This is a genomic window from Pseudomonas sp. GW822-FHT02D10, from assembly GCF_058802345.1.
Genome location: NZ_JBXAOB010000002.1, coordinates 456477 through 511082, shown reverse-complemented (window position 1 = coordinate 511082; position 54606 = coordinate 456477). Strand labels below are relative to the sequence as shown.

The following is a 54606-nucleotide window of genomic DNA, read 5'->3' as shown; positions in this document are numbered from 1 at the left end:
TGGCGCTGTCCACTTCCCAGGACGTGCTGTTTGCCATCGCGGATGGCGTTGGCCCGGCCAAAAGCCTGATTGCCCTCGGTTACGCTGGGTGGGAAGCCGGGCAACTGGAGGCCGAACTGGCCGACAACGCCTGGCTGACCTGCCCGTTCGATGCCGACATCCTGTTCAACACCAGTAGCGAACTGCGTCTGGAAGCGGCCGCCAAACGACTGGGCATCAACCTCAGCCTGCTGACCAACCAGGCAGGACACGCCTGATGGCCCTGCGTCTGATTCTGGGTTTTGACTACGGCACCAAACAGATCGGCGTTGCGGTCGGCCAGGTGATTACCGGCCAGGCTCGCGAGCTCTGCACCTTGAAGGCGCAAAACGGCATTCCTGACTGGAATCAGGTCGAAGCCCTGATCAAGGAATGGAAACCTGACGCCGTGGTGGTTGGCCTGCCACTGAACATGGACGGCACGCCCAGCGACATGTGCTTGCGCGCCGAGAAATTCGCCCGCCGCCTGAACGGCCGCTACAACCTGCCCTTTTATACCCACGATGAACGCCTGACCACTTTCGAGGCCAAAGGTGAACGCCTGGTCCGTGGCGGACAGAAAGGCAGTTACCGCGACAACCCGGTCGACGCCATTGCCGCCGCCCTGCTGCTGCAAGGCTGGCTCGACGAAAATGGTGCGTTGTTCAAGTCCTGACAAAGCCGAATCCTGAAGAGGCGCCCGGCGCCTCTCTTAGCTACAACCCGAGCCGCACGGTGCACACATCGGCTCGGGCCCATGAAGGAGCAATCATGAGCCTGCCCAATCCCGCCGAACTGATCAGCCAGATGGCAATCAGTCTTGACACCTATCTGGCCAAACGGGGCATCAGCGAACCGCGCTACATCGGCATTCGCACCGGTGGCGTGTGGGTCGCTCAAGCCTTGCTCGAAGAGCTTGGCAGCGACTCGCCACTGGGCACGCTGGATGTTTCCTTCTACCGCGACGACTTCAGCCAGAGCGGCCTGCACCCGCAGGTGCGCCCTTCAGCGTTGCCGTTCGAAATCGAAGGTCAGCACCTGGTGCTGATCGACGACGTGCTGATGAGCGGTCGGACCATCCGCGCCGCCATGAACGAACTCTTCGATTACGGCCGCCCGGCCAGCGTCACCCTGGTGTGCCTGCTCGATCTGGACGCCGGCGAGCTGCCGATTCGTCCGAACGTGGTCGGCGCCACCCTGTCGCTGGCGGCCCATGAACGGGTCAAGCTGACCGGCCCCGACCCGCTGCAACTCGAACTTCAAGACCTCGCCCTTTAATTCGCCCTTTTAAAGAGTCCATTGCGATGACGCCTTTAGACACCAAGCGCCCGCTGCAGCTCAATGATCAGGGCCAGCTGCGCCACTTCCTCTCGCTCGACGGTCTGCGCCGCGAGCTGCTGACGGAAATCCTCGACACCGCCGACTCGTTCCTTGAAGTCGGCGCCCGGGCGGTCAAGAAAGTCCCGCTGCTGCGCGGCAAGACCGTGTGCAACGTGTTCTTCGAAAACTCCACCCGCACCCGCACCACCTTCGAACTGGCGGCCCAGCGGCTGTCGGCAGACGTGATCACCCTGAACGTGTCGACGTCCTCGGCGAGCAAGGGCGAAACCCTGCTCGACACCCTGCGCAACCTCGAAGCCATGGCCGCCGACATGTTCGTCGTGCGCCACGGCGACTCCGGCGCCGCGCACTTCATCGCCGAGCATGTTTGCCCACAAGTGGCGATCATCAACGGCGGTGACGGCCGTCACGCCCACCCGACCCAGGGCATGCTCGACATGCTCACCATCCGTCGGCACAAAGGCAGCTTTGAAAACCTGTCGGTGGCCATCGTCGGCGACATCCTGCACTCGCGGGTCGCACGCTCGAACATGCTCGCGCTGAAAACCCTCGGCTGCCCGGACATCCGCGTGATCGCGCCGAAAACCCTGCTGCCGATCGGCATCGAGCAGTACGGCGTGAAGGTCTACACCGACATGACCGAAGGCCTGAAAGACGTCGACGTGGTGATCATGCTGCGCCTGCAGCGTGAACGCATGACCGGCGGCCTGCTGCCGAGCGAAGGCGAGTTCTATCGCCTGTTCGGCCTGACCACTGCGCGCCTGGCCGGCGCCAAACCGGATGCCATCGTCATGCACCCGGGCCCGATCAACCGGGGTGTGGAGATCGAATCGGCGGTGGCCGACGGTCCGCACTCGGTGATTCTCAATCAGGTGACCTACGGGATCGCCATTCGTATGGCCGTGTTGTCGATGGCCATGAGCGGGCAAACTGCCCAGCGCCAATTCGAGCAGGAGAAGGCCCAGTGAAGCTCAGCATTCTCGGCGCCCGCGTCATCGATCCGAGCAGCGGCCTGGATCAAGTCACCGACATTCACATCGAAGCCTGCAAGATCGTCGCCATTGGCGCCGCTCCAGCCGGTTTCGTCGCCGTCGACACCATTGAGGCCAAAGGCCTGGTGGTCGCTCCCGGCCTTGTCGACCTGAACGTCGCCCTGCGCGAACCGGGTTACAGCCGCAAAGGCACAATTGCCAGCGAAACCCGTGCCGCTGCGGCTGGCGGTGTCACCAGTCTGTGCTGCCCGCCACGGACCAAACCGGTGCTGGACACCTCCGCCGTGGCCGAGCTGATCCTCGACCGCGCCCGCGAGGCGGGCAATGCCAAGGTCTTCCCGATTGGCGCCCTGAGCAAAGGTCTGGATGGCGAACAGCTGGCCGAACTGATTGCTCTGCGCGATGCCGGTTGCATTGCATTCGGCAACGGCCTGGAGAGCTTCCACAACACCCGCACCCTGTGCCGGGCGCTGGAATATGCGGCGACGTTCGACCTGACGGTGATCTTCCACTCACAGGATCATGACCTGGCCGAAGGTGGCCTGGCTCACGAAGGTCCGACCGCGAGCTTCCTGGGCTTGCCGGGTATTCCCGAAACCGCTGAAACCGTGGCTCTGGCCCGTGATCTGTTGCTGGTTGAGCAAACCGGCGTGCGTGCGCACTTCAGCCAGCTCACCAGTGCTCGCGGCGTGGCGTTGATCGCTCAGGCTCAGGCCCGTGGTCTGCCGGTGACGGCCGATGTGGCGTTGTATCAGCTGATCCTCACCGACGAGGCGCTGATCGACTTCAACAGTCTGTATCACGTCCAGCCGCCGCTGCGCACCCGCGCTGACCGCGATGGCCTGCGTGCCGCCGTGAAGTCCGGAGTGGTTCAAGCCATCTCCAGCCATCACCAGCCGCATGAACGCGACGCCAAGCTGGCTCCGTTCGGCGCGACTGAACCGGGTATCAGCAGCGTTGAACTGCTACTGCCGCTGGCCCTGACGCTGGTGGAAGACGGCTTGCTCGATCTGCCGACGCTGCTGGCACGCTTGAGTGCCGGCCCGGCCGAGGCCCTGCGCCTGCCGGCAGGCAAGCTGGCGGTGGGCGCCCCGGCGGATCTGGTGGTGTTCGATCCTGCCGCGTCCACCGTGGCCGGCGAAAACTGGCTGTCGAAGGGTGAAAACTGCCCGTTCCTTGGCCACAGCCTGCCGGGCGTGGTGCGCTACACCCTGGTGGACGGGCGGATCAGCCACCAGGCTTAAAACCGCGTCGCACCAATCGCGAGCAAGCTCGCTCCCACAAGGACCGCATCAATCCTGTGGGAGCGAGCTTGCTCGCGATGGATTACTGGAAGGTGCCTCTGTTCTGCGCATTGCGAATCGACACTTGGTCATTCAACGTCCAGAAGTCATACAGCACCCCCAGAAAGAACAACCCACCGGTCACCAGGTACAGCAGGCCAGTCAGCCACTTGCCTTGATACATCCGATGGATACCGAACACGCCGAGGAATGTCAGCAGGATCCAGGCAACGCTGTACTCGATAGGCCCGGCGGTAAAACGCAGGTCCGCTTCACGGTCCATGGCCGGGATCAGGAACAAGTCGATCAGCCAGCCAATCCCCAGCAATCCGAAGGTGAAAAACCAGATCGTTCCGGTCACCGGCTTGCCATAATAGAAGCGGTGAGCCCCGGTAAAACCGAAAATCCACAGCAGGTAACCGATCACCTTGCTGTGGGTGTCCTGGGGTGAAAAATCCTGACGATAGGTGTTCATGGGTTCCCTCATTTCACACGATAGATAAATATTCTTGAATTCTTTGTGACTTTTTTACAGGCGCCCGACGTGTGGCAAATGCTACCTTCTCCCCCGTCAAAGCCTTGTAGCGCCTGACTTGTGTCAGACAATTGATCCTTTTTGCCGCGCTTTTGGCGGATTTGACCTCCAGGTTGAATCGACCAACGGCCTCGGAAAGGACAAAAAAGCTGTTATAAAGTTGCGCGCTTCCCCATATAGAGCCTTGCCTAATGCGTCCATTTTTCAAGACATGGCTAACCATTTGCCTATTAATGCCACTGGCCGCCCACGCCACCAATCGTGAGCAACGTCTTCCGAACGTTAATGGTTACACCCCAAAATCTCATGTTTCTGCAGTTACCAGCAAAAACAAGCACCACGCTGTAAAAGGCCTGACTCACCTGAGCAAGGCCGACAGCACACTGGTCCCGCCGATGGGAGCCAAACAAAGCAGTAATGTACTGAGCCGTGCGGTAAACGTGCTCGGCACTCCTTATCGTTGGGGCGGCAGTAGCCCAAGTAAAGGCTTCGATTGCAGCGGGCTGGTGAAATACGCCTTCAATGACGTTGGTACTGCTGATCTGCCACGCACCTCCAACGCCATGGCCGCCGGCCACGGGCAGAAAGTCGAGCGCAAGGACCTGAAACCGGGCGACCTGATTTTCTTCAACATCAAGAGCCGCAAGGTCAACCACGTCGCCATTTACCTGGGCAACGACCGCTTCATCCACGCACCGCGTCGTGGCAAGTCGGTGACCATCGACACCCTGAAGAAACCGTACTGGGAAAGCCACTACGTGGTTGCCAAGCGGGTTCTGCCGAAAGAAGCGAAGACCCTGCGCATCGCTCAGCGCTGATCCGACACTCCGGAGTCAAACCCGGAATTTGTTGTGAAAATACCGACCTCATCGCGAGCAAGCTCGCTCCCACAGGGATATGCATTCCAATGTGGAGGCGAGCCTGCTCGCGATGGCGTCTTTGAAAGCGCTACATATTCTCCCTTCAGAAATTATCCGGTGACCGCGCCTTCCCCCGCGCATGCTCGCGGCTGATCAGGCCTTTGCTCACCAAATCCGTCAAGCACATATCCAGCGTCTGCATCCCCTGTGAAGCCCCGGTCTGAATCGACGAGTACATCTGCGCAATCTTGTCTTCGCGGATCAGGTTACGGATCGCCGAGGTGCCAAGCATGATTTCGTGAGCCGCCACCCGGCCACCGCCGATTTTCTTGATCAGCGTCTGAGAAATCACCGCCTGCAACGACTCGGAGAGCATCGAGCGCACCATCGACTTCTCATCGCCCGGAAACACGTCCACCACCCGGTCAATGGTTTTCGCCGCTGAGTTGGTGTGCAAGGTACCGAAGACCAGATGCCCGGTCTCGGCCGCCGTCAGCGCCAGGCGGATGGTCTCCAGATCACGCATCTCCCCCACCAGAATCACGTCCGGGTCCTCGCGCAGGGCCGAGCGCAGCGCCGTAGCGAAACTGCGCGTGTCGCGGTGCACTTCGCGTTGATTGATCAGGCATTTGCGTGATTCATGAAGGAATTCGATGGGGTCTTCGATGGTGAGAATATGGTGATGCCGATGGTTGTTCAGGTAGTCGATCATCGCCGCCTGGGTGGTCGACTTGCCGGAACCCGTGGGTCCGGTGACCAGTACCAGCCCACGAGAGACGTCGGTAATACGGCGAAACACATCCCCCATGCCGAGCTCTTCCATGCTGAGGACTTTCGACGGGATGGTCCTGAACACTGCACCGGGGCCGCGATACTGATTGAACGCATTGACCCGAAAGCGTGCCACACCCGGCGCCTCGAAGGAAAAGTCGGTCTCCAGCGCCTGCTCGAACTCCACCCGCTGCTTGTCGTTCATGATCGCGTAGATCAGCTCGCGCACCTGCTTGTCATCCAGCGCCGGCAGGTTGATTCGCCGCACATCGCCATCCACCCGGATCATCGGCGGCAGCCCCGCAGACAGGTGCAAGTCGGAAGCCCCTTGTTTGGCGCTGAAAGCCAGCAGTTCAGTGATATCCATAGCACTCCCCAATTCCAGTAGAATGCCGCGAACCTCAGACTGCCGGCGTCCCTTGAATGTCCACGATAGCAGACAACATAGCCTTGGTTCAGATACGTATCCGCGCAGCGGAACTGGCCGCGCAACGTGCCGAACACAGCGTCCAGCTGTTGGCGGTGAGCAAGACCAAGCCCAGCGATGCAGTGCGCGAAGCCTATGCCGCCGGCGTGCACGACTTTGGTGAAAACTATCTGCAGGAGGCCCTGGGCAAACAGCTCGAGTTGGCCGACCTGCCCTTGAGTTGGCACTTCATCGGCCCCATTCAATCGAACAAGACGCGTGCTATCGCCGAGAACTTCGCTTGGGTGCATTCCGTGGATCGCTTGAAAATCGCACAACGCCTGTCCGAACAGCGCCCGGCCGAGCTGCCGCCACTGAACATCTGCATTCAAGTCAATGTCAGCGGTGAAGCCAGCAAATCCGGCTGCACCCCGGCCGACCTGCCAGCGCTGGCCAGCGCTATCAGTGCGTTGCCACGATTGAAACTGCGCGGATTGATGGCAATTCCCGAGCCGACCGAAGATCGCGCCGCTCAGGATGCGGCCTTTGCGACCGTGCAAAAGCTACAAGCCAGCCTCAATCTGCCACTCGATACACTTTCCATGGGCATGAGCCACGACCTGGAGTCGGCCATCGCCATGGGCGCCACCTGGGTTCGTATTGGTACGGCCCTGTTCGGCGCCCGCGACTACAGCCAACCGTAACGTGGCTGACTTACCTCTCTATTAAGGACCTGACATGAGCAAGACACGTATTGCCTTTATCGGTGCCGGAAACATGGCCGCCAGCCTGATCGGCGGCCTGCGTGCCAAAGGCCTGGAAGCCGCGCAGATCCGCGCCAGCGACCCGGGCGCTGAAACCCGTGCACGAGTCACCGCCGAACACGGTATTGAAGTATTCGCCGACAACGCCGACGCCGTTCAAGGCGCAGACGTGGTCGTGCTGGCGGTCAAACCTCAGGCGATGAAAACCGTGTGCGAAGCGCTGCGTCCAAGCCTTGCACCGAATCAACTGGTGGTGTCGATTGCCGCCGGGATCACCTGCGCCAGCATGAACAACTGGCTCGGCGCTCAGCCGATCGTGCGTTGCATGCCCAACACCCCGGCGCTGCTGCGTCAGGGCGTAAGCGGTCTGTACGCCACGGCCCAAGTGACTGCCGAACAACGTCAGCAGGCTCAAGAGCTGCTGTCAGCCGTAGGCATTGCCCTGTGGTTGAACGAAGAACAACAACTGGACGCGGTCACCGCCGTTTCCGGCAGTGGCCCTGCGTACTTCTTCCTGCTGATCGAAGCCATGACCGCTGCGGGCGAGAAACTGGGTCTGCCACGGGAAATCGCCGCCCAACTGACCCTGCAAACGGCGTTGGGCGCCGCACACATGGCGGTCGGCAGTGACGTCGACGCCGCCGAGCTGCGCCGTCGCGTGACCTCGCCAGCAGGCACCACCGAAGCCGCGATCAAGACCTTCCAGGCCGGCGGCTTCGAAGCCCTGGTCGAAAAAGCACTGGGTGCCGCCGCGCATCGCTCGGCCGAAATGGCCGAACAACTCGGTCGCTAATCAGCTCTTACAAAGGAATCAATGATGCTCGGACTCAATGACGCTGCCATTTTCATAATTAAAACCTTGGGCAGCCTGTACCTGCTGATCGTGCTGCTGCGCTTCATCCTGCAATTGGTTCGGGCGAATTTTTACAACCCGCTCTGCCAGTTCATCGTGAAAGCCACTCAACCGCTGCTCAAGCCTCTGCGCCGGGTCATCCCGAGCATGTTCGGGCTGGACATGTCGTCACTGGTACTGGCGCTGCTCGTGCAGATGCTGCTGATAGCGGTCATCCTGGCGCTCAAAGGCTTCCTGGTCGACTGGCTGCTTTTGGTACCTTGGGCACTGATCGCCATCTTCTCGCTGTTTTTGAATATTCTGTTCTACGCGATGATCATCAGTGTGATTCTGTCCTGGGTCGCCCCGGGGAGCCACAATCCAGGCGCAGAGCTGGTCGCTCAGATTACTGAACCGGTCCTCGCCCCGTTCCGTCGCATGATTCCGAACCTGGGCGGCCTCGACATCTCACCGATCTTCGCGTTTATCGTGATCCAGTTACTGCAAAGCTGGCTGATCCCACGCCTTGCGTACTATGCCTTCATGCCAAACGGGCTGCTCGGCCTGATCTGATGAGCTATTTTCGCTGGGACGGTGACGACCTGATTCTGGAGTGTCACCTGCAACCGGCAGCCCGCAGCGATGACTTCTGCGGGCTGCACGGTGATCGCTTGAAAATCCGCCTGACCGCTCCGCCGGTCGAAGGCAAGGCCAACGCCTATCTGATGGCGTTTCTGGCCAAGGCGTTTGGCGTGTCCAAGAGCCAGGTGAGCCTGATCAGCGGTGAGCTGAACCGGCAGAAGCGGGTTCGGATCAGCTCGCCGAAGAAGCTGCCGGAGTTGCCGGATCTGGTGCGCCCGGCAGGCTGACCGCGTCATCGTTCATCGCGAGCAGGCTCGCTCCCACATTGGAATGCAATCCCCCTGTGGGAGCGAGCCTGCTCGCGATTGCAACGCCTCGGTCCGGCTGAATGAAATCAGGCCCGGCCTTTGCTTGCCGCTGGGGTCCCTGCTCATTAGACTTACGCCTCATTTCAACGAGAGCAGGGTCGATGCCAACTGCCTTTCCCGCCGATTCTGTTGGTCTGGTGACGCCGCAAGTGGCGCACTTCAGCGAGCCCCTGGCCCTTGCCTGCGGCCGCTCATTGCCAGCCTATGACCTGATCTATGAAACCTACGGCACACTGAACGCCACGGCGAGCAACGCCGTGCTGATTTGCCATGCCTTGTCCGGTCACCATCATGCTGCCGGTTTTCACAGTACCGAAGACCGCAAACCCGGTTGGTGGGACAGTTGCATCGGCCCGGGCAAACCGATCGACACCAACAAGTTCTTCGTGGTCAGCCTGAACAACCTCGGCGGCTGTAACGGCTCCACCGGCCCGAGCAGCCTCAACCCGGACACCGGCAAGCCGTTCGGCGCCGATTTCCCGGTGCTGACCGTGGAAGACTGGGTCCACAGCCAGGCGCGCCTCGCGGACCGGATCGGCATCGACCAGTGGGCCGCCGTGATCGGCGGCAGCCTGGGCGGCATGCAGGCGATACAGTGGAGCATCACTTACCCGGATCGCATCCGTCACTGCCTGGCCATTGCCTCGGCGCCGAAACTGTCGGCGCAGAACATCGCCTTCAACGAAGTGGCGCGCCAGGCGATCCTCACCGACCCTGAGTTCCATGGCGGTTCGTTCCAGGAAGCGGGCGTGATCCCCAAGCGCGGGCTGATGCTGGCGCGGATGGTCGGGCACATCACCTACCTGTCGGACGATTCCATGGGCGAGAAATTCGGCCGTGGCCTGAAGAGCGAAAAGCTCAACTACGACTTCCACAGCGTCGAGTTCCAGGTCGAAAGCTACCTGCGTTATCAGGGTGAAGAGTTTTCCGGGCGTTTCGACGCCAACACCTACCTGCTGATGACCAAAGCGCTGGACTACTTCGATCCGGCGGCGAACTTCGACGATAACCTGGCGAAAACTTTCGCCGGTGCCAAAGCCAGGTTCTGCGTGATGTCCTTCACCACCGACTGGCGCTTCTCCCCTGCCCGCTCGCGGGAACTGGTGGACGCGCTGATGGCGGCCAGGAAAGACGTTTGCTACCTGGAGATCGATGCTCCGCAAGGCCACGACGCCTTCCTGATTCCGATCCCGCGTTACTTGCAGGCGTTCAGCAATTACATGAACCGAATTACGTTGTGAGAAAGCCATGAGAGCTGATCTGGAAATCATCCAGGAATGGATCCCCGCCGGCAGCCGCGTGCTCGACCTCGGTTGCGGTGATGGCGAGCTGCTGACCTGGCTGCGCGACAACAAGCAAGTCACCGGCTACGGGCTGGAAAACGATGCGGACAACATCGCCGAGTGCGTGGCCAAGGGCATCAACGTCATCGAGCAGGACCTGGACAAGGGTCTGGGCAACTTTGCCAGCAACAGTTTTGACATCGTGGTGATGACCCAGGCCCTGCAAGCCGTGCATTACCCGGACAAGATCCTCGACGAAATGCTGCGGGTCGGTCGTCAGTGCATCATCACCTTCCCCAACTTCGGTCACTGGCGCTGCCGCTGGTACCTGGCGAGCAAGGGCCGGATGCCGGTTTCGGAGTTTTTGCCATACACCTGGTACAACACGCCGAACATCCACTTCTGCACGTTTGAAGACTTTGAGGCGCTGTGCCGCGAACGTGAAGCCAAGGTCATCGATCGACTTGCCGTCGATCAACAACACCGACACGGGTGGGCCAGTAAGCTATGGCCTAATCTATTAGGTGAGATTGGCATCTACCGCGTCAGCAGTCCTGGCCTGCAAGATCACCAGGTAGCGGTCTAACCGGGTAATTTCGAGGAGAACGATCATGGGTCGTCTAGCCCTGTTTCTGTTAACAGCCTGCCTGAGTCTCAGCGCCATGGCCGCTGAAGCCATCAAGGGCGAGCGTCAGGAAACCTTCGGTGACGTGACGGTGCACTACAACACCTTCAATTCCACCTACCTGACGCCGGATATCGCCAAGAACGCCCAACTGATCCGCAGCAAGAACCAGGGCGTGATCAATGTGTCGGTGATCAAGGCCGGCCAACCGCTGATCGCCAATGTCACAGGCACAGTGAAAGACCTGACCAGCCAAAGCGTCCCGCTGAAATTCAAACAGATCACCGAAACAGGTGCGGTCTACTACATCGCCCAGTTCCCGGTGGATCAGCAGGAAATCCGCACTTTCGAGATCAAGGTGCAGACCGGCGAAAAAATCAACACCATCAATTTCAACCAAGAGCTCTTCCCCGGCGAATGATCAACTTCTCGCAACTCGTATTGGCCAGCCATAACGCCGGCAAACTCAAAGAACTCCAGGCGATGCTCGGCGAATCGGTGCATCTGCGCTCGATTGGCGAGTTCAGCAGCGTCGAGCCTGAAGAAACCGGCCTGTCGTTCGTCGAAAACGCCATCCTCAAGGCCCGCAATGCCGCGCGTATCTCCGGTCTGCCGGCGCTGGCCGATGATTCGGGGCTGGCGGTGGACTCCCTCGGCGGTGCGCCGGGTATCTACTCGGCGCGCTATGCCGACGGCCAGGGCGACGCAGCGAACAACGCCAAGCTGCTCGACGTACTGAAAGACGTGCCTGAAGCCGAACGCGGCGCGCAGTTCGTCTGTGTGCTGGCACTGGTACGCCACGCCGATGATCCGCTGCCGATACTCTGCGAAGGTCTGTGGCACGGGCGCATCCTGGCCGAAGCCAGCGGCGAACACGGTTTTGGCTACGATCCGCTGTTCTGGGTGCCGGAGCGCGATTGCTCCAGTGCAGAATTGAGCCCGGCCGAGAAAAACCAGCTCAGCCACCGCGCCCGTGCAATGGAATTGCTGCGCCAACGTTTGAGCCTGAAATGACCCACGATTCATCGGCGTCGCCGCTGATCTTCGGCGGCGCGCAATCGCCCCGCGCGGCCCTGCCTCTATTACCGCCGCTGGCGCTGTACATCCACATTCCGTGGTGCGTACGCAAATGCCCTTATTGCGACTTCAACTCCCACACCGCAAGCCCGGTGCTGCCGGAAGAAGAGTATGTGGACGCCCTGCTGGCCGACCTCGATCAAGACCTGCACGCGGTTTACGGCCGTGAGTTGAGCTCGATCTTCTTCGGCGGCGGCACGCCAAGCCTGTTCAGCGCGCAAGCGTTGGGCCGTTTACTCAAAGGTGTGGAGCAGCGCATTCCGTTCACCAGCGACATCGAAATCACCCTGGAAGCCAACCCTGGGACCTTCGAGCAGGAAAAATTCGTTGCCTATCGAGCCCTCGGTATCAATCGCCTGTCGATCGGCATCCAGAGTTTTCAGGAAGAGAAGCTCAAGGCCCTGGGGCGGATTCACAACGGCGATGAAGCGATTCGCGCCGCTGGCATGGCCCGGCAGGCCGGGTTCGATAACTTCAACCTGGACCTGATGCATGGCTTGCCCGATCAGTCGCTGGACGATGCGCTGGACGACCTGCGTCAGGCCATCGCGCTGAAGCCGACTCATCTGTCCTGGTATCAGCTGACGCTTGAGCCGAACACGGTGTTCTGGAATCAGCCGCCGACTCTGCCGGAAGACGACACGCTGTGGGACATTCAAGAGGCCGGTCAGGCGCTGTTGGCCGAACACGGTTACGCCCAATACGAAGTGTCGGCGTATGCCCAACCCGGTCGCCCAGCGCGGCATAACCTCAATTACTGGAGTTTCGGTGACTTCATCGGCATCGGCGCCGGGGCCCACGGCAAACTCAGCCATCCGGACGGACGGATTGTCCGCACCTGGAAGACCCGTTTGCCGAAGGACTACCTCAACCCGGCAAAAAGCTTTCAGGCGGGCGAGAAAGCCCTGACCAACGAAGAGCTGCCGTTCGAGTTCCTGATGAATGCCCTGCGCTTGACCGAAGGTGTCGAGGCGCGGCTGTATCCGGAGCGTACCGGCCTGACGCTGGAAAGCCTTGCACAAGGCCGCCTCGAGGCCGAACAAAGTGGCTTGTTGCAGGTCGAACCGTCACGTCTGGCGGCGACGATGCGCGGACAGCTGTTCCTCAATGACTTGCTGCAGAATTTTCTGACTTAAGGAAATCGAATGGATTTGGTACTCGATCTGCTTGCCACCGTGTCCCGTTGGAGCCGTAGCAACCTGTCGGAAATCGCCCTGGCACTGGTGGGCTGCCTGCTGGTGCTGTTTGGCGCGGATATCAAAGGCTGGATCGATCAGCGCCTGGGCAGCATCGCCGGCGCCTTGCGCGTCCCGTTGATGGCCCTGGTGTGCATGATTGGCAGCGGCGCCGCACTGATCTACGCCACGCCGTGGATTGTTCGCGGCCTGAGCCAGTTCAACAACTACAGCCTGGCGCCGGTGTTGTTGGTGGTGCTGGTGTTGATCGGCGTCGTCGCAGACCGCCGCTAAATTTCGGCTAAACACAAAACAACTGTGGGACCAAGCTCGCTCCCACAGTTTGTATTGCGTTATGGCTTACGACTGTTTTTCGAACTTCAAATCCCACACGCCATGCCCAAGACGTTCGCCGCGGCGTTCGAACTTGGTGATCGGGCGTTCGGCCGGGCGTGGCACGCACTTGCCGTCTTCGGCGAGGTTGCGGTAGCCCGGCGCAACGTTCATCACTTCCAGCATGTACTCGGCGTAAGGTTCCCAGTCGGTGGCCATGTGCAGCACACCGCCGACTTTCAACTTGCTACGCACCAGTTCAGCGAACGACGCCTGAACGATACGACGCTTGTGGTGACGACTCTTGTGCCACGGGTCCGGGAAAAACAGCATCAGGCGATCGAGGCTGTTGTCAGCCACGCAACGGTTGAGCACTTCGATCGCATCGCAATCGTAAACCCGCAGGTTAGTCAGGCCTTGGGTCAGCACGCCATTGAGCAGCGCGCCGACACCAGGGCGGTGTACTTCAACGCCAATGAAATCCTGATCCGGCGAAGCCGCAGCCATTTCCAGCAGCGAATGGCCCATGCCGAAGCCGATTTCCAGCGAGCGCGGTGCAGCGCGGCCGAACACCTGGTCAAAGTCCACCGGTGCGTCGGCCAACGGCAGGACGAACAGCGGCGTCCCCTGTTCCAGGCCTTTTTGCTGGCCTTCGGTCATGCGCCCGGCGCGCATCACGAAACTCTTGATGCGGCGGTGTTGGCGCTCTTCGCCTGCTTCCGGCTGGATTGGCGTGTCGTTCGATTCAGTCATCAATGGCTCTTACTTGATCAGACCATCCAGCGGCGAGGAGGCGCTGGCGTAGAGTTTTTTCGGCATGCGGCCGGCGAGGTAGGCCAGACGGCCCGCGACGATGGCGTGTTTCATGGCTTCAGCCATCATGATTGGCTGCTGGGCATGGGCGATGGCCGAGTTCATCAGCACCGCTTCGCAGCCCAGCTCCATGGCGATGGTGGCGTCGGAAGCGGTACCGACACCGGCATCCACCAACACTGGAATCTTGGCCTCTTCGAGAATGATCCGCAGATTGTACGGGTTGCAGATCCCCAGACCTGTGCCGATCAGACCAGCCAGCGGCATCACCGCGATGCAGCCGATTTGCTCCAACTGACGGGCAATGATCGGGTCATCGCTGGTGTAAACCATCACGTCGAAACCTTCCTTGACCAGCACTTCGGCGGCCTTGAGGGTTTCGATCACGTTAGGGAACAGGGTTTTCTGGTCCGCCAGCACTTCCAGCTTCACCAGGTTGTGGCCGCCGAGCAGCTCGCGGGCCAGGCGGCAGGTGCGCACGGCTTCGGTAGCGTCGAAGCAACCGGCGGTGTTAGGCAGGAAGGTGTAGCGATCCGGCGACAGGACTTCGAGCAGGTTCGGTTCGCCCGGATTCTGACCGAGGTTGGTCCGGCGCACGGCGAAGGTGACGATCTCGGCACCCGAGGCTTCGATGGCCAGGCGGGTTTCTTCCATGTCGCGGTACTTGCCGGTACCTACCAGCAAACGCGACTGGTAAGTACGACCGGCCAGGACGAAGGGCTTGTCGCTGCGAACGTTGCTCATCGGAAATCCTCTGTTGGGGTGAGGCTCTTGCAGAATGCTGTGGGTGCTCGGTAATCCGAAGGGTCTAGCCGCCGCCGATGGCGTGTACGACCTCTACGGAATCGCCTTCCTTGAGAGCGGTTTCCGTGTGCTGGCTGCGCGGGACGATATCCAGATTGAGTTCGACCGCCACCCGGCGTCCAGTCAGTTCCAGACGGGTCAGCAGGGCCGCAACGGTTTCACCGTCGGGCAGTTCAAGGGATTCGCCGTTCAACTGAATGCGCATGCCGGATGCCGCCATCATTTTTAGGGGCCAGCATTCTAGCCCGATCAGTCAGGCCGACCCAAGCCATTCGTCTTGAAACGGACCCTTAAGTCAGCTCAAGCGCCAGGCGGCAATCCCCAGGCACAGCCAGCCCACAAGGAATGCCAGACCGCCGAACGGCGTTACGATGCCGAGCTTGCTGACACCGGTCAGGGTCAGCAGGTACAGGCTGCCGGAAAACAGCAGGATGCCGATGGCAAATGATACGCCGGCCCAGGTGATCAAACGCCCGGGTATCTGCGTGGCCAGCAGTGCTACGCCCAGCAGCGCCAGGGTATGCACCAGTTGGTAGGTGACGCCGGTGTGGAAAATCGCCAGGTACTCGCTGCTCAGGCGGTCTTTCAGGCCGTGGGCGGCAAATGCTCCCAGGCCCACGCCGGTGAAACCGAAGAAAGCGGCCAGCATCAGAAAGCCACGCAGCATGAGGAACTCCAGTCAGAATCATTCAACAGGGTCTGTATAATGGCTCGCTCAACAGGTTCGGCCAAGCCATCTCTATGCTGCGTTTATTTTTCCGCCGTTTCACGAAAGCCCTGCTCTGGTTCGCCGGTGGCAGCGTGTTGCTGGCGCTGGTGTTTCGCTTCGTTCCACCTCCGGGGACGGCGCTGATGGTCGAGCGCAAGATCGAATCCTGGGTCGATGGCGAGCCTATCGACCTGCAACGCGACTGGCAGCCGTGGGAGAACATCTCCGATGACCTGAAGGTCGCGGTGATGGCGGGCGAGGACCAGAAATTCCCTGAGCACTGGGGTTTTGACTTCCGTGCGATTGAGGCCGCTCTGGCGCACAACGAACTTGGCGGCTCGATCCGTGGCGCCAGTACCTTGAGCCAACAAGTCTCGAAGAACCTGTTCCTGTGGTCCGGCCGCAGTTGGCTGCGCAAGGGCCTGGAAGCCTGGTTTACCGGGCTGATCGAAGTGTTCTGGCCCAAGCAGCGGATTCTTGAGGTGTACCTCAACAGCGTGGAATGGGATGACGGAGTGTTTGGCGCTGAAGCGGCTGCCCGGCATCACTTTGGCCTGAGCGCCCGATCGTTGAGCCGTCAGCAAGCCAGTTTGCTGGCCGCTGTGCTGCCGAATCCACGGGTCTGGAGCGCCAGTCATCCGAGCCCTTATGTGTTGAGGCGCGCGGGCTGGATCCGGCAGCAGATAGGCCAGCTGGGTGGCGACAGCTACCTGGTGGGGTTGAACGATTCGCGCCGGGCGCCTTGGGCCCAGTGATTCAACACGGCGAAAAGATCGCAGCCTGCGGCAGCTCCTACGGGTGTACGCATTCCCTTGTAGGAGCTGCCGAAGGCTGCGATCTTTTGATCTTCAAACAAAAACGCCCCGATCAATGATCGGGGCGTTTTTTATTGCGCTACAGCTTAAGCCGCAATCGACAGCTTGAGCTTGTTCATCGCGCTCTTCTCGAGCTGACGAATACGCTCGGCCGACACGTTGTACTTCTGCGCCAAGTCGTGCAGCGTGGCTTTTTCTTCTGCCAACCAGCGCTGGTAGAGGATGTCGCGGCTGCGGTCGTCCAGCACTTCCAGCGCTTCGTGCAGGTTGCTGGTGGAGTTGTCGGTCCAGTCGGCATCTTCCAGTTGACGGGCCGGGTCGTACCGGTGGTCCTCCAGATAGTTGGCCGGCGACTGGAAAGCGCTGTCGTCGTCCGCTTCCGCGGCCGGGTCGAAAGCCATGTCATGGCCGGTCAGGCGACTTTCCATCTCGCGAACTTCCCGCGGCTCTACGCCGAGGCTTTCAGCCACGCGATGGACTTCCTCGTTGTTCAGCCACGCCAGACGTTTTTTCTGGCTGCGCAGGTTGAAGAACAGTTTGCGCTGGGCCTTGGTCGTGGCGACCTTGACGATGCGCCAGTTACGCAGGATGAATTCGTGGATTTCAGCCTTGATCCAGTGCACCGCAAAGGACACCAGACGCACGCCCATTTCCGGGTTGAAGCGCTTGACCGCTTTCATCAACCCCACGTTACCTTCCTGGATCAGGTCAGCCTGGGCCAGGCCGTAGCCGGAATAGCTGCGGGCAATATGTACAACAAAACGCAGGTGGGCGAGCACCATCTGCCGAGCCGCCCCCAAATCCTGCTCATAGTAGAGACTCTCGGCCAGTTCACGCTCCTGCTCCGGTGTCAGCAATGGAATGCTGTTCACCGTGTGCACATAAGCCTCCAGGTTCGCACCTGGGACCAGCGCATAAGCAGGTTGCAAAGAAGTGGTCATACGAAAAAACCTCCGACTCACATAACTCGTGCAGTTCAGCACTGCGAAAATTGACTGGGAACCGAAGGACAAGTTCCCCTACACGCTGAAAGGTCATACAAGCAAAAAGACACTACTTCGGTGCAAGCTCTCTCAAATGGCGTGCTACCGCAATCCAAGCACCGATATACCCCAACAGCACCGCACCTAGCAAGAGTGACAGACCATCGGCAACCGGCACCCCGGCCAACGCGAAATTACTGCCATACAGGCCGGCGAGTCCAACCACTGCGTCGTTCAACCAGTTCAGGCCGAACGCCAGAACACCCCAGGAAAGAATCCCTGCACCGAAGCCATAAAGCGCGCCCATGTACAGAAAAGGCCTACGCACATAACTGTCAGTGCCGCCGACGAGTTTAATCACTTCTATCTCGGTGCGGCGGTTTTCAATATGAAGACGAATGGTATTGCCTATCACCAAAAGTAATGCAGAAACCAGCAACACGGTCAGACCGAAGACAAACCGCTCGCCCAGCTTGAGGATAGCCGCCAAACGCTCGACCCAGACTAGATCAAGTTGCGCCTGTTGTACCTTCGGCAGTGCGGAAAGTCTTTGTCTTAATGCTTCAAGGGTCGCTTTGTCGACTTCGTTCGGGGTGACCAGCACCACGCCAGGCAGCGGATTCTGCGGCAACTCCTTGAGCGCCTCGCCCAGACCGGACTGCTGCTGGAACTCTTCCAGCGCCTGTTCGCGGCTGATGTATTCAGCATCGGCCACGCCCGGCAAGCCTTTGATCTGCTCACGCAGTTGCTCGCCTTCATTGGCGCTGGCGTCAAGTTGCAGGTACAGCGAGATCTGCGCCGCACGCTGCCAGGAGCCGCCCAGACGCTCGACGTTGTTCAGCAGCAACGACAATCCCATTGGCAAGCTCAGGGCAACGGCCATCACCAGACAGGTGAAGAAACTGCCGATCGGCTGCTTGCCCAGGCGCCGCAGGCTGTCGAGCAAACTGGCGCGGTGGCTTTCGATCCAGGCGCGCAGCAAGGTGCTGAAGTCCGGACCGTCATCTTCGTCGCGTTTTTTCTTCTGCGGTTGCGGATCTGCGGCCTTGGGGGCCACGCGCTCGGAAACCTTCGGACTGCGTGTAGCACTCATACCCCGGCCTCCCCATCGCCGATCAATCGGCCACGTTGCAAGGTCAGCATGCGATGACGCATGCGGGCGATCAGCGCCAAATCGTGACTGGCAATCAGCACGCTGGTGCCCAGACGGTTGATGTCTTCGAAGACGCCCATGATTTCTGCCGCCAGACGCGGGTCGAGGTTACCGGTCGGTTCGTCCGCCAGCAGCAAGGCCGGGCGATGGACGATGGCGCGGGCAATGCCGACGCGCTGTTGCTGACCGGTGGACAGGTCACCCGGGTAGAGATCGGTCTTGTCCGAAAGCGCCACGCGCTCCAGGGCCGAATCCACGCGCTTGGCGATTTCAGCCTTGGACAGGCCAAGAATCTGCAGCGGCAAGGCGACGTTGTTGAATACGGTACGGTCGAACAACAACTGATGGTTCTGGAACACCACGCCGATTTGCCGACGCAGGTACGGGATCTGCGCGTTGCTGATGGTGCCCAGGTCCTGCCCGGCCAGCAGCAGTTTGCCGGTGGTTGGACGTTCCATGGCCAGCAACAGCCGCAGCAAGGTACTTTTACCGGCGCCGGAGTGGCCGGTGACAAACAAGAACTCGCCCCGACGGACTCGAAAGCTCAGCTCATGCAAGCCGACGTGACCGTTCGGATAGCGCTTACCGACCTGTTCGAAACGAATCATGCACGCTCCCGCTCGGCAAACAGTGCCTGGACAAAGGGTTCTGCTTCAAAGGTACGCAAGTCATCGATGCCTTCACCGACACCGATGTAGCGAATCGGCAGACCAAACTGCTTGGCCAGGGCGAAAATCACCCCGCCCTTGGCCGTGCCGTCGAGTTTGGTCAGGGCCAGGCCGGTCAGTTCGACCGTCTGGTTGAATTGCTTGGCCTGGTTGATGGCGTTCTGGCCAGTACCGGCATCGAGCACCAGCAGCACTTCATGCGGTGCGTCGGCGTCGAGTTTGCTGATGACCCGGCGAACCTTTTTCAACTCTTCCATCAGGTTGTCTTTGGTGTGCAGGCGGCCGGCGGTGTCGGCGATCAACACGTCAATGCCACGGGCCTTGGCGGCCTGCACCGCATCGAAGATAACCGAAGCCGAGTCGGCACCGGTGTGCTGAGCGATCACCGGGATCTTGTTGCGCTCGCCCCAGACCTGCAATTGCTCGACCGCCGCCGCACGGAAGGTGTCACCCGCCGCGAGCATGACTTTTTTGCCTTCGAGTTGCAGCTTCTTCGCCAGCTTACCAATGGTGGTGGTTTTGCCGGCGCCGTTGACGCCGACCACCAGAATCACGAACGGTTTGTTCTGCGAGGTGATTTTCAGCGGCTGCTCGACAGGCTTGAGCATGTTGGCCAGCTCGGCCTGCAAGGATTTGTACAGTGCATCGGCGTCGGCCAGCTGCTTGCGCGCGACCTTCTGGGTCAGGCTCTGGATGATCACCGACGTCGCTTCGACGCCGACATCAGCGGTCAACAGACGGGTTTCGATGTCTTCGAGCAGTTCGTCATCGATGATCTTCTTGCCGAGAAACAGGCTGGCCATGCCCTCGCCGATGCTGGCGCTGGTTTTCGACAGCCCTTGCTTGAGGCGGGCAAAGAAGCCGGCTTTGGTTTCTTCGGTACGAGCCGGTTCGGCTTCCACTGGGGCCGCCACCGGAACGACCGGTGCTGGCGGCGTTACCGGTGCCGCGACGATTACCGGTGCCGGCGTTGGGACAAGCACTGGCGCAGGTTCTGGCTCAACAAATGCGACAATCACCGGCTCAGGCAGATCCGGTTCATCAATAATCAGCTGTTCAGCCGCCGGTGCGATGACTGGAACCGGTTCGACCACCAGCAGCTCTACCGCTTGCTGGACCACTGTCGGCGCAGGAATCGGTGGCGTGACATGCGGCGCCAGTTCGTCTTCGACCAAGGCCACTGGCTCTTCAGCCACCGGCAGCGTCAACCATGGCTTGTGTACGACTTCTGGCGCACGCGGCAATTCGGCCACTGGCGCAGGCTCGACAACCGGTTGCAACACCGGCTCGGCTATCGGCAATACGACGGGGGTCGGCGCTTGTGCAGCGGGCGCAACCTCTATTACCGGCTCGGGCGCAACCTCAGGAAGTGGCTGTGGCTGTTCAACGACGGGTTCCTGCGGCTTTTTGCGCAGCCATCCGAACAGGCTTTTCTTCTCGCCAGCCGCAGCTGGGGTCTTCTTGTCGTCGTTGGAACCAAACATGGAGGACGGCTATCTCACGGTAGCGACGCGCCAATGTGGCGCCTCGGCAAATAAATATTCGATGCAGAACAGACTGCGTTTCACCCAGCTTGTTCACGCGCAACATTTTGTCGGGGTGCTCAACAGCACCTCAGGGATCGATTTCACGAAGGACTGGACCGGAAAAATCGGCGAAAAAGCGGAGTTTAGCTGACAAACCTGCGCCTTCCGTCGCAAACCTATTCAACCTGATCAAGCACAATGGCCTGATAGGCGTGGCCGCCAGTAAAACGGATCAGTATCCTAGCACCCTCTAGCCCGCCGACGCTAAGACCAAGCGGGCAGCCCAACAGGTTTAAAAACGAATGAATGCTCTAGCCCGCCGCGCCGCAGGCCTGCTGCTCAGCACAGTTTGTCTGCCCCTTTCAGCTTTGGCTGCCGCCCCCCAACCGACTCACGAGTTCACCCTCGACAACGGCCTCAAGGTCGTCGTGCGCGAGGATCATCGGGCACCCGTGGTGGTTTCCCAGGTCTGGTACAAGGTTGGCTCCAGCTACGAAACCCCGGGCCAGACCGGTTTGTCCCACGCCCTTGAACACATGATGTTCAAAGGCAGCGAGAAAGTCGGCCCCGGCGAAGCGTCGTTGATCCTGCGCGACCTCGGCGCCGAAGAGAACGCCTTCACCAGTGACGACTACACCGCGTATTACCAGGTGCTGGCCCGCGATCGCCTGGGTGTGGCCTTTGAACTTGAAGCCGACCGCATGGCCAACCTGCGCCTGCCGGCCGACGAGTTCAGCCGGGAGATCGAAGTGATCAAGGAAGAGCGCCGCATGCGCACCGACGACAAGCCAATGGCCAAGGCTTACGAGCGCTTCAAGGCCATGGCCTACCCGGCCAGTGGTTATCACACGCCGACTATCGGCTGGATGGCTGACCTGGACCGCATGAAGGTCGAAGAGCTGCGCCACTGGTACAAATCCTGGTATGTGCCGAACAACGCCACGCTGGTGGTGGTCGGTGACGTGACCCCGGACGAAGTCAAAGCCCTGGCTCAGCGCTACTTCGGGGCAATCCCGAAACGCGACGTGCCACCGGCGAAGATTCCGCTGGAACTGGCCGAACCCGGCGAGCGCCAGATCACCCTGCATGTACAGACCCAACTGCCGAGCCTGATGCTGGCCTTCAACGTACCGAGCATCGCCACCGCGCAAGACAAGCGTTCGGTCAACGCCCTGCGGTTGATCGCGGCATTGCTTGATGGCGGCTACAGCGCGCGCATTCCGGCGCAACTGGAACGCGGCGAAGAGCTGGTCTCCGGCGGCTCGTCGAGCTACGACGCCTACAGCCGCGGTGACAGCCTGTTTACCTTGTCGGCGACGCCGAATACCCAGAAACACAAAACCATGGCCCAGACCGAAGCCGGTCTGTGGAAACTGCTCGAACAGCTGAAAACCACCGCCCCATCGGCTGATGAAGTTGAACGGGTACGCGCGCAAGTGATCGCCGGTCTGGTCTACGAGCGTGACTCGATTACCAGTCAGGCCACTGCCATTGGTCAGCTGGAAACCGTTGGTCTGTCATGGAAACTGATGGACACCGAACTCGCCGAGCTGCAAAGCGTGACCCCGGAAGACATCCAGAAAACCGCCCGCACCTATTTCACTCGCGAACGTCTCAGCGTTGCGCATGTACTGCCACTGCCCGAGGAAACCGCTCATGAGTGAGAGTAAAAAACCACGCCTGGTCCTGATCGGCCTGGTACTCGTCGCATTGGTCGCCTCGCTCGGTTTCTACTTCAGCCGCTCGACCGAGACCAACGCCAGCGAAGCCCTCGATCAGGCCAAGGCCAGCAAAAAGCTGCAATCACTGAACGAACTCGACGGTAAAGCGCCGAGCCACCGCACGCTGGACGTGCAAACCTGGAAAACCGCTGAAGGCTCCAAAGTGCTGTTCGTCGCAGCCCCGGAGCTGCCGATGTTCGACATGCGCCTGATCTTCGCCGCCGGCAGCAGCCAGGACGGCGACAAACCGGGCCTGGCCGCGCTGACCAACGCGATGCTCAACGAAGGCATCGCCGGTAAAGATGTCGGCAAGATCGCTGAAGGTTTCGAAGGCCTGGGTGCCGACTTCGGCAACGGCGCCTACAAAGACATGGCCGTCGCCTCGCTGCGTAGCTTGAGTGCTGTGGATAAACGCACACCTGCGCTGAAGCTGTTTGCTGAAGTGGTGGGCAAGCCGACATTCCCGGCCGATTCGCTGGTACGGACCAAGAACCAGCTACTCGCCGGCTTCGAGTACCAGAAGCAGAACCCCGGCAAACTGGCGAGCCTGGAACTGATGAAGCGCCTCTATGGCAACCACCCTTACGCGCATTCCAGTGATGGCACGGCGCAAAGTGTCCCGCCAATTACTGTGGCGCAACTGCGGGCCTTCCACGAAAAAGCCTACGCTGCGGGCAACGTGGTGATTGCGCTGGTGGGTGACCTGTCGCGCAGCGAAGCCGAAGCGATTGCCGCACAGGTTTCCGCCGCACTGCCAAAAGGCCCGGCGCTGGCGAAAATCGAACAACCGACTGAGCCAAAAGCCAGCATCGGCCACATCGAGTTTCCGTCCAAGCAAACCAACCTGATGCTCGCGCAACTGGGCATCGACCGTGACGATCCGGACTACGCGGCCGTCTCCTTGGGCAACCAGATCCTCGGTGGCGGTGGCTTCGGCACCCGACTGATGAGCGAAGTGCGGGAAAAGCGCGGCCTCACCTATGGCGTCTATTCGGGTTTCACGCCGATGCAGGTCCGTGGCCCGTTCATGATCAACCTGCAAACCCGCGCCGAAATGAGCGAAGGGACACTCAAGCTGGTGCAGGACGTGCTCGCCGACTTCTTGAAAACCGGCCCGACCCAGAAAGAACTCGACGACGCCAAGCGTGAACTGGCCGGCAGTTTCCCGCTGTCCACCGCCAGCAACGCCGATATCGTCGGCCAACTGGGCGCCATGGGTTTCTATAATTTGCCGCTGAGTTACCTCGAAGACTTCATGCAGCAGTCGCAAAGCCTGACCGTCGAGCAGGTCACCGCGGCCATGAACAAACACCTGAGCACGGACAAAATGGTCATCGTTTCCGCTGGCCCGACCGTGCCGCAAAAGCCGTTACCGGCCCCTACTGACAAACCTGCCGAGCAGCCGCTCGGGGTACCGGAGCATTAATGGCCCATCCTAAAAAACCTGTTCATAACGTCCATAACGGCGTGAACCAATTGCGCATCATCGGCGGCGAATGGCGCAGCCGTCGCCTGAGTTTCCCGGACGCTCCGGGCTTGCGCCCGACGCCCGACCGCGTGCGTGAAACCCTGTTCAACTGGCTAGCGCCGTACGTTGCCGGGGCCAAAGTGCTCGACCCGTTCGCCGGCAGCGGCGCGCTGTTTCTCGAAGCACTGTCGCGTGGCGCCGCCATGGGCCAGGCGCTGGACGCCAGCAGCCTGGCGGTTTCCAGCCTGAAAGAGCATTTGGGAACGCTGCGCTGCACCACCGGCCAGGTGCAGACCGCCGACGCCTTGCGCTACCTGGAAACCCAGTCCGCGACCGCCTACGACCTGGTATTCCTCGATCCGCCGTTCAACCAAAACTTGCTGCCTGCTATTTGCGCCCTTCTTGAAGAACGTCAATGGCTGGCCGACGACGCCTGGATCTACACTGAAAGTGAAACCGCGCCATCGACCCTCGGTCTGCCAGGGGGCTGGCGCCTGCACCGGGAGCAAAAATCCGGGCGGGTCTACTACGCGCTGTGGCACCGTATGGCAGAGATCGCCGGTTAATCCACCGGCCTGAACAAGGTGCGTGCCTGGGGTCAACAGCCCCGGATACGCACCGCTGCATCGAGAACAACCGTGCCTACACCGCCAGATCGTTTCACCCCTGCCTTCGGCCTCGGCAACCCGCACCTGCAAACCTTGTGGGGACCGCTGTGGCGCAAAACCACGCACCTGGATCGACAACGCGAACGCCTGTGGCTCGACGACGGCGACTTCCTCGACCTCGACTGGCATGGACCGCACAGCGCCAATGCACCCTTGGTGCTGGTGCTGCACGGTTTGACCGGTTCTTCAAACTCACCCTATGTCGCCGGCCTGCAAAAAGCCCTGTCCACCCAAGGCTGGGCCAGCGTGGCGCTGAACTGGCGCGGCTGTTCGGGTGAACCGAATCTGTTGCCACGCAGCTACCACTCCGGCGCCAGCGAAGACCTCGCGGCGGCGATCAACCACCTTCGAGCCACCCGCCCCTCGGCGCCGCTGTACGCGGTCGGCTATTCGCTGGGCGGCAACGTGTTGCTCAAGCACTTGGGGGAAACCGGCAGTGACAGTCAGTTGCAAGGCGCGGTGGCGGTCTCGGTGCCCTTTCGTCTGGACCAGTGCGCCGACCGTATCGGCCAAGGAATTTCCAGGATCTATCAAGCGCACTTCATGCGTGAAATGCTCACCTACATCAAGAACAAGCAACAACAGTTTCTGCACGATGGTCGCCACGAGGGCCTGGAGACCCTGGCCAGACTCGGCTCACTGGAGAACCTGCGCACTTTCTGGGATTTCGATGGCCGGGTGACCGCACCGCTGAACGGCTTCAAGGATGCACACGACTACTATCGCCGCGCCTCCAGCCGTTATTTTCTCGGTGAAATCCGCACGCCGACCCTGATCATTCAAGCGGCCGACGATCCTTTCGTGTTTCTCCACAGCTTGCCGCAAGCCAGCGAGTTGTCGGACAGCACGCAGTTCGAATTGCAGGCCAAGGGCGGGCATGTCGGTTTTGTCGATGGCACGTTCCGCAACCCCGGCTATTACCTGGAACGGCGCATCCCGCATTGGCTGGCCAACGCAGGTCGCGAGTAAGGTCATGGAGGCCAATCCGGGCGATCAGGGGCTTATCGCAGTGCCCGACTGTTTTGAATCTCAAAGCCCCCCAATCCCCATGTGGGAGCGAGCTTGCTCGCGATGAGGCCGTCAGATTCAACAATGATGTTGACTGACAGTCCGCCATCGCGAGCAAGCTCGCTCCCACAGGAATTTGCAGTGACTAGTCGCCGGTAGCGATGCCCCGCGCAGGATCGGTGATCCATTCGCTCCACGATCCGGCATACAACGAGGCCAACGGATAACCGGCCAGGCACAACGCAAACAGGTTATGGCACGCGGTCACGCCGGAACCGCAATACGCCACCAGTTCGGTCGGCGAGCGATCACCCAGCTTCGCGGCAAAACGTTGCTTGAGCTGGTCAGCGGGAAGGAAACGTCCGTCGGCCCCCAGGTTCTCCGTGAACGCCGCGCATTGCGCGCCGGGAATGTGCCCGGCAACCGGATCAATTGGCTCGACCTCGCCACGAAAACGCGGCAGGCCTCGGGCGTCGAGCAAGGTCAGCGTCGGTTGACCGAGGCGCTGTTGCAGTTTCTCGGCACTCACTAACAAGGCGTGGTCCGGTGCACCGGTAAAGGAACCACGGGTGATTGCCGGGGTATCAAGGCTTAGTGGCAAACCGGCCGCGTGCCAGGCCTTGAGGCCGCCATCAAGAATGAACACGCCGTTACGCTTGCCGAGCCAGGCCAGCAACCACCAGGCCCGAGCGGCATACATGCCGGGGCCGTCGTCATACAAAACGATTTCGCTGTCGTTGCTGATGCCCCAATCCTGCAAGCGCTGAATCAAGTGGTGCGGCGTCGGCAATGGATGACGACCGGTGACGCCCTTGACCACTGGCCCGCTGAGGTCACGTTCCAGATCAGCAAACGAGGCACCGGCGATATGCCCTTCGGCATAGCTGCGCTGGCCGTAATCCGGGTCTTCGAGGGCAAAACGACAATCCAGAATCACCAGCCCGGCCTGGTCTTTTTTCTGGTCCAGGGCGTTCGGGCTGATCAGTTGCGCAATGGGCATGGCGGGCTCCTGTGGTTAAGTTTTTGATCGATCCTACTGCACTTCTTCCAGAGCCTGGGCCAACGGCACGTAAAACTCCTCGAACAAGCCATTGACCGCCTCGCGTGCTTGCTCCGTGACAAATCCTGCTTCCAGCACCAGCACCTGATACACGCCGCGTTTAATGGCTTGCTCGCTGAGGTGGTTGGAATTTTCCCGTGTGGTGCACAGAAAACGCACCCAGGACGTGAGGATGATCCAGGCATTGAGCGTCAGGGATTCGATCTGAACCTTGTCCATGCACAAGATGCCGGCTTCGACGAAGCCTGCGTAAATCGCCGTGCCCTGGATCAGGCAGCGTTGGGAAAAGCGCCGGTATCGGGCGGCCAATTCAGCATCGTTGTCGAGCAAGTGCTCGAGGTCGCGGTGCAAAAACCGGTAGCGCCACATGGCGGCCAGCAGTTCCTGCAAGTAGAAGCGCTTGTCTTCAACGGTCGCGGCGCGGCCCTGGGGCGGGCGCAGGAAGCTCTCGACCAGGCTTTCGTACTCACTGAACAACACGGCGATGATCGCCTGCTTGTTGGGGAAGTGGTAGTACAGGTTGCCTGGAGAAATCTCCATATGCGCGGCGATATGGTTGGTGCTGATGCTGCGTTCACCCTGTTGATTGAACAGCTCCAGGCTGTTCTGCACGATGCGCTCGCTGGTTTTTATTCGTGGGGCCATGGCTTGAGCTTTAATTCTTCAGTGCGTTGCCGGGCATCTTACGACCTATCCGCCGACGGATAAATCATCGCTTCCCGAGGATGTCATTTGACTTTCTAGAGCATAGACTCTAAAAACTTCCTCATCCTAAAAAAAACCGGAGCTACCATGCCCGCCGACATTGCCTACCTGCAAAGCTCCCAACAGCCATTGACTGAGCTTCACGATCTGTTTGCCGCCCAGCGTCAGGCCTACGCGGCCCATCCGATGCCGCCGGCTGCGCAACGTCAGCAATGGCTCAAGGCATTACGTGAGCTGTTGAGTGACGAGCGGCAGGCCTTGATCGACGCGATCAGCCAGGATTTCAGCAACCGTAGCGCCGATGAAACCCTGCTCGCCGAGCTGATGCCGAGCCTGCACGGCATTCATTACGCCAGCAAACACCTCAAAAGCTGGATGAAAGCGTCACCGCGCAAGGTAGGAATCGCCTTTCAGCCGGCTGCGGCCAAGGTGGTTTATCAGCCATTGGGCGTGGTTGGGGTCATCGTGCCGTGGAACTACCCGCTGTACCTGGCCATCGGCCCGTTGGTCGGCGCGTTGTCGGCGGGCAACCGGGTGATGCTCAAACTCAGCGAGTCCACACCGGCCACCGGGCTACTGCTCAAAACGCTGCTGGCCAAAGTGTTCCCCGAAGACCTGGTGTGCGTGGTGTTGGGTGAAGCCGAGGTCGGCATGGCCTTCTCCAAACTGCCCTTCGACCACCTGTTATTCACCGGCGCCACCAGCATTGGCAAACATGTGATGCGCGCGGCGGCCGAGAACCTGACGCCCGTAACGTTGGAGCTGGGCGGAAAATCTCCGGCCATCGTTTCCCACGACGTACCGCTCAAGGACGCCGCCGAACGTATTGCCTTCGGTAAAACCCTGAACGCCGGACAAACCTGCGTCGCGCCGGATTACGTGCTGGTGCCGGAAGAACGGGTCGGCTCCTTCGTCGAAGCCTATCGCCAGGCGGTTCGCGGATTTTATCCGACACTCACGGACAACCCGGATTACACCGCCATCATCAATGAACGCCAATTGGCGCGGCTGCACAGCTACCTCAGCGACGCCACCAGCAAGGGCGCGCTGCTGATCCCGGTGTTCGAACAGGATCAAGGCCGGCGCATGAGCCACAGCCTGCTGCTGAATGTCAGCGACGAGATGATCGTGATGCAGGACGAAATCTTCGGCCCGGTCCTGCCGATCGTGCCTTACAAAAATCTGGACCAAGCGTTTGCCTACATCAACCAACGGCCACGTCCACTGGCGCTGTACTTCTTCGGCTATAACAAGGCCGAACAAAACCGCGTCCTCAACGAAACCCATTCCGGTGGCGTCTGCCTGAACGACACCTTGCTGCACGTCGCGCAGGATGACATGCCGTTTGGTGGCATCGGTGCGTCGGGCATGGGCCATTACCATGGCCGCGAAGGGTTCCTGACCTTCAGCAAAGCCAAAGGCGTGCTGATCAAGCAGCGCTTTAACGCGGCGAAGCTGATTTATCCGCCTTATGGCAAGTCGATCCAGCTTCTGATCCAGAAGCTGTTCATCCGCTGACACCTCATGACCGGGTAATAACAATAATGAACCCAAGCCTGTCCGAATTCCCCGTGCTGACACGGCGCGGCCTGCTCAAATTCAGTCTCTGCGCCACAGCCTTCCTGACCACGGCCGGCCTCGGCGCCAGCCTCAGCGGTTGCTCGGCCAGCACCCCAGCCAACGGCTTCGCCATTCTGCGCAGCAGTGATTTGCCGTTCTTGCGCGCGCTGATCCCGGTGATGCTCGACGGAGCTGTGGCCGCCGAAAAAGTCTCAGCGGCCCTCGAAGGCACCCTGCAATCGCTGGATAACAGCCTCAATCACTTGTCGCCGGAAATGCTCAAGCTGACCCAGCAACTGTTCGACGTACTCGGCATGACCGTCACTCGCGGACCGCTGACCGGAATTTGGGGCAACTGGGAAAACGCCAGCGGCGATGATATCCGCCAGTTCCTCCAGCGCTGGCAAAACAGCTCGCTGAGCCTGTTGCGCATGGGCCACAGCTCGATCCTGCAACTGGTGACGATGGCTTGGTACAGCCGCGCCGAATCATGGGCACATTGCGGGTATCCGGGACCGCCAACGGTTTAGACCGTCGCAACCACCGGTAGGAGCTGCCGCAGGCTGCGATCTGTTGGCGATTTTGCAGGCACCACAGAATCAAGATCAAAAGATCGCAGGCTTCGCCAGCTCCTACGACGGCGACCACACTATCCATAATAAAAAGAGAGTCCGAGATGCCCGTACCCGATCCGTTCCGCGAAGGCCTGGCCCGTGGCTGGAAAACCTACAACGGCTCGCAACTGGCCGATGATCTGACACTGGAAGCCGACATTGCCATCATCGGCAGTGGTGCTGGCGGCGGCACCAGCGCCGAAATCCTCAGTGCCGCCGGCTACAAAGTGCTGCTGATCGAAGAAGGCCCGCTCAAGACCAGCAGCGATTTCAAGATGCTCGAAGACCAGGCCTACTCCAGCCTTTATCAGGAAGGCATCGGTCGCATGAGCAAGGACGGCGCAATCACCATCCTGCAAGGTCGCGCAGTCGGCGGCACGACACTGATCAACTGGACTTCAAGCTTTCGCACCCCCGAACCGACCCTCGAACACTGGGCCACAGAACACGACGTCAAGGGCCACAGCCCGGCCGAAATGGCGCCCTGGTTCGAAAAAATGGAGCAGCGCCTTGGCGTCGCCCCATGGAGAATGCCGCCCAACGCCAACAACGACGTGATCAAAAAAGGCTGTGAACAGCTCGGCTACAGCTGGCACGTGATCCCGCGCAACGTGCGCGGTTGCTGGAACCTCGGCTATTGCGGCATGGGCTGCCCGACCAATGCCAAGCAGTCGATGATGGTCACCACCATTCCTGCGACCCTGGAAAAAGGCGGCGAGCTGCTCTACCTCGCCCGCGCCGAACAATTGCTGATCAAGGACGACAAGGTCACCGGCCTGCACTGTGTGGCGATGGATGAGCGCTGCGTGGCACCGACCGGGCGCAGTATCACCGTCAAGGCGCGGCACTACGTGCTGGCCGGCGGAGGCATCAACAGCCCGGCGCTGTTGCTGCGTTCCAAAGCCCCGGATCCCCATGAGCGCCTTGGCAAGCGGACCTTTCTGCACCTGGTGAATATATCCGCAGGGCTATTCGACGAAGTAATCAACCCGTTCTACGGCGCGCCGCAGTCGATTTACTCCGACCACTTTCAATGGCAGGACGGCACCACCGGCAAAATGTCCTACAAGCTTGAAGTACCGCCGCTGCACCCGGCACTGGCAGCGACCTTGCTCGGCGGCTTTGGCAAGGAGAGCGCCCAGCACATGCAGCAACTGCCGCACACCCACGCGATGCTGGCGCTGCTGCGCGACGGCTTTCACCCGGACAGCCCCGGCGGTAACGTCGAGTTGCGCGGCGATGGCACACCGGTGCTCGACTATCAGGTCTCGGCCTATGCCTGGGACGGGTTGCGTCGGGCGTTTCACAGCATGGCCGAGATTCAGTTCGCTGGCGGCGCCAACGCCGTGATGCCGATGCACGCCGATGCGCGCTACGTGAAAACCCTCGCCGAGGCGCGCACCTTGATCGACGGTCTGAGCCTTGAGCTGTACCGCACACGACTGGGCAGCGCTCATGTGATGGGCGGATGTGCCATGGGTGAAGACCCGAAAAACGCCGTCACCGACAGCCTCGGACGTCATCATCAGCTAAGCAATCTGTCGATCCATGATGGTTCGCTGTTCCCCACCAGCATTGGCGCCAACCCGCAATTGTCGGTCTACGGACTGACCGCGCAACTGGCGACAGCGCTGGCCATACGTTTAAAAAACCCATGAAAAAACACATAATTCGCACCGTCTGTAGTGCTTTCTTACCTCAAAGGCGACTTGGCCGACCGGGAAGGCTGCGATACCATCCGACTCCCCAACGGACTCCCGCCAGGACGACGCGATGAACCGAGTGTTGTACCCAGGTACCTTCGACCCTATTACCAAGGGCCATGGCGATCTGGTCGAACGCGCCTCGCGCCTGTTCGATCATGTGATCATCGCTGTCGCCGCCAGCCCGAAGAAAAACCCGCTATTCCCCCTGGAACAGCGTGTGGAGCTGGCCCGCGAGGTCACTAAACATCTGCCGAACGTCGAAGTCGTCGGCTTTTCGACGCTGCTGGCGCATTTCGCCAAAGAGCAGAACGCCAACGTGTTCCTGCGTGGCCTGCGCGCGGTGTCGGACTTCGAATACGAATTCCAGTTGGCCAACATGAACCGCCAATTGGCCCCGGATGTGGAGAGCCTGTTTCTTACCCCGTCCGAGCGTTATTCGTTCATTTCTTCGACGCTGGTCCGTGAAATTGCAGCCTTGGGCGGCGATATCACCAAGTTTGTCCACCCTGTCGTGGCCGACGCGCTGACCCTGCGCTTTAAAAAGTAGGCGCTGCCGCAGGCTGCGATCTCTTGCAGCCCATCGCGCCCGCGTGCACTGCGGGCGCCGATGCGGCACAATTGTATGCATTAGTTTTCAGATGCCTGGGCAGACTACCCCGGCAGGAGTCAGTCCCAATGTCCCTGATCATCACCGACGATTGCATCAACTGCGACGTCTGCGAACCCGAGTGCCCGAACGCCGCCATCTCCCAGGGCGAAGAGATCTATGTGATCGACCCGAACCTCTGCACCCAGTGCGTTGGCCACTACGACGAGCCACAGTGCCAGCAGGTTTGCCCGGTGGATTGCATTCCGCTGGACGAAGCGCATCCAGAGACTGAAGAGCAGTTGATGGAGAAGTACCGCAAGCTTACCGGCAAGGCTTGATTATTCGGTGTCCATAAGGACGCCATCGCGAGCAAGCTCGCTCCCACACTGGATCTATGTCGAGCACACATGTTGTGGACGCCACAAAGCTAATGTGGGAGCGAGCTTGCTCGCGATAGGGCCAGCAGTAACACCAACCAAACCCGCGGGCTTCACTGCTGCTGTTCAAACCCCTCCCCGATACACCCCAGGCAACGAATAAACGCCGCTTTCGCCGGATCGACCACCAACGCCTGTCCCGCATCGCCTACCCCGCCACCCAGCGCGGTAAACGGCAAGGACACGACAAACACCCCCGCACCGATCACTGTCGCCACTACCAGCAACGGGCGGGCGATCAGCAGATCGCCGATCATCGCGTAGGCCGGCGGGTTCTGGATGCTGTAAACGGGGTCGCCGCTGCCGCCGTCAGACGCCTGGGCAAAAAAGCCGATGTTCAAGAGCAGTGCGACAGCAAGAATTCGAATCAACGTCATGGCACGGTCCTTCGCCTTGGCAGTGAGAACACTGACTATAGACCGTAGGAACCCTCAGCTCTGACAACGTGGGCAAAAGACGCTGGCGCGCTGCCCAAGGCGTACTTCCCGCAACTCAGTGCCACAGACCTTGCACTGCTTACCGCCACGGCCATACACGAACAGTTCTTGCTGGAAGTAGCCCGGCTGGCCGTCACCGCCAATAAAATCGCGCAGCGTGGTGCCGCCGCGTTCGATAGCGGCGGCCAGAATGCGTTTGATCTCGATCGCCAGCTTCAGATAACGCGCCCGGGAAATCCCCTTGGCCTCACGACGCGGGTCGATCCCGGCGGCAAACAGCGCTTCGGTCGCATAAATGTTGCCAACCCCCACTACCACCGCGTTGTCCATGATGAACGGCTTGACCGCCATCGAACGCCCGCGTGACAGCTGGAACAACCGCTCGCCATCGAACAGATCGGTCAGCGGCTCCGGCCCCAGACGAATCAGTAGCTCGTGATTGAGCGGATCGAGGCTCCAGAGCATCGCGCCAAAACGTCGCGGATCGGTGTATCGCAAAGCCAGACCGGACTCGAGTTCAATATCCACATGCTCGTGCTTGAGCGCCGGCAAGCCGACTTCCACCAGACGCAAATTCCCCGACATGCCCAAATGGCTGATCAAGGTGCCGACTTCGGCGTTGATCAGCAAATACTTGGCACGTCGCTCCACCAGCACAATGCGCTGCCCGGACAGCCGCACATCGAGGTCCTCGGGGATCGGCCAGCGCAGACGCCGGTCACGCACGATCACGCGACTGACGCGCTGGCCTTCCAGGAACGGCGCAATACCGCGACGGGTGGTTTCGACTTCGGGTAATTCAGGCATGGCGCACTCGGTTCAGGAAGGGTCCGACACTCAATGATGAGCGCCGAGCTCGCGAATCGTCTGTTTCAGGTTTTCAAAGTCATAATCCGAGAGGCCGACATAGTCGAGCACCAGGTGCCCGATGCTGTTCCACTCGTGGTCTTCGGCCTGATTACCCAGTACCCGATACGAGGCGCAAATGTGTTCGGCCATCTTCAGGATCGCCAGCAGGTTCTTCAACTGGCTGTTGCGCGATGACTCGTCGCTGAAAATCGCCAACGCATTGTGGTGATTGGCGATCGCGTTGGTCACATGCTCCGGCAGGCGCCAGGATTTCGCGGTGTAGTAACCGACCACCGCGTGGTTAGTGTTGAGCACGCGGTTTTCGGTGTCCACCACCCGACACTCGGTGTTGGCACTGGCGTAGGCCTCTTCCAGCACCGACATATAGTTGGGGAAACGCTTGAGCATCAACGGCACGCCACAATCGTGGAACAGGCCCAACGCATAAGCCTCGTCCACCGCCTGTGAACCGATGCGCTTGGCCAGGCTCAGGCTGGTCATCGCCACGTCCTGGGCGGTGTCCCAAAATCGGTTCAAGGTGACGATGGTGTCGTCATTCATCTCGCCCTTGATCGACTGCGCGTTGATCAGGTTGATGATCGAGCGACTGCCCAGCAGATTCACCGCGCGCTGGATCGAGGCGATCTTGTTGCTCAGCCCGTAATACGGCGAGTTGACGATCTTCAACAAGGCGCCAGAGAGGCCCGGGTCCTGGGAGATCAACTTCGCGATCACTTCCAGGTCCGGGTCCGGCATGTACTGCTCCATCTGCAAATCCACCATGATTTGCGGCTGAGGCGGCACGCTAATGCCTTGCAGGGCCTGTTGAATCTGTTCGGAAGATAGCTCTTGGGACATAAGTACTCACTCTGGGCCAGTCGCCGATTCTAGCGGAAAAAATCCGCCGCATGGGCGATCTGTCCGACGCAACACCCCGAAACAACCGCGCTGCAACCCCCATCTAGCGCTATAATCCCGCTCTTTTTTTCACCTGGAGCGACGTCATGTCCCTGCCAAGCCTGCGCCTCAAAGCCAACGCCGACCGTCGCCTGCGAAACGGCCACCTGTGGGTCTACAGCAACGAAATCGATGTAGCCGCCACCCCTCTGCACGGCTTCAAGGCTGGCGATCAAGCGATTCTCGAAGCTGCTGGCGGCAAACCGCTGGGCATCGTCGCCATGAGCCCGAACAACCTGATCTGCGCTCGCCTGCTGTCGCGCGACATCAAATTGCCGCTCGACAAGTCGCTGCTGGTGCACCGCATCAACGTTGCGCTGTCCCTGCGCGAGCGTCTGTTCGACAAACCGTTCTACCGCCTGGTCTACGGCGACTCCGATCTGCTGCCGGGCCTGGTGGTCGACCGTTTCGGCGACATCCTGGTGGTGCAGATCGCTTCGGCGACCATGGAGACTCATAAGGAAGACGTGATCGCCGCGCTGACCCAAGTGCTCAAGCCAAGCGGCATTCTGTTCAAGAACGACTCCGCGGCCCGTGACGCCGAAGGCCTCAACCGCTACGTTGAAACCGTGTTCGGCCTGGTGCCGGAGTGGGTTGCCCTGGAAGAGAACGGCGTGAAGTTCGAAGCGCCGGTCATGGAAGGCCAGAAAACCGGCTGGTTCTACGACCACCGCATGAACCGCGCACGCCTGGCACCTTATGCCAAAGGTAAACGCGTGCTGGACCTGTACAGCTACATCGGCGGCTGGGGCGTACAAGCTGCCGCTTTCGGTGCCAGTGAAGTGTTCTGCGTCGACGCTTCGGCCTTCGCCCTCGACGGCGTCGAGCGTAACGCCGCACTGAACGGTTTCGCCGACAAAATGACCTGCATCGAAGGCGACGTGTTCGAAGCCCTGAAAGAGCTGAAAGCCAGCGAAGAACGATTCGATGTCATCGTGGCCGACCCGCCAGCGTTCATCAAACGCAAGAAAGACATGAAGAACGGCGAAGGCGCCTACCGTCGCCTGAACGAGCAAGCCATGCGCCTGCTCAACAAGGACGGCATCCTGGTCAGCGCTTCGTGCTCGATGCACCTGCCGGAAGATGATCTGCAGAACATCCTGCTGACCAGCGCCCGTCACCTGGACCGCAACATCCAGTTGCTGGAACGTGGCGGCCAGGGTCCGGATCACCCGGTGCACCCGGCGATTGCTGAAACCCGCTACATCAAGAGCATTACTTGCCGGTTGTTGCCTAACAGCTGAGTTCGCTGGCTTAGCGGGGAGCCCACAGGCTCCCCGTTACAGTGTTATCTCGACACGTTCTCGTCATTAGCTGTTCGTTTACTCAAACCCAAAGTACAACTTTCTTACTCTTGCAGCCCTATCAACTTGCAGGACGTTTCCGCGCACCTGCCAATCCAGCGAACAGAACTTACAATTAGCCATAATCTGCAGGATCACTCCCACAAAACTACTGGAATACTCCTACCCAATTACCCATTGCCGAAAGTTCAATACAAACTACTCTCTAAATGTCACCCAGCAGGTGACGCACACTACGAACTATCAATGACAGCAAACCATCAATTACAAGGAGTTATAAAGATGAAAGCAATTAATCTGGAAGCTAACAAAATCGCTAACCTGGCTTTTCTGGTTGCTCCAAAAGCCCGTTAAGTGTTTGAGACGCTGGGGAGTGCCGGCGCCCCAGCGCCCTCTCTGACAACCTTCAGAGTATTCCAGCCACCATGCATATAAATCCACACTTATTCATGCTCGCCCGCCCGCCCCACTTAATCGTCTGGGATTACCACAACCATGCCCAATATGAATTGAATCTTGACTATTCGACTCGCCTCGCACAACTGATTGAAGACCCCGAACAATTTTGCAGCAGCAATACAATCGACAGCGATCTTCTTGACAGCAATATACTGACCACTTCAAAAACGGAGACTATCCAATGGGGGTGGGATGAACTTTCAAAACTCTTCCACATCGGTACAAAAAACATTCCCTGCGAACACACTCCCAATGATATTCATGAATGGTCGAAACAGTATCTGGACCATTGCAACGAAGTACTGGCCGCGCCCGCGCCCACTGCAATGCGGGTGCAACGCCCGACAGGCGATTTGATTGCCCTGCCTCCCCCTTCCAGCTCGCTGGCAAGTTCTCTGGTCAACTCATTGTTCAGCAGGAAAACCTGTCGCGCGTTCAATGACGACGCGGTCTCGTTCACCGACGTCAGCACGCTGCTGTACCTGTCCCTCGGTTATCTGAGAGAACGCCAAAATGATAGCGACGATGCCATTCCTGAAGGGTTCGGGGCCAGACGCAGCAGCCCATCCGGCGGCGGGCTGAATACCTGTGAAGGATTCGTCTATGTACGTAACGTCAGTGAGTTGAAGCCAGGCTTCTACTGTTACCACAGCGATCGGCATGCACTCAGCTTCGTCAGCCCATTGCCTGACGAGCCGCTCGGGCAATTGCTGTGCGGCCAGCACTTTATCAACAACTTGCCATTAGGCCTGTTCATCACCTCGCGCTTCGATGCGCTGTGGTGGAAATATGAACATTCGCGAGCCTACCGAATGGCTTACGTCGAAGCCGGCCACATCTCTCAAACCTTTCAGTTGATCGCCACCGCTTTGGGGCTGAACACCTGGCTGACCGGTGCCCTCGCAGATAACCGGGTCGAGGCGCTGCTGGGACTGCAAGACAGCGCAGAACAACCTTTGTTTTTTGTTGGCTGCGGACAGGGCGACGGACAAGCACTGTGCAAGGAACTGAAAACCCTGATCAGCCGCCAGGAAGCCCGATAATGCCCACTGCGATCAATGAATCAGAATCCCGGCCAGTCTCGCTGATCCACAGGTTTACCCTGGGCGACTGGAACAACAATGCTTCGGTGCGGACCAGCGAGCACACCTACCTGCTACCTCCTGGACTTGAACGCGAACTGGAAAGCAGACACTGGTTCCCGCCAGCCTTCCTGCCCTATCTGAAACACCCGCTGATTGAAGAAGCCGGCGAATCGATCCGTCATCGGCTGGCGGCCAACCATCTGGTGTACTTCCTTGATTACACCACCGTGCTCGAACACCGCATCGTCAACCGCGCAGTCGAGACCATCGCGCATGGCGAACTCAACGTCACAATCCCCACACGGATGAAAACCGCAGCCCTTCAGCTCTACACCGACGAGGGTTATCACGCGCTGTTTTCCAACCTGGTGGCCGAGCAAGTCGCAGACCTCTACGGGATCAAAAATCGCCCCACGACACCGCGACGGATACAGCGTTTAAAGGCCTTGATCGACAACACCCGCGATCAGTACAAGGCTCACGCGTGGTTTCTGGTCGGGTTTGTCTCGGAAACGATCATCGCCAAGGAATTGCTCGACATTACCCGCGACAGCCTGGTTTCCAATGTCCACGAAATGCTCACTGACCACTTGGTAGACGAGGCCCGACACAGCCGATATTTCTGCGAGGTGTTCAACTACCTGTGGCTGACGATGAACAGCAGCCAACGCAAGTTCGCCGCGAAATTCCTACTGGATGTCATCAGGGCCTTTTTTGAGATCGATGAACAGTGGTTGAGCGAAAGCCTGCACAGCGTCGGCCTGCCCACAGCATCGGTAGCTGACATTCTCGGCGGTGTTTCAGGTCAGCAAGCGGATATCCAGCGTGCCCGCTCAGGGGCCGCGACGACGCTACGGGCAATGAAAAACGCCGGTTTCTTTGCACTGCCCTACAACCAGCAACTCTTCGTCAAGGCGGGATTGATCGATGCCTGAAATGACGGCGGCATTGGGCGATAAAAAACGCAGAGGCGCCATTGTTCTACTGATGGCGATGACCCTGCTCGGGGTCTTCCCGATCGACGTCCTGCTGCCGTCGTTTCCTGCGCTGTCGGAACATTTTCGGACGGTGCCAGCAGACATCGCGTTGTCCATCAGCCTGTTTGCCATCGGAATTGCCGTTTCTCAACTGCTGATCGGGCCGCTTTCGGACATCATTGGCCGAAAGGGTCTGCTGCTGGCAGGCATGGTTGTTTCAATGCTCGGTGCAATCGGCTGTGTGCTGTCCACCGAGTACGTTTACTTTCTGTTGTTCCGTGTTGTCCAGGCACTGGGCTGTGGCTGTTTCGTTTTGTCCCAGGCGCTGGTCCAAGACCTGTTCGAAGGTCAGGAGCGCGATCGCCTGCGGATACTGATGGTCACCGCCACCGGCATTTTCATCTCCGTCTCACCGCTCGCCGGAACCTTTCTACAAGACCTGATGGATTGGCCTGGCAGCTTCCTGGTCTTTATCGCTCTGGCAGTCGCCGTATTCCTGAAGGCCTGTTTCTTTCTTAAAAGCTCCTCCAGCAGGACCGTCGGACCACACACGAGTATCTTCCAGGCCTATCGACGGGTCTGTAGCGACTTCAACTTTCTTGCCTGGTGGTTCATTTCAGCCTTTGCATTCGCCTGCCACTTTTCATTCATTGTCATCTCACCACTGATCTTCATGGAGCAGCTGCAACTGTCGGCCTACGAATTCTCGCTGACCTTGCTGGCCTATGGCGCGGCCTACGTGATCGGCGGCATTCTCGCTGCGCTGTTGGGCAGACGCATCAATTCCAACGCCCAGATCATCACCGGGCTCTGCCTGATCCTGCTGTCAGGTCTGGTGATGCTCTACCTGTCGAAGCAATTCGGTCTGTCGACCCTGACCGTGCTGATTCCGATGGTCATCTGCACCGCCGGAACCACCATCACCCGCCCCGCCGCCACGTCCAAAGCCATGAGCATTTTTACCGACAGTGCCGGTACATCCGCCTCGGCTGGTAGTACGCTGATCTTCATTGTTGGTGGCCTGATCAGCGTGTTGATCAACCTGACCACCGACGATCTGCAAAGCTCCCTGTCACTGTGTTTCATTGTGCTCAGTGTTGCGGGACTGACCTTGAATGCCCTGACCGAAAGACGCCAGCCCGGACTGATTACCGACTGATGGCCTGCTAGTCGTCATTCATCGCGCTTCACAAGCCCTGGTTCAACGTTTCCCGGCATTCCTTCCTGACGCCAGCGGTGTAGAATCGAACGATTCATCGCCAGTCATCCCCCGGCGGGTTTATGAGCTCAGGCTGAGGCGCGCGGCGATCCCGCAAAGTCATCGGCAACTTTCGGACACACGGCCATTTCTGAGTGTTCCCGAGGTCAATAGAAGCTCACTCCCCTTTTGATACCTGCTTAGCCGCCCGGAGTGCTCCATGCCTGATTACCGCTCGAAAACATCCACCCACGGCCGCAACATGGCCGGCGCCCGCGCACTGTGGCGCGCCACGGGGATGAAAGATGACGACTTCAAAAAGCCGATCATCGCCATTGCCAACTCGTTCACCCAATTCGTACCGGGCCACGTCCACCTCAAGGACCTCGGCCAACTGGTCGCCCGTGAGATCGAACGTGCTGGCGGCGTAGCCAAAGAATTCAACACCATCGCGGTCGATGACGGCATCGCCATGGGCCACGACGGCATGCTTTATTCACTGCCGAGCCGCGAGATCATCGCCGACTCCGTCGAGTACATGGTCAACGCCCACTGCGCCGACGCCATCGTGTGCATCTCCAACTGCGACAAGATCACCCCCGGCATGCTGATGGCCGCCCTGCGCCTGAACATCCCGGTGATCTTCGTTTCCGGCGGCCCGATGGAAGCCGGCAAGACCAAACTCGCCAGCCACGGCCTCGACCTGGTCGACGCCATGGTCATCGCCGCCGACTCCAGCGCCTCTGACGAGAAAGTCGCCGAGTACGAGCGCAGCGCCTGCCCGACCTGCGGTTCGTGCTCCGGCATGTTCACCGCCAACTCAATGAACTGCCTGGTCGAAGCCCTCGGCCTGGCACTGCCAGGCAACGGTTCGACACTGGCCACCCACAGCGACCGCGAACAGCTGTTCCTGCAGGCCGGCCGCACCATCGTCGAGCTGTGCAAACGCTACTACGGCGAGAACGACGAGTCGGTATTGCCGCGCAACATCGCCAACTTCAAGGCGTTCGAAAACGCCATGACGCTGGACATCGCCATGGGCGGTTCGACCAACACCATCCTGCACTTGCTGGCCGCTGCTCAGGAAGCCGAGATCGATTTCGACCTGAAGGACATCGACCGTCTTTCGCGCCACGTTCCACAACTGTGCAAAGTCGCGCCGAACATCCAGAAGTACCACATGGAAGACGTGCACCGCGCCGGCGGGATCTTCAGCATCCTCGGCTCCCTGGCCCGTGGCGGCCTGCTGCACACCGACCTGCCGACCGTGCACAGCAAGACCATGGCCGAAGGTATCGCCAAGTGGGACATCACCCAGACCACCGACGAAGCGGTTCACCACTTCTTCAAGGCCGGTCCGGCGGGCATCCCGACCCAGACCGCGTTCAGTCAGTCGACCCGTTGGGAAACCCTCGACGACGACCGTGAAAACGGCTGCATTCGCAGTGTCGAACACGCTTACTCGCAAGAAGGCGGCCTGGCCGTGCTGTACGGCAACATCGCCCTCGACGGCTGCGTGGTGAAAACCGCGGGCGTCGACGAGTCGATCCACGTCTTCGAAGGCAACGCGAAGATCTTCGAAAGCCAGGACAGCGCCGTGCGCGGCATCCTCGCCGACGAAGTGAAAGCAGGCGATATCGTCATCATTCGCTACGAAGGTCCGAAAGGCGGCCCGGGCATGCAGGAAATGCTCTACCCGACGTCCTACCTGAAATCCAAGGGCCTGGGCAAAGCCTGCGCCTTGCTCACCGACGGTCGTTTCTCTGGCGGCACCTCGGGCCTGTCCATCGGCCACGCTTCGCCAGAAGCGGCTGCCGGCGGGGCAATCGGCTTGGTACGGGACGGCGACAAAGTGCTGATCGACATTCCAAACCGCTCGATCAACCTGTTGGTCAGCGACGAAGAACTGGCTGCGCGCCGCGTCGAACAGGACAAGAAAGGCTGGAAACCGGTCGAAGTGCGTCCACGCAAAGTGACCACCGCACTGAAAGCCTACGCCTTGCTGGCTACCAGTGCCGACAAGGGCGCTGTGCGCAATAAGGCAATGCTCGACGGGCTGTAAGGCTTAACCGTTGAACTCAAAAATGCCCCGCCATGTGCGGGGCATTTTTCTTGAAGATCCCCCGTAGGAGCTGCCGCAGGCTGCGATCTTTTCCGGCCCCCCGGAAGATCAAAAGATCGCAGGCTTCGCCAGCTCCTACAAACGCTACAGCGTCACAGCCTTATTCCAAAAACGACAGTTGCCATGCGCTTTTGATATTAATTCATTAGATATCAAGCTGTTAGGCTTGCCGGTTCACAGTCGCCCTGGAATGCGATTGGCATAAGTCTTTTTGGAGTCTCAATGAATCTGCCGCTGATCCTCAATCTGCTGGTATTCCTCGCCTTGCTGTTCGGCCTGGCACAAACCCGTCACACCCCCTGGAGCCTGGCCAAAAAAGTCTTGGTCGCGCTGGTGCTGGGCGTGGTGTTCGGTGTTGCCCTGCACTCCATTTACGGTGCCGGCAACCCGGTGTTGAAAGCCTCGATCGGCTGGTTCGATCTGGTGGGCAACGGTTATGTGCAGTTGCTGCAAATGATCGTGATCCCGCTGGTGTTCGCCTCGATTCTCAGCGCCGTCGCCCGTCTGCACAACGCTTCGTCGCTGGGCAAGATCAGCTTCCTGACCATCGGCACCCTGCTGTTCACCACCGCCATTGCGGCGCTGATCGGGATTGGCCTGACCAACCTGTTCGGCCTGACCGCTGAAGGTCTGGTGGCCGGCACCCAGGAAATGGCTCGCCTGCAAACCATTCAGACCGACTACGCGGGCAAGGTCGCTGACCTGAATATCCCGCAGCTGCTGTTGTCGTTCATCCCGCAGAACCCGTTCGCCGATCTGGCCCGGGCCAAGCCGACTTCGATCATCAGCGTGGTGATCTTCGCCGCATTCCTCGGGGTTGCGGCGCTGCAACTGCTCAAGGATGACGTCGAAAAAGGTCAGAAAGTGATCAACGCCATCGACACCCTGCAAGCCTGGGTGATGCGTCTGGTGCGTCTGGTGATGAAGCTGACCCCGTACGGCGTATTGGCGCTGATGACCAAAGTGGTCGCCGGCTCCAACCTGCAAGACATCATCAAGCTCGGCAGTTTCGTCGTGGTTTCCTATATAGGCCTGGGCCTGATGTTCGTGGTTCACGGCCTGCTGGTGTCACTGGCCGGGATCAACCCGCTGCGCTTCTTGCGCAAAGTCTGGCCGGTGTTGACCTTCGCCTTCACCAGCCGCTCCAGCGCCGCGAGCATTCCACTGAGCATCGAAGCGCAAACCCGTCGTCTGGGTATTCCACAATCGATCGCCAGCTTCGCCGCCTCGTTTGGCGCGACCATCGGCCAGAACGGTTGTGCCGGTCTTTATCCTGCGATGTTGGCGGTGATGGTGGCGCCGACCGTGGGCATCAACCCGCTGGATCCGCTGTGGATCGCGACGCTGGTGGCGATTGTGACCTTGAGTTCGGCAGGGGTTGCCGGTGTCGGTGGTGGCGCAACGTTCGCCGCGCTGATCGTGCTGCCGGCCATGGGCTTGCCGGTGTCACTGGTGGCGCTGCTGATCTCGGTTGAACCGCTGATCGACATGGGCCGCACCGCATTGAACGTCAGTGGCTCGATGACCGCCGGTGCGATCACCAGCCAGATCATGCAGCAGACTGACAAAAAGCTGCTGGATGCCGATGAGCATGAGGAGCTCGCTCACGCGTAGGAGCTGGCGAAGCCTGCGATCTTTTGATCTTTGTAGCCGCTAAAAGATCGCAGCCTGCGGCAGCTCCTACGGGTGTTCACATTCCCATGTAGGAGCTGCCGCAGGCTGCGATCTTTAAGCCTTTTCCCACACCTCGAAGTTGTACGCCGGCTTATCGCCTTCCGCCGGATTCGGAACATTCGACACCCGCTTCCACTGTTCCAGATCAAACTCCGGAAACCACGCATCACCCTCGGGGCTCAGCGCCACGCGGGTCAGGTACAGCCGATCGGCCTGTGCCAGGCCTTGCGCATACAACTGCGCGCCGCCAATCAGCATCAGCTCATCGACGCCCTGCTCCAGCGCCCATTCCTGCGCCCGGACCACCGCTGCTTCCAGCGACGGATAGACTTCCGCGCCTTCAAGTTGCAAGCCGACCTGACGGCTGACCACGATGTTCAACCGGCCCGGCAACGGGCGACCGAGCGAATCCCAGGTCTTGCGACCCATGATGATCGGCTTGCCCAGCGTGGTGGCCTTGAAGTATTTGAAATCCCCCGGCAAGTGCCAGGGCATGCTGTTGTCGACGCCGATCACACGGTTTTCACCGAGGGCTGCGATCAGGCTGAGGGGGAGAGTTTTTTTCATGTCGGCGAGGATACCAGAGCCGCGCTTACCCCGATAAGCGCCACAGCGGTTATGCTCAGCGTTCATTTGAGCGACGGGATGCCGCGTGACTGAACTGACACCACTGACAAAGCTCTGGCTAACTGAAACCATCCGCCTGCGCGAGGAGCACGCAGGCGCCCTGGAGGACCAGGAAGCCAACCGGCTGGCCCGCAGCGCTGGCGGCGACCTGCCGACCCGCATCGAGGCCCGCGCCCTGTGGCTGGCCGAACGCGATGGCTTGACCGTCGCCTTGCGCCATTGGCTGCAAGGTGCGCGACTGGCGCTGATCGTCTTGGCCGTGCTGGCGATCATCAGCGGCACTGGCCTGGCGTTCGCCGCGCTGAACAACGACCAGACACCGGTCAACGTGTTCTGGGCCCTCGGCAGCCTGCTCGGGCTGAACCTGATTCTGCTACTGAGCTGGGCCTCGGGCCTGATATTCGCTGGCGATTACGGCGCCACCCTCGGGCGTTTGTGGTTGTGGCTCAGCGAAAAACTCGCCCGCGACGCCAAAGCCGCGCAACTGGCGCCGGCCCTGCTGCTGTTGCTGCAACGGCAGAAACTCAATCGTTGGGTACTCGGCGTGCTGGTCAACGGCTTGTGGCTGCTGGCGATGCTCAGCGCGCTGGCGATTTTGCTGATGCTGATGGCAACCCAGCGCTACGGTTTCGTCTGGGAAACCACCATCCTCAACAGCGAAACCTTCGTGGTCATGACCCAGACCCTAGGCGCCCTGCCCGCATTGCTCGGCTTTAGCGTTCCGACCGTGGAGATGATCCGCGCCAGCGGTGACACCGCGCTGAATATCGAAAGCGCCCGGCAAGCCTGGGCCGCCTGGCTGGTTGGGGTGTTGCTGGTGTACGGCGTGTTGCCGCGTTTGCTGCTCGCGCTGTTCTGCCTGTGGCGCTGGAAAACCGGGCGCGCGGCGTTGCACCTGGACCTGAACCTGCCTGGCTACGCGCAGTTGCGCGAGCAGCTGATGCCGAGCAGCGAACGCCTCGGCGTCAACGATGCCGCGCCCGAGCGCCTGCATCAGGTCGAAGGCGGCGCCAATGCTTTGGACAGCGACGGCGCGTTGCTGGTGGCTATCGAACTGGATGACCAGCGCCCATGGCCGCCGCAACTGCCGAAGAACGTCAAAGACGCTGGCATCCTCGACAGCCGCGAGTCCCGACAAAAATTGCTGGAACAGTTGACCCGCTTCCCACCAGAACGCCTGGCCATCGCCTGCGACCCTCGACGCTCGCCGGATCGCGGCAGCCTGGCGCTGATCGCCGAACTCGCCCGCAGCGCCAGCGCGACACGCATCTGGCTGCTGCAAGCGCCGCCCGATCAGGCACTCGACGCTGAACGCCTCGGCGACTGGCACACTGCGCTGCAACAGTTGGAGTTGCCGTTCGCTGACTGCGCGCCGATGAACTGGCTGGAGTCGGGCCATGACTGATGCTGCAAAGAAGCCTCTGAAACTCGCCGTGGTCGGTCACACCAACGTTGGCAAAACCTCATTGCTGCGCACCCTGACCCGCGACGTCGGTTTCGGCGAGGTCTCTCATCGCCCCAGCACCACCCGGCATGTCGAGGGCGCCCGGTTGTCGGTGGATGGCGAAGCCTTGCTTGAGCTCTATGACACGCCGGGGTTGGAAGACGCCATCGCTCTGCTTGATTACCTGGAGCGTCTGGAACGCCCCGGCGAACGCCTCGACGGTCCGGCACGACTGGCGCGTTTCCTCGATGGCAGCGAGGCGCGTCAGCGTTTCGAACAGGAAGCCAAGGTGCTGCGTCAACTGTTGGCCTCCGACGCTGGCCTGTACGTGATCGACGCCCGCGAGCCGGTGCTGGCCAAGTACCGTGACGAACTCGAAGTGCTGGCCAGTTGCGGCAAACCGTTGCTGCCGGTGCTGAATTTCGTCAGCAGCGCCAACCACCGCGAGCCGGATTGGCGCGAAGCCCTGGCACGGTTGGGACTGCATGCGCTGGTGCGTTTCGACAGCGTGGCGCCACCCGAAGATGGCGAGCGCCGGCTCTATGAAAGTCTCGCGCTGTTGATGGAGAGCGCACGTGGACAGCTTGAGCGATTGATCGTCGACCAGCAGGCCCAGCGCGAAGCGCGCCAGCAAAGCGCGGCACGTTTGATCGCCGAATTGCTGATCGACTGCGCCGCCTGTCGACGCAGCGTGGTCAGTGATGCCGCACAGGAACAGCAGGCCATCAGCGAACTGCGCAAAGCCGTTCGCCAACGCGAACAACGCTGCGTTGACGCGCTGCTCAAGCTGTACGCCTTCCGTGCACAGGACGCCGCCGCCAGCGACCTGCCGCTGCTGGATGGCCGCTGGGGCGATGATTTGTTCAACCCTGAAACCCTCAAACAATTAGGCGTGCGGGTCGGCAGCGGAATCGCCGCTGGCGCCGCAGCCGGTGCCGGTGTGGACTTGCTGGTCGGCGGCCTGACCCTCGGCGCGGCGGCGCTGGCCGGGGCGATTGCCGGCGGCGCCCTGCAAACGGCACGCAGTTATGGCAGCCGCTTGCTGGGCAAAATCAAAGGCCAGCGTGAGCTGACCGTTGACGACAGCGTGCTGCGTTTGTTGGCGTTGCGTCAGCGGCAACTGGTACAGGCCATGAACCTGCGCGGGCACGCAGCGATGGACAGCATTCAGGTCGCCACGCCACAGGACAAGAGCTGGCGCGAAGGCAAACTGCCGGAGGCGCTGACCAAGGCGCGGGCACATCCGCAGTGGTCTTCGCTCAATCCTCATGCAAGGTTGAGCCAGGCGGAACGCCAGGAGCAGATTGAGGTGTTGGCCCAGAAGGTGATCGAGGCTTGAATCTCGAGTGTCTGTACTGGCCCCATCGCGAGCAGGCTCGCTCCCACATTATTTGATCTCTGGTGCTCACAAATTGTGTGTTCACAGGAGGTCCAGTGTGGGAGCGAGCCTGCTCGCGATGGCAGCCACTCGGTTCCACGGCTCTACGCCACCAATAATCGCCCAGCCTTGTCTTTCAATATCTCAAGATCGATCACCGGCACCCACATCTCCTTCGCCTGCTCATCCCACTGACGCATCCGCAAACTGACAGCACACAGCGGATCCTGCTCAAACACTTCAGCCTCGGCAGCCGTCATCACCCCACCCTGATACTCCAGCGTGCGCCGACGGGCCTCGCTCAAGCGTTCGTAGTAGCCGAATTCTTTGAACGCCGCCGATGTAGTCGCTGTCACCAATGCGCTCATACCAGCCGAACACTTCGGCGATCACCTGCTCGTGGCGGCCCATCAGTGCTCTCCCAGCAAGGTCCTGACGTTACGTTCAGCCATCGCCGGCCCGACGCTCATGCCGACGCCCGTGTGCATCAACGCGGCATGCACGCCCGGTGCGGCCTGCAAGAACGAAAACGGCACTGCTCCGCGAGCGCCATAGACACCCTGCCAACGCTCGACCACTTGCACTTTGCAACCCAGGGTTTGCTCAGCCAGCTCGAGCATCCAGTTATCGACCTGTTCAGAATTGAAGGGTGAAGGGTCGCTGCCGTAATCGTGGGAATCGCCAATGATCAGTTCGCCGTGCGGCGTCGGGCTGATCAACAGGTGAATACCATGTTCATGCAGATGGGGCGCCTCACGCAGAATGTGCGCCTGCACTGCCGCAGCTTCCGGCAAATCGGCGAAGGCGCCGTAGTGCACGCAACTCAAACCGGTGAGCAACGCGTGTTGCAGATTGAGGTTGATCTGCGGCCGCGCGCGGAGCATTTGCAGGCGGCATATCTGCGGCTTGAGCACGGCAATCGGCTCGGCCAGCAGGGTCTGATAATCGTGGCCGGAACAGACGATGATTTGCTCGCCGGTGAAACTGCCGGCGCTGCTGTGCACGCGGCCGGATTCGAGGTCGCGCACCAGGGTGGAAAAGTGAAACTCCACGCCGAGGTCGCGACGCAGGTAGTCGATCAACGCTGGTATCGCTTCGCGGGAATACAGTTGCTGGTCATCCAGACCGTGCAATGCCGCGCGATGATGCCGGAACTGGCCGCCGTACACATCGCCCAATGCCGCGCTGCGCAGCAGCTCGACGCGGTAACCGTGTTCGATAGCGCGGCCGGCGCAGAAGGCTTCCAGCAGTTGCTCTTCAGCTTCGGTGCGGGCGAACAAATACGAGCCGTTGCGCTTGAGTTGCAAGCCCGCCCGTTGCGCCCATTGGCCCCAGATCTCGCGGCTGGCCTTGGCCAGTTCAAGCATTTGTCCCGGCGGCTGGCCAGTGACCAGCGCCTGGCCAAAGTTGCGCACCGAGGCGCCCAGGGGTGTGGCGCTGCGCTCGAAAACCTTGACCTTGAGCCCGCGCCTGGCTGCTGCATAGGCGTGGGACAGGCCGAGAATGCCGGCGCCGACGATTAGCATGTCGCTGTGGTGTGTCATGGAGAAATGTCCTGGGTTCGAGACCGCTATCGCGAGCAAGCTCGCTCCCACAGGGGATTTGCGTCGATCACAGATCCAATGTGGGAGCGAGCTTGGTCCGGGCGGCGATCCGACGATGAGGCCCTGTCAGCCTATGAAGATCTTACTTGGCAACCACCTTCTCGGACTTGCCGTCATAGCGCTTGCGCCATTCGCTGAGGATCTCGTCACGGTTTTTCGAGGCCCAGGCGAAGTCGTTCTTGATCAGGCGTTGTTCGTAGTCGGCCGGCAGTTCGGTCTGTGGCTTGGCGATGCCGGGTTGGGCGAGTACGGCGAAGTTTTCCTTGTACAGCTCCATCGCCGCCGGGCTTGCGGAGAAGTCGGCGAGTTTCTTCGCGGCGTCTTCATGGGGTGTGCCCTTGATCACCGCGGTGGCTTCGATTTCCCAGCCCAGGCCTTCTTTCGGCAGGACGATGTCCAGCGGCGCGCCCTGGCGCTTCAACTGCACGGCCGGGTATTCGAAAGAGATACCGATCGGGAATTCGCCGGCAGCCGCCAGCTTGCATGGCTTGGAACCGGAGTGAACGTACTGGCCGATGTTCTGGTGCAGCGCGTCCATGTACTGCCAGCCCTGCTTCTCGCCGAAGGTTTGCAGCCAGGCGCTGACGTCGAGGAAACCGGTGCCGGACGAGGCCGGGTTCGGCATGACGATCTTGCCTTTGTATTCAGGCTTGGTCAGGTCCTGCCAGCTCACGGGTTTGCTCAGGCCCTGTTTCTCGGCTTCGACGGTGTTGAAGCAAATGGTTGCCGCCCACACGTCCATGCCAACCCAGGCTGGTGGGTTGGCCGCATCGCGATAGTTGCTGCCGATCTTGCCGAGGTCTTTCGGTGCATAGCTTTGCAGCATGCCTTGCTGATCGAGGATCGCCAGGCTGGACGCGGCCAGGCCCCAGACCGCGTCAGCCTGCGGGCGGGCTTTTTCGGCCAGCAGTTTGGCGGTGATGATCCCGGTGGAATCGCGCACCCATTTGATCTCAACCTCCGGATTGGCCTTTTCGAATGCTTCCTTGTAGGACTTCAGTTGCTCGGCTTCAAGGGCGGTGTAGACCATCAACTCGGTTTTCGCCGCGAAGGCGTTCAGGCTGAAAGCGGTGAGGACAGCAGCGGCCAGGGCCATTGGCTTGAACATGTCTTTTTCCTTTTGTTTACCGGCAGTTGAGTTCAGGTTTGCGGGAGTGGAAATCAGTTGCCGGGCGCGGTTTGCCGCCAGGCCTGGGAACGGCGCAGCAAGCCGCGCGAAGCCCAGGCCAGGAGCAGGGAAACGCCTGCCGAGGTGAACAGAATCAGGGTCGACATGGCCGCCGCGCCGCCGACGTTGCCGGCGTCGTCCATGTTCAGCACCGCCACCGCTGCGAGGAGGGTGTCGGGGCTGTAGAGGAAGATCGCCGCCGACACCGTGGTCATTGCCGAGACGAACAGGTAGCGCACGATGTCCAGCAGCGCCGGCAGGCAGATCGGCACGGTGACGCGCAGGTAGTGGCGGTACAGCGGCGCCTTGAGCGACAGTGCGGCGGCTTCGAACTCGGCGTCGAGCTGACGCAGCGCGGTGGTGGCGGTCATTTGCGCAGTGGTCAAATAATGAGCAATGGTGCAGACCACCAGCAGGGTCATGGTCCCGTAGAACACATGCAGCGGGTTGCCGCTCAGGTTGAAGAAGAACACGTAGCCCAGCCCCAACACCAAACCCGGCACCGCCATCGGCACGAAGCTGAGCATGCGCAGCGCCAGGTTCAAGCCGCGCTGGCCACGGGTTTTCTCCATCAGATAGGCGCCGGTGAAAATCAAACCGCTGCCGATCAACGCCGTGCACAAGGCCATCTTCACGCTGTTGCCGTAGGCCAGCCAGCCACCGCCAGCGGTGTCGCCAAACTGGTAGTGATTGAGCGACAGCGACAGGTTGTACGGCCAGAACTTCACCAGCGACGAGTACACCGCCATACCGAACACCAGCAGCAGCGCGGCGCAGATCAGCAACACGATGCTCAAGTAGCAGCCATCCCGCAGCCGCGACGGCGCCGGTTGGAAGACTTGTGCCCGACCGCTCATGGAGTCGCCATGACGACGGCGCAACCAGGCATCGACGCCGAAGCTGAACAGCGCCGGCAGCAGCAACACCATGCCGATCAGCGCACCGCGACCGAATTGCTGCTGGCCGACCACGGCTTTGTAGGCTTCCAGCGCCAGCACTTGATAGTCACCACCGACCACCACCGGCACACCGAAGTCGGTGATGGTCAGGGTGAACACCAGGCAGAACGCCGCGAACACCGCTTGCCGGGTCGCCGGCCAGGTGATGCTGCGAAAGGCCTTGGCCGGACTGGCGCCCATGCTCGACGCGGCGTCGAACAAGCGTGCATCGGCCAGGGACAACGCCGAGAGCAGGATCATCAAGGCGTGGGGAAAGGTGTAAATCACTTCGCCGAGGACGATGCCCCAGAAGCCGTAAATGTTGTCCGACAGCATCCCGCGCAACATGCCCTGGTTACCGAACAGGTAGACCAACGCGATACCCGGCAGCATCGACGGCGCCATCAATGGCAACAGCGACATGCCGCGCCAGATCGCCTTGCCGGGAATCAGTGTGCGTTGCAGCGCGTAGGCAAACAGGTAGGCCAACGGTACGACAATGGCCGCCACACTGAGGGAGACTTTCAGACTATTGCCCAGCAACCAGTGGAAGTTGTCGCTGGTCAGCAGTTCGCGGGCGGCAACGAATCCGCCGCCTTGCCCGGCGTCGCTGCTGAAGCCACGCCAGAAGATCGCCAGCAACGGCATCAACACCGCGACGCTGAGCAGGCACAGCAGCAAAATCTTGCCGCCGACCACGAACACCCGGTCACCGATTTCGGCGCGGGAAGCCTGCCGAACCTGCTTGCGCGGTATCGGCAGGGCGATCTGCTCGCTCATCAGGCAAACACCTGCAGGCTGCGCGGCGGCAAGGCGACCATGATGTCCTGAGCACCGAGTCGTGGCATGGCTTCGGGCGCGAGTTCGGCGAGCAGCGCATGGCCCGGCAGTTGGTTGAGTTCGAAGCTCATCCGACAGCGATTGCCGAGAAAGGTGATTTCACGAACCTTGGCCGGGAACAGGTTTTCCTCGTGCACCGGCGGGTTGACGTTGATCGCTTCCGGGCGACAGAACAGTCGACCCGAAGCGGCTTTGCCGCAGTTGTCAGCCAAGCGCACATTCATCCCGCCGACCTGCGCATGGCTGTCGCCGTTGCGCTGGAACGGCAGCCAGTTGCCCTGCCCGACGAACTCGGCGACAAACGGCGTGGCCGGGCGGTTGTAGATTTCCTGGGGCGTGGCGTACTGCTCGACCTTGCCGTTGTTCATCACCGCGATGCGGTCGGCCATCAGCATGGCCTCGTCCTGGTTGTGGGTGACCATCAGCGTGGTGATGCCGAGGTTGCGCTGCAATTGACGCAACTCGGTGCACAGATGCTCGCGAACCCGGGCGTCGAGGGCCGACATCGGTTCGTCCAGCAGCAACAGTGACGGCGCCGGCGCCAAGGCCCGGGCCAACGCCACGCGTTGTTGCTGTCCGCCGGACAATTGGCCGGGGTATTTCTTTTCACTGCCGATCAGGCCCACCAGTTCAAGCATTTGCGCCACGCGCTTGCGCACTTCCTCGCGGCCACTGCCGGCCAGGCCGTAGGCGATGTTGGCTTCGACGGTGAGGTTCGGGAACAGTGCGTAGGACTGGAACAGAATGCCGTAGTCCCGAGCTTGCGGTGCCAGCAGGGAAACGTCCCGACTACCCAGGTACAACTCGCCGCGATCCTGACGCTCCAGACCAGCGATGCACCGCAGCAAGGTGGTCTTGCCGCAACCGGAAGGCCCGAGCAGACACACCAGTTCGCCCGCAGCGACCTCCAGTGAAACGTTATCCAGCGCGGTGAAGGCGCCGAAGCGTTTCTCGATACCGCGCACCTTCATCGGCGCACCGGGGAAGACCTGGGCAGTTGCGTTCGGGTGGTTCATGGACGGACCTCATCAAGCAGATGAAGGCCATCCTAGGTTTGTAATGCGTCCGTCCTGTGGCAGCGAGGCAAAAACGGCCGATAGTGGTATTCGGGGATTTTGGTTCAAGAAAAGCAAAGATCGCAGCCTTCGGCAGCTCCTACGACGGACGCATTCCCCCGTAGGAGCTGCCGCAGGCTGCGATCTTTTGATCTAGGCCGGGGCCATTTCCTGCGCCAAGCCGAGAAACGCCGCCGGCAGGCGTGCGCCTTTGCGCTCCTTGAGGCAGTAAAGGTATTCGAGAATCTGCGGGGCGTTTTCGAGGGTCAGCACCCGCAGTTGCGGGTCGTGGGGCACTTCCTGGCGGGCGATGATGCTGATGCCGATGTTGCGCAGCACCGCTTCACGGATCGACTCGCGGCTGCCGATTTCCAGCAACGGGCCGAAACTCACTCCGGCGCTCGCCAGCAACTCTTCGGTCAGGCGACGGGTGGTCGAGCCGGTTTCACGCATCAACAGCGTGTGTCCGACCAAAGCATTCAGCGGAACATGATCATGCACCGCCAGCGGATGGTTGTGGTGCACCGCCAGCACCAGCGGATCGCTGCCCAGCACCCGACGGATCAACCGTGGGTCTTCAAGCAGTTGTGATGAAGCGGCGATGTCGACCCGATATTCCTCAAGGGATTCGAGCACCTGTTGGGAGTTGCCGATTTCCACCGAGACGTCCACCTGCGGCAGCCGTTCGCGGAAGGTTTTCACCAGGTCGAGGATGTAATACGGCGCGGTGGCGGCGATGCGCAGCGCGCCTTGAACCTGACCGCTGTTGCGCAGGAAAAACTCGATATCGGCTTCCTGCTGCAACAGGGCTTTGACCATTGGCAGCAACCGCGCGCCGTCCTCACTGAGCGTTAACCGACGACCGCCGCGGTAGAACAGTTCAACCGAGTACTGGCTTTCCAGATGACGAATCTGAGTGGTCACCGTAGGTTGGCTCAGGCCGAGCTTTTTCGCCGCGAGGGTAATGCTCCCCAAACGCGCGACCCTGTAAAAAGCCTTCAGCTCGGCACTCAGCACTTAGGGGGCGCTCTCAATTAGTTTCCTCATCGCGTTGTCGTCTTAAAGCGGGCCAGGCAAGGCGCAGGCCGCTGGAAATGGTTGCTCCCTTTCCAAGGCCTGCAACGCAGCCTGGCCCGCTTTAAGGCACAACCCGAAGGGCCGGGCCTGCTGTTGTGCAGGGCTGCGTTGCTCGAAGCTTATTTGGAATGACCAAACCACGCTACTCGCGCCTTGCCCTGCACAACAGCAGACCCGGCGCGATGTGGAAACTAATTGAGAGCGCCCCCTACCCCTCACATCGATTATTTGCGCAACAGGCGCAGACCGTTGAACACCACCAACAGGGCCACGCCCATGTCGGCAAACACCGCCATCCACATGGTGGCGAGACCCACGAAGGTTACCCCAAGAAAGATCGCCTTGATGACCAATGCCAAGGCGATATTTTGCGTGAGGATATTCGAGGTCTGCCGCGACAGCCGGATAAACGCCGGAATCTTGCGCAGATCGTCGTCCATCAGGGCGACGTCGGCGGTCTCAATCGCGGTATCGGTGCCGGCGGCGGCCATGGCGAAACCGATCTGCGCACGAGCCAGCGCCGGGGCATCGTTGATCCCGTCACCGACCATACCGACCCGGTGCCCTTGGGCGTACAAGGCTTCGATGGCCTTGAGCTTATCGGTCGGCAGAAGGTCGCCTTGTGCCTGATCGATGCCGACCTGGGCGGCGATCGCCCGAGCGGTGTGCGGATTGTCGCCGGTCAGCATCAAGGTCTTGATGCCCAGCGCATGCAACTGCTGGATGGCTTCGCGGCTGGATTCCTTCACTGTGTCGGCGACTGCAAACAGCGCCAGCGGGCCAGACCTGTCGAGCAACAGCACCACGGTCTTGCCCCGCTCTTCGAGAGCAAACAGTTTCTCTTCCAGCGCTGGCGAGCACAGGCCCAGCTCTTCCACCAAGCGGTGGTTACCCAAGTGATAAACCTGGCCATTGATCTCACCGCGCACACCACGGCCGGTCAGTGCTTCGAAGTTATCCACAGCGAGCAGCGTCAGCTGTTTATCCACAGCCGCGTTGGCGATGGCCAGCGAGACCGGGTGATCCGAACGCCCGGCGAGGCTGGCGGCCAAAACCTGTGCGGTGTGTTCGACCGTTGGGTCCAGCGACAGATAATCGGTCTGCACCGGTTTGCCATGAGTGATGGTGCCGGTCTTGTCCAAGGCCAGGTAATCCAGTGTG

Annotated in this window: 57 protein-coding genes and 1 pseudogene (2 of these 58 running past the window's edge); 35 read left to right on the top strand and 23 right to left on the bottom strand. The window is 60.4% G+C overall.

Annotated features, from left to right (window positions below; translation table 11 throughout):
* From AC1RPZ_RS05625 to AC1RPZ_RS05605, 5 genes are all read left to right on the top strand, one after another.
* On the top strand, window positions 1-257 hold the 3' end of the coding sequence (locus tag AC1RPZ_RS05625) for a YqgE/AlgH family protein (RefSeq protein ID WP_493135637.1). Its footprint begins 313 nt before the window's first position; only the last 257 of its 570 coding nucleotides appear in the window; its start codon lies off the left edge, out of view; it ends in the stop codon at window positions 255-257.
* Window positions 257-694 (top strand): Holliday junction resolvase RuvX, encoded by a 438-nt coding sequence (gene ruvX / locus AC1RPZ_RS05620; protein ID WP_493135635.1) that lies wholly within the window; start codon window positions 257-259, stop codon window positions 692-694. The genes AC1RPZ_RS05625 and ruvX overlap by 1 nt, the downstream gene beginning before the upstream one ends.
* A gap of 95 nt (window positions 695-789) precedes the next feature.
* Window positions 790-1296, top strand: a complete 507-nt coding sequence (gene pyrR, locus AC1RPZ_RS05615) for a bifunctional pyr operon transcriptional regulator/uracil phosphoribosyltransferase PyrR (protein ID WP_493135633.1) — start codon at window positions 790-792, stop codon at window positions 1294-1296.
* 26 nt (window positions 1297-1322) lie between these two features.
* Window positions 1323-2327: an aspartate carbamoyltransferase catalytic subunit gene (locus AC1RPZ_RS05610; protein WP_019694074.1), complete on the top strand. Its 1005-nt coding sequence runs from the start codon at window positions 1323-1325 to the stop codon at window positions 2325-2327.
* Entirely contained in the window at window positions 2324-3595 is a 1272-nt protein-coding gene (locus AC1RPZ_RS05605) for a dihydroorotase (protein ID WP_493135631.1), read from the top strand. The genes AC1RPZ_RS05610 and AC1RPZ_RS05605 overlap by 4 nt, the downstream gene beginning before the upstream one ends.
* Before the next feature lie 82 nt (window positions 3596-3677).
* Here AC1RPZ_RS05605 and AC1RPZ_RS05600 read toward each other — a convergent pair whose 3' ends face one another.
* Window positions 3678-4109, bottom strand: coding sequence for an NINE protein (locus AC1RPZ_RS05600; RefSeq protein WP_493135629.1), 432 nt, complete (start codon window positions 4107-4109; stop codon window positions 3678-3680).
* A gap of 251 nt (window positions 4110-4360) precedes the next feature.
* Between AC1RPZ_RS05600 and AC1RPZ_RS05595 the strand changes: the two genes are divergently transcribed.
* Window positions 4361-4987, top strand: coding sequence for a C40 family peptidase (locus AC1RPZ_RS05595; protein ID WP_493135627.1), 627 nt, complete (start codon window positions 4361-4363; stop codon window positions 4985-4987).
* Window positions 4988-5132: 145 nt separating this feature from the next.
* Here AC1RPZ_RS05595 and AC1RPZ_RS05590 read toward each other — a convergent pair whose 3' ends face one another.
* Window positions 5133-6167, bottom strand: a complete 1035-nt coding sequence (locus AC1RPZ_RS05590) for a type IV pilus twitching motility protein PilT (protein WP_493135625.1) — start codon at window positions 6165-6167, stop codon at window positions 5133-5135.
* A gap of 56 nt (window positions 6168-6223) precedes the next feature.
* Between AC1RPZ_RS05590 and AC1RPZ_RS05585 the strand changes: the two genes are divergently transcribed.
* From AC1RPZ_RS05585 to AC1RPZ_RS05540, 10 genes are all read left to right on the top strand, one after another.
* Complete coding sequence (locus AC1RPZ_RS05585) at window positions 6224-6910, top strand: YggS family pyridoxal phosphate-dependent enzyme (protein WP_493135623.1); 687 nt, start codon at window positions 6224-6226, stop codon at window positions 6908-6910.
* Between the two features lie 34 nt (window positions 6911-6944).
* Window positions 6945-7763, top strand: a complete 819-nt coding sequence (proC, locus tag AC1RPZ_RS05580; protein WP_493135621.1) for a pyrroline-5-carboxylate reductase — start codon at window positions 6945-6947, stop codon at window positions 7761-7763.
* 24 nt (window positions 7764-7787) lie between these two features.
* Entirely contained in the window at window positions 7788-8375 is a 588-nt protein-coding gene (locus tag AC1RPZ_RS05575) for a YggT family protein (RefSeq protein WP_493135619.1), read from the top strand.
* Complete coding sequence (locus tag AC1RPZ_RS05570; protein ID WP_262116764.1) at window positions 8375-8671, top strand: DUF167 domain-containing protein; 297 nt, start codon at window positions 8375-8377, stop codon at window positions 8669-8671. Before AC1RPZ_RS05575 ends, AC1RPZ_RS05570 begins: the two co-directional genes overlap by 1 nt.
* 182 nt (window positions 8672-8853) lie before the next feature.
* The gene (gene metX / locus AC1RPZ_RS05565) at window positions 8854-9993 is read left to right on the top strand and encodes a homoserine O-succinyltransferase MetX (RefSeq protein WP_493135616.1); all 1140 of its coding nucleotides are present in this window, start codon (window positions 8854-8856) and stop codon (window positions 9991-9993) included.
* A gap of 7 nt (window positions 9994-10000) precedes the next feature.
* A complete protein-coding gene (metW, locus tag AC1RPZ_RS05560) occupies window positions 10001-10621 on the top strand; it encodes a methionine biosynthesis protein MetW (protein WP_071552963.1) in 621 nt (206 codons plus the stop codon).
* Between the two features lie 25 nt (window positions 10622-10646).
* Entirely contained in the window at window positions 10647-11081 is a 435-nt protein-coding gene (locus tag AC1RPZ_RS05555; RefSeq protein WP_493135614.1) for a DUF4426 domain-containing protein, read from the top strand.
* On the top strand, window positions 11078-11674 hold the full coding sequence (gene rdgB, locus AC1RPZ_RS05550; protein ID WP_493135612.1) for an RdgB/HAM1 family non-canonical purine NTP pyrophosphatase: 597 nt from the start codon (window positions 11078-11080) through the stop codon (window positions 11672-11674). The genes AC1RPZ_RS05555 and rdgB overlap by 4 nt, the downstream gene beginning before the upstream one ends.
* Window positions 11671-12873, top strand: coding sequence for a radical SAM family heme chaperone HemW (gene hemW / locus AC1RPZ_RS05545; RefSeq protein WP_493135610.1), 1203 nt, complete (start codon window positions 11671-11673; stop codon window positions 12871-12873). The genes rdgB and hemW overlap by 4 nt, the downstream gene beginning before the upstream one ends.
* A gap of 9 nt (window positions 12874-12882) precedes the next feature.
* Window positions 12883-13206, top strand: coding sequence for a DUF3392 domain-containing protein (locus AC1RPZ_RS05540; RefSeq protein WP_054594469.1), 324 nt, complete (start codon window positions 12883-12885; stop codon window positions 13204-13206).
* A 66-nt stretch (window positions 13207-13272) separates the two neighbouring features.
* Here the strand turns inward: AC1RPZ_RS05540 and trmB are convergent, their stop codons facing one another.
* The 4 genes from trmB to AC1RPZ_RS05520 form a co-directional block, all read right to left on the bottom strand.
* Complete coding sequence (gene trmB / locus AC1RPZ_RS05535; protein WP_493135608.1) at window positions 13273-13998, bottom strand: tRNA (guanosine(46)-N7)-methyltransferase TrmB; 726 nt, start codon at window positions 13996-13998, stop codon at window positions 13273-13275.
* Window positions 13999-14007: 9 nt separating this feature from the next.
* Window positions 14008-14802: a thiazole synthase gene (locus AC1RPZ_RS05530; RefSeq protein ID WP_493135606.1), complete on the bottom strand. Its 795-nt coding sequence runs from the start codon at window positions 14800-14802 to the stop codon at window positions 14008-14010.
* A gap of 64 nt (window positions 14803-14866) precedes the next feature.
* The gene (thiS, locus tag AC1RPZ_RS05525; RefSeq protein WP_177474842.1) at window positions 14867-15067 is read right to left on the bottom strand and encodes a sulfur carrier protein ThiS; all 201 of its coding nucleotides are present in this window, start codon (window positions 15065-15067) and stop codon (window positions 14867-14869) included.
* A 90-nt stretch (window positions 15068-15157) separates the two neighbouring features.
* Entirely contained in the window at window positions 15158-15529 is a 372-nt protein-coding gene (locus tag AC1RPZ_RS05520) for a DUF423 domain-containing protein (RefSeq protein ID WP_493135603.1), read from the bottom strand.
* 74 nt (window positions 15530-15603) lie between these two features.
* Between AC1RPZ_RS05520 and mtgA the strand changes: the two genes are divergently transcribed.
* The gene (mtgA, locus tag AC1RPZ_RS05515) at window positions 15604-16326 is read left to right on the top strand and encodes a monofunctional biosynthetic peptidoglycan transglycosylase (RefSeq protein ID WP_493135602.1); all 723 of its coding nucleotides are present in this window, start codon (window positions 15604-15606) and stop codon (window positions 16324-16326) included.
* 146 nt (window positions 16327-16472) lie between these two features.
* Here the strand turns inward: mtgA and rpoH are convergent, their stop codons facing one another.
* The 4 genes from rpoH to ftsY all read right to left on the bottom strand — a co-directional run bounded on the left by rpoH (window position 16473) and on the right by ftsY (window position 20674).
* Window positions 16473-17327 carry an RNA polymerase sigma factor RpoH gene (gene rpoH / locus AC1RPZ_RS05510; RefSeq protein ID WP_123426423.1) on the bottom strand — a complete coding sequence of 285 codons (855 nt, stop codon included), beginning with the start codon at window positions 17325-17327 and terminating at the stop codon, window positions 16473-16475.
* Window positions 17328-17439: 112 nt separating this feature from the next.
* The gene (ftsX, locus tag AC1RPZ_RS05505) at window positions 17440-18462 is read right to left on the bottom strand and encodes a permease-like cell division protein FtsX (protein WP_493135600.1); all 1023 of its coding nucleotides are present in this window, start codon (window positions 18460-18462) and stop codon (window positions 17440-17442) included.
* Window positions 18459-19130: a cell division ATP-binding protein FtsE gene (gene ftsE / locus AC1RPZ_RS05500; RefSeq protein WP_020295825.1), complete on the bottom strand. Its 672-nt coding sequence runs from the start codon at window positions 19128-19130 to the stop codon at window positions 18459-18461. Before ftsE ends, ftsX begins: the two co-directional genes overlap by 4 nt.
* A complete protein-coding gene (gene ftsY, locus AC1RPZ_RS05495; RefSeq protein ID WP_493135598.1) occupies window positions 19127-20674 on the bottom strand; it encodes a signal recognition particle-docking protein FtsY in 1548 nt (515 codons plus the stop codon). Before ftsY ends, ftsE begins: the two co-directional genes overlap by 4 nt.
* Between ftsY and AC1RPZ_RS05490 the strand changes: the two genes are divergently transcribed.
* From AC1RPZ_RS05490 to AC1RPZ_RS05470, 5 genes are all read left to right on the top strand, one after another.
* The gene (locus AC1RPZ_RS05490; RefSeq protein ID WP_493135596.1) at window positions 20673-20867 is read left to right on the top strand and encodes a hypothetical protein; all 195 of its coding nucleotides are present in this window, start codon (window positions 20673-20675) and stop codon (window positions 20865-20867) included. The two genes, ftsY and AC1RPZ_RS05490, sit on opposite strands and share 2 nt — an antisense overlap.
* A gap of 151 nt (window positions 20868-21018) precedes the next feature.
* Complete coding sequence (locus AC1RPZ_RS05485; protein ID WP_493135594.1) at window positions 21019-22380, top strand: M16 family metallopeptidase; 1362 nt, start codon at window positions 21019-21021, stop codon at window positions 22378-22380.
* Entirely contained in the window at window positions 22373-23863 is a 1491-nt protein-coding gene (locus AC1RPZ_RS05480) for a M16 family metallopeptidase (RefSeq protein ID WP_493135593.1), read from the top strand. Before AC1RPZ_RS05485 ends, AC1RPZ_RS05480 begins: the two co-directional genes overlap by 8 nt.
* A complete protein-coding gene (rsmD, locus tag AC1RPZ_RS05475; protein WP_493135591.1) occupies window positions 23863-24471 on the top strand; it encodes a 16S rRNA (guanine(966)-N(2))-methyltransferase RsmD in 609 nt (202 codons plus the stop codon). The genes AC1RPZ_RS05480 and rsmD overlap by 1 nt, the downstream gene beginning before the upstream one ends.
* A gap of 72 nt (window positions 24472-24543) precedes the next feature.
* Window positions 24544-25542 carry a hydrolase gene (locus AC1RPZ_RS05470; protein WP_493135590.1) on the top strand — a complete coding sequence of 333 codons (999 nt, stop codon included), beginning with the start codon at window positions 24544-24546 and terminating at the stop codon, window positions 25540-25542.
* A gap of 184 nt (window positions 25543-25726) precedes the next feature.
* Here AC1RPZ_RS05470 and AC1RPZ_RS05465 read toward each other — a convergent pair whose 3' ends face one another.
* Entirely contained in the window at window positions 25727-26581 is an 855-nt protein-coding gene (locus AC1RPZ_RS05465; protein WP_493135588.1) for a sulfurtransferase, read from the bottom strand.
* Window positions 26582-26614: 33 nt separating this feature from the next.
* Complete coding sequence (locus AC1RPZ_RS05460) at window positions 26615-27286, bottom strand: TetR/AcrR family transcriptional regulator (RefSeq protein ID WP_493135586.1); 672 nt, start codon at window positions 27284-27286, stop codon at window positions 26615-26617.
* A 147-nt stretch (window positions 27287-27433) separates the two neighbouring features.
* Here AC1RPZ_RS05460 and AC1RPZ_RS05455 point away from each other — a divergent pair, with 147 nt between their 5' ends.
* The 5 genes from AC1RPZ_RS05455 (at window position 27434) to AC1RPZ_RS05435 (ending at window position 32153) form a co-directional block, all read left to right on the top strand.
* Window positions 27434-28864, top strand: coding sequence for a coniferyl aldehyde dehydrogenase (locus tag AC1RPZ_RS05455; protein WP_493135584.1), 1431 nt, complete (start codon window positions 27434-27436; stop codon window positions 28862-28864).
* Between the two features lie 26 nt (window positions 28865-28890).
* Entirely contained in the window at window positions 28891-29436 is a 546-nt protein-coding gene (locus AC1RPZ_RS05450; protein ID WP_493135582.1) for a twin-arginine translocation pathway signal protein, read from the top strand.
* A gap of 146 nt (window positions 29437-29582) precedes the next feature.
* Window positions 29583-31178: a GMC family oxidoreductase gene (locus tag AC1RPZ_RS05445; RefSeq protein ID WP_493135580.1), complete on the top strand. Its 1596-nt coding sequence runs from the start codon at window positions 29583-29585 to the stop codon at window positions 31176-31178.
* Window positions 31179-31293: 115 nt separating this feature from the next.
* A complete protein-coding gene (coaD, locus tag AC1RPZ_RS05440) occupies window positions 31294-31773 on the top strand; it encodes a pantetheine-phosphate adenylyltransferase (protein ID WP_008019993.1) in 480 nt (159 codons plus the stop codon).
* 128 nt (window positions 31774-31901) lie between these two features.
* Complete coding sequence (locus AC1RPZ_RS05435; protein ID WP_008150569.1) at window positions 31902-32153, top strand: YfhL family 4Fe-4S dicluster ferredoxin; 252 nt, start codon at window positions 31902-31904, stop codon at window positions 32151-32153.
* A 152-nt stretch (window positions 32154-32305) separates the two neighbouring features.
* Here AC1RPZ_RS05435 and AC1RPZ_RS05430 read toward each other — a convergent pair whose 3' ends face one another.
* Genes AC1RPZ_RS05430 through AC1RPZ_RS05420 form a run of 3 tightly spaced genes read right to left on the bottom strand, consistent with a single transcriptional unit; the run spans window position 32306 to window position 34342 of the window.
* Window positions 32306-32629 carry a multidrug transporter gene (locus AC1RPZ_RS05430; RefSeq protein ID WP_493135578.1) on the bottom strand — a complete coding sequence of 108 codons (324 nt, stop codon included), beginning with the start codon at window positions 32627-32629 and terminating at the stop codon, window positions 32306-32308.
* Between the two features lie 54 nt (window positions 32630-32683).
* Window positions 32684-33496 carry a bifunctional DNA-formamidopyrimidine glycosylase/DNA-(apurinic or apyrimidinic site) lyase gene (mutM, locus tag AC1RPZ_RS05425; RefSeq protein ID WP_493135577.1) on the bottom strand — a complete coding sequence of 271 codons (813 nt, stop codon included), beginning with the start codon at window positions 33494-33496 and terminating at the stop codon, window positions 32684-32686.
* Between the two features lie 30 nt (window positions 33497-33526).
* Window positions 33527-34342 (bottom strand): HDOD domain-containing protein, encoded by an 816-nt coding sequence (locus tag AC1RPZ_RS05420; protein ID WP_493135709.1) that lies wholly within the window; start codon window positions 34340-34342, stop codon window positions 33527-33529.
* A 200-nt stretch (window positions 34343-34542) separates the two neighbouring features.
* Between AC1RPZ_RS05420 and AC1RPZ_RS05415 the strand changes: the two genes are divergently transcribed.
* From AC1RPZ_RS05415 to AC1RPZ_RS05390, 6 genes are all read left to right on the top strand, one after another.
* On the top strand, window positions 34543-35739 hold the full coding sequence (locus tag AC1RPZ_RS05415) for a class I SAM-dependent rRNA methyltransferase (RefSeq protein ID WP_493135575.1): 1197 nt from the start codon (window positions 34543-34545) through the stop codon (window positions 35737-35739).
* A gap of 485 nt (window positions 35740-36224) precedes the next feature.
* On the top strand, window positions 36225-37301 hold the full coding sequence (locus tag AC1RPZ_RS05410) for a SagB family peptide dehydrogenase (protein WP_493135574.1): 1077 nt from the start codon (window positions 36225-36227) through the stop codon (window positions 37299-37301).
* Window positions 37301-38278 carry a diiron oxygenase gene (locus tag AC1RPZ_RS05405; protein WP_493135572.1) on the top strand — a complete coding sequence of 326 codons (978 nt, stop codon included), beginning with the start codon at window positions 37301-37303 and terminating at the stop codon, window positions 38276-38278. Before AC1RPZ_RS05410 ends, AC1RPZ_RS05405 begins: the two co-directional genes overlap by 1 nt.
* Window positions 38271-39479, top strand: a complete 1209-nt coding sequence (locus AC1RPZ_RS05400) for an MFS transporter (protein ID WP_493135570.1) — start codon at window positions 38271-38273, stop codon at window positions 39477-39479. Before AC1RPZ_RS05405 ends, AC1RPZ_RS05400 begins: the two co-directional genes overlap by 8 nt.
* Before the next feature lie 259 nt (window positions 39480-39738).
* Complete coding sequence (gene ilvD, locus AC1RPZ_RS05395) at window positions 39739-41580, top strand: dihydroxy-acid dehydratase (protein ID WP_493135569.1); 1842 nt, start codon at window positions 39739-39741, stop codon at window positions 41578-41580.
* A gap of 282 nt (window positions 41581-41862) precedes the next feature.
* Window positions 41863-43254: an L-cystine transporter gene (locus AC1RPZ_RS05390; protein WP_493135567.1), complete on the top strand. Its 1392-nt coding sequence runs from the start codon at window positions 41863-41865 to the stop codon at window positions 43252-43254.
* Between the two features lie 114 nt (window positions 43255-43368).
* Here the strand turns inward: AC1RPZ_RS05390 and AC1RPZ_RS05385 are convergent, their stop codons facing one another.
* The gene (locus tag AC1RPZ_RS05385) at window positions 43369-43881 is read right to left on the bottom strand and encodes a dihydrofolate reductase (protein ID WP_493135565.1); all 513 of its coding nucleotides are present in this window, start codon (window positions 43879-43881) and stop codon (window positions 43369-43371) included.
* 85 nt (window positions 43882-43966) lie between these two features.
* Here AC1RPZ_RS05385 and AC1RPZ_RS05380 point away from each other — a divergent pair, with 85 nt between their 5' ends.
* Together AC1RPZ_RS05380 and AC1RPZ_RS05375 are read left to right on the top strand one after the other, a co-directional pair.
* Window positions 43967-45346: a DUF2868 domain-containing protein gene (locus AC1RPZ_RS05380; RefSeq protein WP_493135563.1), complete on the top strand. Its 1380-nt coding sequence runs from the start codon at window positions 43967-43969 to the stop codon at window positions 45344-45346.
* Window positions 45339-46724: a GTPase/DUF3482 domain-containing protein gene (locus AC1RPZ_RS05375; RefSeq protein WP_493135561.1), complete on the top strand. Its 1386-nt coding sequence runs from the start codon at window positions 45339-45341 to the stop codon at window positions 46722-46724. The genes AC1RPZ_RS05380 and AC1RPZ_RS05375 overlap by 8 nt, the downstream gene beginning before the upstream one ends.
* 143 nt (window positions 46725-46867) lie before the next feature.
* Here the strand turns inward: AC1RPZ_RS05375 and AC1RPZ_RS05370 are convergent.
* The 7 genes and pseudogenes from AC1RPZ_RS05370 to AC1RPZ_RS05340 all read right to left on the bottom strand — a co-directional run.
* Window positions 46868-47092 (bottom strand): annotated as a pseudogene (locus tag AC1RPZ_RS05370) (HD domain-containing protein); the annotation flags it as partial.
* An 81-nt stretch (window positions 47093-47173) separates the two neighbouring features.
* Window positions 47174-48307 carry a TIGR03364 family FAD-dependent oxidoreductase gene (locus AC1RPZ_RS05365; RefSeq protein ID WP_493135559.1) on the bottom strand — a complete coding sequence of 378 codons (1134 nt, stop codon included), beginning with the start codon at window positions 48305-48307 and terminating at the stop codon, window positions 47174-47176.
* A 142-nt stretch (window positions 48308-48449) separates the two neighbouring features.
* Window positions 48450-49475 (bottom strand): putative 2-aminoethylphosphonate ABC transporter substrate-binding protein, encoded by a 1026-nt coding sequence (locus AC1RPZ_RS05360; protein WP_493135557.1) that lies wholly within the window; start codon window positions 49473-49475, stop codon window positions 48450-48452.
* Between the two features lie 53 nt (window positions 49476-49528).
* The gene (locus tag AC1RPZ_RS05355; protein ID WP_493135555.1) at window positions 49529-51253 is read right to left on the bottom strand and encodes a putative 2-aminoethylphosphonate ABC transporter permease subunit; all 1725 of its coding nucleotides are present in this window, start codon (window positions 51251-51253) and stop codon (window positions 49529-49531) included.
* On the bottom strand, window positions 51253-52329 hold the full coding sequence (locus tag AC1RPZ_RS05350; protein ID WP_493135553.1) for a putative 2-aminoethylphosphonate ABC transporter ATP-binding protein: 1077 nt from the start codon (window positions 52327-52329) through the stop codon (window positions 51253-51255). The genes AC1RPZ_RS05355 and AC1RPZ_RS05350 overlap by 1 nt, the downstream gene beginning before the upstream one ends.
* Before the next feature lie 192 nt (window positions 52330-52521).
* Window positions 52522-53385 carry a LysR family transcriptional regulator gene (locus AC1RPZ_RS05345; RefSeq protein ID WP_493135551.1) on the bottom strand — a complete coding sequence of 288 codons (864 nt, stop codon included), beginning with the start codon at window positions 53383-53385 and terminating at the stop codon, window positions 52522-52524.
* Between the two features lie 284 nt (window positions 53386-53669).
* Window positions 53670-54606, bottom strand: the 3' portion of a protein-coding gene (locus tag AC1RPZ_RS05340) for a heavy metal translocating P-type ATPase (RefSeq protein WP_493135549.1). 1325 nt of this gene lie beyond the right edge of the window; the window shows 937 of its 2262 coding nt (coding positions 1326-2262); its start codon lies beyond the right edge, outside the window; it ends in the stop codon at window positions 53670-53672.

Excerpts from the sequence above, each read along its gene's own strand:
- ruvX (WP_493135635.1), top strand. The coding sequence starts at position 257 with ATGGCCCTGCGTCTGATTCTGGGTTTTGACTACGGCACCAAACAGATC.
- pyrR (WP_493135633.1), top strand. The coding sequence starts at position 790 with ATGAGCCTGCCCAATCCCGCCGAACTGATCAGCCAGATGGCAATCAGT.
- AC1RPZ_RS05610 (WP_019694074.1), top strand. The coding sequence starts at position 1,323 with ATGACGCCTTTAGACACCAAGCGCCCGCTGCAGCTCAATGATCAGGGC.
- AC1RPZ_RS05600 (WP_493135629.1), bottom strand. The coding sequence starts at position 4,109 with ATGAACACCTATCGTCAGGATTTTTCACCCCAGGACACCCACAGCAAG.
- AC1RPZ_RS05595 (WP_493135627.1), top strand. The coding sequence starts at position 4,361 with ATGCGTCCATTTTTCAAGACATGGCTAACCATTTGCCTATTAATGCCA.
- AC1RPZ_RS05590 (WP_493135625.1), bottom strand. The coding sequence starts at position 6,167 with ATGGATATCACTGAACTGCTGGCTTTCAGCGCCAAACAAGGGGCTTCC.
- AC1RPZ_RS05585 (WP_493135623.1), top strand. The coding sequence starts at position 6,224 with ATGTCCACGATAGCAGACAACATAGCCTTGGTTCAGATACGTATCCGC.
- proC (WP_493135621.1), top strand. The coding sequence starts at position 6,945 with ATGAGCAAGACACGTATTGCCTTTATCGGTGCCGGAAACATGGCCGCC.
- AC1RPZ_RS05575 (WP_493135619.1), top strand. The coding sequence starts at position 7,788 with ATGCTCGGACTCAATGACGCTGCCATTTTCATAATTAAAACCTTGGGC.
- AC1RPZ_RS05570 (WP_262116764.1), top strand. The coding sequence starts at position 8,375 with ATGAGCTATTTTCGCTGGGACGGTGACGACCTGATTCTGGAGTGTCAC.
- metX (WP_493135616.1), top strand. The coding sequence starts at position 8,854 with ATGCCAACTGCCTTTCCCGCCGATTCTGTTGGTCTGGTGACGCCGCAA.
- metW (WP_071552963.1), top strand. The coding sequence starts at position 10,001 with ATGAGAGCTGATCTGGAAATCATCCAGGAATGGATCCCCGCCGGCAGC.
- AC1RPZ_RS05555 (WP_493135614.1), top strand. The coding sequence starts at position 10,647 with ATGGGTCGTCTAGCCCTGTTTCTGTTAACAGCCTGCCTGAGTCTCAGC.
- rdgB (WP_493135612.1), top strand. The coding sequence starts at position 11,078 with ATGATCAACTTCTCGCAACTCGTATTGGCCAGCCATAACGCCGGCAAA.
- hemW (WP_493135610.1), top strand. The coding sequence starts at position 11,671 with ATGACCCACGATTCATCGGCGTCGCCGCTGATCTTCGGCGGCGCGCAA.
- AC1RPZ_RS05540 (WP_054594469.1), top strand. The coding sequence starts at position 12,883 with ATGGATTTGGTACTCGATCTGCTTGCCACCGTGTCCCGTTGGAGCCGT.
- trmB (WP_493135608.1), bottom strand. The coding sequence starts at position 13,998 with ATGACTGAATCGAACGACACGCCAATCCAGCCGGAAGCAGGCGAAGAG.
- AC1RPZ_RS05530 (WP_493135606.1), bottom strand. The coding sequence starts at position 14,802 with ATGAGCAACGTTCGCAGCGACAAGCCCTTCGTCCTGGCCGGTCGTACT.
- thiS (WP_177474842.1), bottom strand. The coding sequence starts at position 15,067 with ATGCGCATTCAGTTGAACGGCGAATCCCTTGAACTGCCCGACGGTGAA.
- AC1RPZ_RS05520 (WP_493135603.1), bottom strand. The coding sequence starts at position 15,529 with ATGCTGCGTGGCTTTCTGATGCTGGCCGCTTTCTTCGGTTTCACCGGC.
- mtgA (WP_493135602.1), top strand. The coding sequence starts at position 15,604 with ATGCTGCGTTTATTTTTCCGCCGTTTCACGAAAGCCCTGCTCTGGTTC.
- rpoH (WP_123426423.1), bottom strand. The coding sequence starts at position 17,327 with ATGACCACTTCTTTGCAACCTGCTTATGCGCTGGTCCCAGGTGCGAAC.
- ftsX (WP_493135600.1), bottom strand. The coding sequence starts at position 18,462 with ATGAGTGCTACACGCAGTCCGAAGGTTTCCGAGCGCGTGGCCCCCAAG.
- ftsE (WP_020295825.1), bottom strand. The coding sequence starts at position 19,130 with ATGATTCGTTTCGAACAGGTCGGTAAGCGCTATCCGAACGGTCACGTC.
- AC1RPZ_RS05490 (WP_493135596.1), top strand. The coding sequence starts at position 20,673 with ATGGAGGACGGCTATCTCACGGTAGCGACGCGCCAATGTGGCGCCTCG.
- ftsY (WP_493135598.1), bottom strand. The coding sequence starts at position 20,674 with ATGTTTGGTTCCAACGACGACAAGAAGACCCCAGCTGCGGCTGGCGAG.
- AC1RPZ_RS05485 (WP_493135594.1), top strand. The coding sequence starts at position 21,019 with ATGAATGCTCTAGCCCGCCGCGCCGCAGGCCTGCTGCTCAGCACAGTT.
- AC1RPZ_RS05480 (WP_493135593.1), top strand. The coding sequence starts at position 22,373 with ATGAGTGAGAGTAAAAAACCACGCCTGGTCCTGATCGGCCTGGTACTC.
- rsmD (WP_493135591.1), top strand. The coding sequence starts at position 23,863 with ATGGCCCATCCTAAAAAACCTGTTCATAACGTCCATAACGGCGTGAAC.
- AC1RPZ_RS05465 (WP_493135588.1), bottom strand. The coding sequence starts at position 26,581 with ATGCCCATTGCGCAACTGATCAGCCCGAACGCCCTGGACCAGAAAAAA.
- AC1RPZ_RS05460 (WP_493135586.1), bottom strand. The coding sequence starts at position 27,286 with ATGGCCCCACGAATAAAAACCAGCGAGCGCATCGTGCAGAACAGCCTG.
- AC1RPZ_RS05455 (WP_493135584.1), top strand. The coding sequence starts at position 27,434 with ATGCCCGCCGACATTGCCTACCTGCAAAGCTCCCAACAGCCATTGACT.
- AC1RPZ_RS05450 (WP_493135582.1), top strand. The coding sequence starts at position 28,891 with ATGAACCCAAGCCTGTCCGAATTCCCCGTGCTGACACGGCGCGGCCTG.
- AC1RPZ_RS05445 (WP_493135580.1), top strand. The coding sequence starts at position 29,583 with ATGCCCGTACCCGATCCGTTCCGCGAAGGCCTGGCCCGTGGCTGGAAA.
- coaD (WP_008019993.1), top strand. The coding sequence starts at position 31,294 with ATGAACCGAGTGTTGTACCCAGGTACCTTCGACCCTATTACCAAGGGC.
- AC1RPZ_RS05435 (WP_008150569.1), top strand. The coding sequence starts at position 31,902 with ATGTCCCTGATCATCACCGACGATTGCATCAACTGCGACGTCTGCGAA.
- AC1RPZ_RS05430 (WP_493135578.1), bottom strand. The coding sequence starts at position 32,629 with ATGACGTTGATTCGAATTCTTGCTGTCGCACTGCTCTTGAACATCGGC.
- mutM (WP_493135577.1), bottom strand. The coding sequence starts at position 33,496 with ATGCCTGAATTACCCGAAGTCGAAACCACCCGTCGCGGTATTGCGCCG.
- AC1RPZ_RS05415 (WP_493135575.1), top strand. The coding sequence starts at position 34,543 with ATGTCCCTGCCAAGCCTGCGCCTCAAAGCCAACGCCGACCGTCGCCTG.
- AC1RPZ_RS05410 (WP_493135574.1), top strand. The coding sequence starts at position 36,225 with ATGCATATAAATCCACACTTATTCATGCTCGCCCGCCCGCCCCACTTA.
- AC1RPZ_RS05405 (WP_493135572.1), top strand. The coding sequence starts at position 37,301 with ATGCCCACTGCGATCAATGAATCAGAATCCCGGCCAGTCTCGCTGATC.
- AC1RPZ_RS05400 (WP_493135570.1), top strand. The coding sequence starts at position 38,271 with ATGCCTGAAATGACGGCGGCATTGGGCGATAAAAAACGCAGAGGCGCC.
- ilvD (WP_493135569.1), top strand. The coding sequence starts at position 39,739 with ATGCCTGATTACCGCTCGAAAACATCCACCCACGGCCGCAACATGGCC.
- AC1RPZ_RS05390 (WP_493135567.1), top strand. The coding sequence starts at position 41,863 with ATGAATCTGCCGCTGATCCTCAATCTGCTGGTATTCCTCGCCTTGCTG.
- AC1RPZ_RS05385 (WP_493135565.1), bottom strand. The coding sequence starts at position 43,881 with ATGAAAAAAACTCTCCCCCTCAGCCTGATCGCAGCCCTCGGTGAAAAC.
- AC1RPZ_RS05375 (WP_493135561.1), top strand. The coding sequence starts at position 45,339 with ATGACTGATGCTGCAAAGAAGCCTCTGAAACTCGCCGTGGTCGGTCAC.
- AC1RPZ_RS05365 (WP_493135559.1), bottom strand. The coding sequence starts at position 48,307 with ATGACACACCACAGCGACATGCTAATCGTCGGCGCCGGCATTCTCGGC.
- AC1RPZ_RS05360 (WP_493135557.1), bottom strand. The coding sequence starts at position 49,475 with ATGTTCAAGCCAATGGCCCTGGCCGCTGCTGTCCTCACCGCTTTCAGC.
- AC1RPZ_RS05355 (WP_493135555.1), bottom strand. The coding sequence starts at position 51,253 with ATGAGCGAGCAGATCGCCCTGCCGATACCGCGCAAGCAGGTTCGGCAG.
- AC1RPZ_RS05350 (WP_493135553.1), bottom strand. The coding sequence starts at position 52,329 with ATGAACCACCCGAACGCAACTGCCCAGGTCTTCCCCGGTGCGCCGATG.